We start from the raw sequence: 57,138 nt of genomic DNA on the forward strand, positions 1-57,138 counted from the left end.
CCGTCGTCGCCCTCGCCGCAACCGTCATCTTCTGGCTATGACACAAGAACGAGTCCTGACCCTAGGCACGCACCCGAGCGGAAGCGGAGCCGGAAGGCCTAGACCTCTTCCGAGCCAAGCGGTTCAGCGAATCTCAGAGCGGCGCGACTGTCACCGATCTGTGGGAAGGCTATCGCCGGGATCTGGGTGACAAGCCGACCGCCGCCACCATGGGATACACGGGCAAGGCCATTCTGGCACATTTCGGGGCCTACCGCCCCGACCAGATCACCACCGAGCTTAGCCGCGCCTATTCGCGCGACCGCATGGCTGCGGGCATCTCTCAAGGGTCTATCCATACCGAACTCGGCCACCTGCGCAGCACGATGACATGGGCCGAGCGCAATCGGCTCATTACGGCTGCACCCTACATCGAGCGACCAGCAAAACCGACGCCCAAAGAGCGGTATGTCACCAAGGATGAAGTCGCGCGGCTGATTGAATCCGCCGAAGCGCCACACATCGCACTGGCGATCCACCTGCTCTTTGGCACAGCTGCGCGCGTTGGCGCGATCCTCGATCTCACATGGAATCGTGTCGATATGGATCGCGGGACTATCAATCTCCGCCTCGACGATGCGCGTACTCGGAAAGGCCGCGCCATTGTCCCGATCAATCGAGGCCTGATGGCAGCCCTTCAAACCGCCCGCGATGCGGCGCTATCCGATTATGTGATCGAGTGGGGAGGCAAGAAGGTCGGCAATATCCGCAAAGGGTTTGAGGCCGCCTGTAGCCGCGCCAAGCTGACCGGCGTCACCCTGCACACGATCCGGCACTCAGCCGCCGTGGCCATGGTCTCCAGCGGCATCCCGATCACGCAAGTTGCCCAATATCTGGGCCACAGCAACGCCAGCGTGACCTATTCCACCTATGCCAGATTCGCGCCCGAGCATCTGACGGAAGCTGCCGAGGTCTTGGACTTCGTGAAGCTGAAGGCAGCGCGCTAGGTTCCGTGAAATTTGGAACACTTCGTTAAACGAAGCTTTAAGCTAAATTATACGAGGGAAATCATAAGGATGATGGTGGGTGGTGAGGGACTCGAACCCCCGACATCTTCGGTGTAAACGAAGCGCTCTACCAACTGAGCTAACCACCCGTGAGATGGGGATTATCCGGACTGACTAGGGCTTGCAAGATGCAAGATGCGCTCAAAGGTGGGGATTGGGAAATAAAAAGGCCCCGGGTCTCCCCGAGGCCTGATCTGTGGCTCTACGAAAAGGTTTAGGCGACATGTGCCGCTAAGCCCTTCAACCGCCCAGCTTTTCCAAAAGCCGCACATAGGCGCTTTGGCCTTTGCGATAGACGCCAATGCGGGCGAATTCATTGGGCGCATGCAGGTTTTCATCCCCCATGCTCCAGCCAAACATCACCGCATGCACGCCAAGATAATCGAGAAGCGTTGACATCACCGGGATCGAGCCGCCCGAGCGGGTGCGGTAAGGCTCTACCCCGAAGACCTCGGCCAGAACCTCTCGCGCAACTGCGGTGGCGTTGTGTCCGGCTGGCACATGATAAGGCACCGAGCCGCCGCCAGCATTTTCAAACCGGACGGTCACGCCATGCGGCGTGTGCTTGCGGACATGGGCTTCCAGCTGATTGTAGATCTTCACCGGATCTTGGGCGGCGACCAAACGGCAAGTGATCTTGGCACGGGCCTCGGCCGGATGCACGGTCTTTGACCCGATGCCCTGATAGCCCGAGGTGAGCCCGTTCACATCCAGCGCGGGCCGCGCCCAAAGCCGTTCCCGCGTGGTGTAACCGGGCTCACCAAAGGTTGCCGGAGCACCAGATTCGGCCAGATATTCGGCCTCATCATAGGGCACACGGGCAATCTCGGCGCGGTCTTCCTCAGAAAGCGGGATCACGTCGTCATAAAAGCCCTCGACGGTGATCAGCCCGTCGAGCGATTTCATCGAGGCAAGGATCTGCGCCAAGGCCATTGCCGGGTTGGCAATCGCCGCCCCGTGAAGCCCCGAATGCTGGTCCGATCGCGGCCCCTGCACCACGATTTCCATCTTGGCCATGCCCTTCAAGGCATCGACCAACATCGGCTGTTCCGGCGTCCATTGCAGACCATCGGCCGAGAAGATCATATCGGCTTTCAAAAGATCGACATTGTCGCGCACGAAATCCGGCAGATCGGGCGAGCCGATCTCTTCTTGACCTTCAAAGAAGAGCTTCACGTTGACCGGCAGCTTGCCGGTGGTCTTCAGCAAAGCCTCCACCGCCAAGATCGGCGTCATCATCCCGGCTTTGTCATCCGAGGCGCCGCGGCCATAGATCCGATCGCCACGGATCTCCGGCTCGAACGGCGCCGAATCCCACAGCTCATAGGGTTCGGCCGGTTGCACATCGAAATGGCCGTAGATCATCACCGTGGGCTTATCGGCCCCGGCATGCATCCAATCGGCATAGACCACCGGATGACCGGCGGTGGGCAGTACGCGGGCATTGTCGATGCCCGCCCGCTTCACCCGCTCCGCCACCCATTCGGCGGCCTTTTGCACATCGCCCATATTCTCGGGCTTGGCCGAGACCGAGGGGATGCGGATGAACGCGATCAGCTCATCCACATAGCGCTTTTGTTCCTGATCGAGCCAGGCTTCTGCCGTCATTGCAGTCACAGCGGCCTCCAATCAGTTCAGATCGCGCGGGAATTCGCGGACCCGGCTTTCTTGCTTCACGATCTCATCACCGGATTTGGCGGTGAATTCGGTCTCCATCCGCCAGACATCGCGCAAGGCGCGGACGGTGGCTTTGCACGAAAGCGTCACCTTCCAGCCGTTGTCGCGGGCGTATTCCTTGTCCCAAGTGCAGATCGCCACGGCCGTGTTCGGGTCGGTCGGGTTCACGGCATAGGTCTCAGAAGCGATCTGCTGGATGATCATCCCGGTGTGCGGATGCTGAACGCGGCCAGCATCGCTGACGGTGTGGTAGGTGGTGACACCCGTCACTGTGTCATGGGTGACCGAGCGCTCATAGGGTGCGGCTTTGATCAGTTGCGTGCTGGCCATAGGCGTGGCGCTTTCGGCAGGCAAGAAATCGGCCAAAGCTGCTTCGGCTGCGGCAGCGCGCTTGGGCAAGATCAGACGGCTTTCCGCGGTGTGCACTGTGAAGGTGGCCGCTTCCGGCGCCGGGAAGACGGTCGCGAAATAGGCGGTCGCGATGCCAAGGCGGAGCTTATAGCCCTTCGGCAGCTTTTGCCCGATCGAGCGGAACTTCATCCGCACCACTTCCGGAACACCCGGCTGCATCGGCGCAAGATCAAGATGATCGTGGCGATGGGTCAGGTTCAGCACGCCAAAGCTGATCCGCGTGGCCGCGCCATCGGGGGCCACCAGCGAGAGGGTCGCGGCAAGCTGCGCCACCGGCTTGTCGGAGGCCAGTTTCACCTCAAGCTCGGGGAAGCCCAGTAGATCAATGTCTTCCGCCAAGACCTCGGTGTCGAAGACGAGCTGGCCGCCCGCTTCAGCGCGTTGGTCGGTCGGCTGGTTCGGCACCGCGCCATAGGGGCACCAAGCACCGGCGGTGATGCCATGATCTTGCGGCGAGCAGATCGTCAGCTCCGCCGCCTCGCTGGGGCCGAAGGAGAGCTTGCCCGGTGCCAGACCAAGCGTCAGGTCCGAGACATTCGGCGAGGGCCAAGACGGATCGGCGACCCAGCGGCCCGGCCAAGTCTCATAGCCCGGTGCCGGCTCCAAGGCCTCACCGATCCAAGAGCGCAGCTCCGGCTCATCCATGATGCCGGTGTCGATGCCCTTGAGGTGCTGATCCCACCAGCGGATGCATTCTTGCAAGAAGCCGATGCGCGGGCCCGGCATGGCGAAATGCGGATATTTATGCGCCCAAGGCCCAACAAGGCCCTTTTTCGGGGCCGAGACGCCCTCCAAGAGGCGGAAGACGGCGTTGGTATAGCCATCAACCCAGCCGCCCACGGCATAGACTGCCGCCTCGATTTGCGAGAAGTCTTCGCAGACCGAGGCATGTTTCCAAAAGTCATTGCGACGCTGGTGGTGGAACCAATCTTCCATCCAGATGCCATTGCCGTTGAGACGCGCTTCCCACATCTCGCGCCAAGCCTCGCCCACGATCTCGGGGTCCGGCGGGGTCATCGAGATCGCCCAAGCGGTGGTGCCCCAATGGATGTTGTCGATCATCTGCGCGCCGCCCAGATAATGGACGTCATCGGCGTAACGGTCATCGGTCGAGCACAGCGAGATCACGGCTTTCAGCGCGGCCGGGCGACGGGCGGCAACTTGCAGCCCGTTGAACCCGCCCCAAGAAATACCGATCATGCCGACTTTACCAGTGCACCAACTCTGCGCGGCCAGCCATTCGATGATGGCAATGGCATCATCTTGTTCTTGCTTGAGATATTCGCCCTCGCAGACGCCCTCGCTGTCGCCGGTGCCACGCATATCGACGCGCACGCCGGCATAGCCGTAGCCTGCGAAATAGGGATGGGTCAGGGCGTCACGCTCAACGGTTCCGTCGCGTTTGCGGTAGGGCAAGAACTCCAAAACTGCCGGAACCGGATCGGTCTCGGCATCTTCCGGCAACCAGATGCGGGCGGCGAGACGCACGCCATCGGGCATCGGGATCCAGATGTTTTCGATCTCGCGCACGTTGCGGGGGAAATCGGTGCGGACGATGATCTCGTTCATTGGGCTTGCTCCAATCCGGCCTGCGCCGGGGTATTCATAGGGAAGTGACAGGTCAGTTGATGGCCGCCATTGACGCGCAAAGGCGGCGCGTTGCGGCGGCACAGATCTTGGGCAAAGGGACAGCGGGTGTGGAACTCGCAGCCGGAAGGCCGCGCCATCACCGAAGGCACCTCGGGCGGCAATTTGATGCGGTCATGCACCCGATCAGGATCGGGCTCGGGGTTGGCCGAAAGAAGCGCCGCCGTATAGGGATGCGCGGGGCTGCGGAAGATCGCTTCGGTCTCGCCCATCTCGACAAAGCGGCCCAGATACATCACCGCCGTGCGGTCCGCGATCTGGCGCACCACATGCAGGTTATGGGTGATGATCAGCATCGACAGGCCGAGCCGGTCGCGCAAGTCGTTGAGAAGGTTCAAAACCTCCCCCTGCACCGAGACATCTAGCCCCGCCGTCGGCTCATCCGCGATGATGAGTTGCGGATCGAGTGCCACCGCCCGCGCCACGCCCACGCGACGCGCCTGCCCGCCCGAAAGCTGGTGCGGATAGCGGCTGGCGAAATCCACCGGCAGGCCGACCAAGGTCAGCAAACGCCGCACCTCGGCGTCAAGATCACGGTCGGACATACCGTGGATGCGGAACGGCTCGGCCAGAAGCGCGCGCACATCCAGACGCGGCGAAAGCGAGCCCACCGGGTCTTGGAACATCATCGGCGCCCGGCGGCGCAGTTCCTTCATCTCGGCCCGCCCCATCGAGGTGGCATCCTTGCCATCGAAATGGATGCTGCCCGAGGCCACCTTTTGCAGCCCATTCAAGGTCCGCGCCAAAGTGGTCTTGCCCGAGCCGGATTCGCCCACCAAGGCAAAGGTCTCGCCCTTGGCAATGTCAAAGCTGACCCCGGCGACGCCTTCGATTGCGGTGACGTGACCGCGCAGCCGCGACAGGGTGCCGCCGACAGAAAAGACCACGCGCAGGTCTTTGACGGAAAGCAGGGGCGCGCTCATGCGGTCACCTCATTGGTTCGGATGCAGCGCGCGATATGGCCCGGCGTGACTTCAACGCTGGTCACCGGCTGGCCGCATTCGGGCTTGGCCAGAGCGCAACGCGCTTGGAATACGCAGCCCTTGGGGCGGTTGCGCAGATCGGGCAAAGTGCCAGGAATCGTTGGCAAATGCTTCACCCGCTCATGCAGGCGCGCCGGGTCGCAGTCGAGCAGCGCACGCGTATAGGGATGGCTTGGATTGCGGAAGATCTGCCGAACCGAGCCTTGCTCGACCACCTCGCCCGCATACATCACGATCATATCGTCACAGAGCTCGGCAATCACGCCCAAGTGGTGCGAGATGAAGAGAACCGCGCAGCCGATCTCTTGTTGCAGCTCTTTCAAAAGCTCGATCGTGGCGACTTCCAGCGTCGCGTCCAAAGCCGTGGTCGGCTCATCCGCGATCAGAAGTTGCGGCCGCATCATCAGCGCCATTGCAATCGCCACGCGCTGCTTCATGCCGCCCGAGAACTCATGCGGATATTGCGTCAGCCGCTTTTCAGGGTCGGGGATTCGCACTTGGCGCAGCATCTCGACCGAACGGGCGTCTTTCTCGCGCTTGGACAGATTCGAGCGATACTGGATATCGCGCATCTGCTTGCCGACCGAGAGCACCGGGTTCAAAGCGCCCATCGGGTCTTGGAACACGGTCGAGATCTGCAAACCGCGCAGATCGCGCATCTGGCGCGGGGTGAGCTTGGTGATATCGGCACTCTCGCCCAAACGGATCGCGCCGCCCGTCACCTCACCATTATCGGCCAAAAGGCCAAGAATGGCGTTGATCAGGGTGGATTTACCGCAACCGGATTCGCCGACGATGCCAGTGATCCGGCCCTTAGGCACGGAAAAGGACACATCTTTCAGCGCATGCAAGGTGCCGCCATCGGTGGCAAAGCTCACCGAAAGCGCATCAATATCCAGCGCCGGAGCGGGCGTGTTTTGGTCTGTGGTCATGGTCATCTCAGCGCCCCTTGAGCCGCGGATCGAAGACATCGCGCAACGTCTCGCCCAGGAAGGTGAAGCCCAAGGTGGTCAGGATGATCGGCAAACCGCCGGCAATCACGATCCACGAGCTGTCACGAATATTGGCGAAACCATCGTTCAAAATGGTGCCCCAAGACGGGGTTGGCGGACGCACACCGAGGCCAAGGAAAGAAAGCCCCGCCTCGATCCCGATCACCACCGGCACATCCATCGAGGCCAGAATGACGATCGGCCCGATGATATTGGGCAGGATATGCACCCGCAGGATGCGAATGGTCCCTGCCCCCATCGAGCGCGCCGCAGTGACATGCTCGGCGGTTTTCATCGCAATCGTCTGCGTGCGGATGATGCGGGCATAACCCGGCACCGAAACCATCACCACAACCATCACAACCGAGACCATCGAAGGCCCGGCCAAGGTGACAATCGTCAAAGCCAGCATGATGGTGGGGAAGCTTTTCATCGCATCGAAGACCAAAAGCAAAAATGCATCCAGCCAGCGCGGGCCATAGCCCGCCATCAGCCCCAGCACGATGCCCAGCATCAGCGAAAGCGCGGTCGAGCCCAAGGCCACCAAAAGTGCAATCCGCGCGCCATAAAGCACCCGAGACAGAAGATCGCGGCCCAAGTGGTCGGTGCCAAGCAGATGCGTCAGGCTTGGCCCTTGGAAGCGATTTTGCGGCGCGATCTTGGTGGGATCATACATCGCCAAAAGATCGGCGAAGATTGCCGAGGCCAAGATCAGCACCACCAAGGCCAATCCGAAAAAGCCCATCGGCTCGCGCAGAATTTTGCGCAAGGCGGCCAGGCCGGGGAAGGAACGCGCGCGCAGCGCGGCGGGTTTAATTGAAGCTTGCTCTGACACGGGGATCCAACAGTCCGATCACGAGATCGGCCAAAACGTTGACAAGGACGAAGAAGGCGGTGGTCACCAATACAGCGCCGGTGACGAGCGGATAATTGCGGGTCGAAATGGCCTCATAGACCAGCTTGCCAATGCCGGGCCGGGCAAAGACGATCTCTGCAAAGACCGAGGACGACAGCATATGTCCGATCCCCACGCCCAAAAGCGTAACGGTCGGCAAAATCGCAATGCGCAAAGCGTAGTTGTAGATGATCCAACGCTCGGGCAGACCAAAGGCGCGGGCGGTGCGGATATGGCCCGCCTCAAGCGTCTCAAGCATCGAGGCGCGCACGAGACGCGCGATATAGCCAATCCAGCCCAGACCAACCGCCAACGACGGCAGAATAAGCGCCATCAGCTGGCTTTTCAGGTTGCCAGATTCTCCCGCCCCAATCGCGGGCAACCACTTCAGATGCACCGCGAACAGCAAGAGCGCATAGATCGCGACCACGAAGGACGGCACCGCGATCACAGCAACCGACAGCACACCAATCACCCGGTCGACAAAGCCGCCGCGCTTCACGGCCGCGATGCAACCCAGCGGAATGCCCAGCAAGACGGCCCAAGTGATGCTGCAGAGCACCATCGCCAAAGTGAAGGGCAATTGCTCCATCACCACAGTCAGCACGGGGCGGCCCGACAAAGCCTCGACCCCCAGATTGCCCTGAACCGCAGAGCTGACGAAATTCCAAAACTGCACCAGAACCGGGTCATCAAGCCCCATCCTGCTGCGCAATTCTGCAATCATCTCGGGCGTGGCACGCGGGCCAAGCGCCACCGAGGCCGGATCGCCAGGAATGAGATAAATCATCGAAAACAGGATCATCATCGCCACAAGGATGATGGTGGCCCCCAGGCCTAACCTGCGCATTGCATATGCGAACATGGCGTCTGTTCCGCCTCTTTCAATTTACGCGTAACACGTTTGGCGCAGCGTGTTTGCTGCGCCAAAGATGTTCATAAAGCCCCGGCCAGATCGTCGCGGGGCCACCTTTATGAGTATCGCGGCCGCAGCGCGGCATCCGCGAGAAGCGGCCGGGTTTGGCCGCCCCCCATCTTGCTTTGATCAAGCGGGCTTGAACTTGTCGAAGAGCGGCATGGCGTTCGGCATGATCGCCGGAGCCACCGAATTGCGATATTCCACGCCCACGACTTCATGGGTCAGGAAGACGTACTGGCCGCTTTCCTCCATGATGTCTTGCATGCGCTTGTACATCTCGTCGCGCTTGGCTTCATCAAGCTCAAGCTGACCGGCTTTGTTCAGTTCATCGAACTCTTCGCTCGAGAAATGCTCCCAGTTCCACTGGCCGATTTGCTCGGTGGTGAACCAAGCCGTTGCCCAGCTCGGATCGGGATACATCGAGAAGCGCGACAGATAGAGTTGCAGCGGGAAGTTCGGATCCGCCTCAGCGCCACCAAGGTTCCAGAAGGTCCCGGAATCGTGCTGACGGATTTCGCAATTGATGCCCACATCCGCGAGGTTGGCTTGGATCACTTGGGCAGCAGTCAGACGCTCGGTCTTGTTGAGGATGTCGAGCGTGACGGTGATGCCTTCTGCGCCTTCAGCCGCCAAAAGCTCACGCGCTTTGTCGGGGTCATAGGCAAAAAGGTTCGCATCGCGATGCCCGGAAAGACCCGGAGCAATGATACCGGTCGCGGTGGAGGCAGCGCCGTAATAGGCCGCATCCACAACCGCAGCCGTGTCAATCGCATGCTGAATGGCACGACGCACATTCTGATTGTCCAGCGGCGCAGTGGTGTTTTTCATGCCCAGCCAAACGAAGGCCAGCGAGGGCTTTTCGATGACGGTGGTGTCCGCCGGGGGATTCTCTTTCAAACGCTTGATCGAGGAAACTGCGGTCCAGGTGTAGTCCAGATCACCGGCCTCATAGCCCATCTCAGCGGTCTTCTCATCCTCGATCGGCAGGATGTGAATCTCGTCATAAGCGCCTTGCTCGTATTTCCAATCCGGGTTTTTCACCAGAACGGTGCGCTGCTTGGGCTGCCATTCCTTCATAATGTAGGGGCCTGATTGGCCAACCGGCTTGGTGGTGATCTTGCCACCGACTTCCGCCAAGGCTTTGCGCGACACGATCAGCCCCGAAGAGCCCGGCAATGTGGTGGTCCAGAGCGGCGCGAAGGGGCCGGTCAGGTGGATCACGCCCGAGAGCGTGTCTTTGACTTCCACTTCCTTCAGCACAGCCCAGTCACCCGCATAGGCGCTGCCCGTGGCCGGATCGGCGATCCGCTCGAAGGAGAATTTCACGTCATCTGCGGTGACTTGGCCGAAACCATCGGTGAAGCCCAGTTGATCGCGCAGCTTGAAGGCGATGGTTTTCTCGTCCAGCTGTTCGATGCTTTCGACATCGCCCGGAGCCCAAGTCCATTCATCACCAGCCGGGCGTGCGACCAGCTTGGTGAAGATCGCTTGCATAATGTCTTGGTCGGATTGCGACATCATGAATGCGGGATCGAGCACTTGCAGGTCCGAATAGGACCGCACGCGCAGGATGCCGCCGGTCGCAGCCGAAGCGTTGCGGGGGAAGAGCAGCGACGACAGGCTCAAAGCCCCGGTGCCAACCAAGAGCTGGCGGCGGTTCACTGCGAACCCTTTGGTTTCATTGTTTTTCATAATGTTCTTCGCCCTGTTGATCGTGTTAGCGGAAAGAAGCGTTCTCAGATCACATGCCTAATGAAAAATTGACGCTTGTGTCCAGTCTTAAGTTAACATGTGCATACTAGGACCCTCGGAAGTTGCGATCGGCACAGGAAGGCAGGCCCTGGACGGGGTCCCGCTGCGGCAATTCTAAAGCCAAATCCCCCAATGCAACAAAGCCGGACCGCGTCTTGCGCGGCCCGGCATGGATCGTTTGACGATGCGCTAGAAAAGGCCCGCCGGGCTGGCTCGATCGCTTTGGTCGGGCAAGAGCCAACTCTCAGCGCAGCATTTGGCGCAGCGCAGAGAGGCCAAAGAGGCTTAGAATGATGCTGCCCTGCCAGTCATTCATCGGCGCGGGCAAAGCATGCACCCTCCAGCCAAGGCTTGGCAGGATTGAGGCCACCACCACGGCCGCGACATGGGTGCAAAGCGCCAGCGCCACGATGCCAATCGCCCAGCGAATGCCGGGATTTTCGGGGCTGGCCAAGCGGTTGGCCGCCGCGATCTCCAAAGCGCGAATTTGCGCCTCGGCCGCCAAACGATCAGCTTCGGTTGCGGCATCCAGCCGAGCGGCATAGGCTTGACGCAATTGCTCGGCCAATCCCGCACCGAAAAGCTTAACCAAAAACGCGATCATCTGCCGCCCCAGCCTTTCCAGACCGCAAGGGCCGCCAGCGCGTTGCCGATGGTGGCCAAAAGGGTCAGCGAGAACTCCCGCAGATCGAAGGGGCGGATGTCGAGCATGCCGCTCGCTGGATCAAAATCGGCCAGCCCTGCCAGGGCCAGCCCCCCGGCCAGCAGGCTGGCAAGGTAAAACAGTCCACGACTCATGGTCATTTTGGTCATTTGAACACTCCGATGATCCGCTGAAAGGCCCATGCCAACCGGTCTTTGGCCCAAGTGGCGCCATGCATCGCGACGGTATTAGAAGGCCAAGCCCCCTCGCCCCAACCCGCGCCTTCTAGGGCTGCCAGAAAGGCCTGATGATATCCGGCGTAAAGCGCGCCGTTCCGCGCAGCATCCCCGTTGAGAATGGCGCGCGCGGCATAGGCGTTGAACGCAAGCCCCGCGCCGTAATCGCTCAGCTTTTTGTCGGTGTAGCGGCCCGTTGTCATGCCGTGCAGCAAAGACGCCACCGCAAGCTCAGGCTGCAAGATTGTCTCTGGCCGGTCTTCCAGCCCCAGCTTGCGGTAATGCGCGCGCCCCGTCAGCTGGTCGAGCCCGCCGCCGCGGTAGATCCAACCGTCATCCGTGCCGGGCCGGTTTCCCAAGCGCCCGCCGTAGACACTGTTGGCAAGCGCGCGCGGCTGACCGGCGAAGGCCACTGCTTCCGGCCGGCTCGGCCAAACTTCGGCGATACGCTTGGCGCTATAGCGCATCGACTCGCGCTGTGGGGTGAGCCGCGCCTCGCCCCAAGCGGTGGCCAGCACATAGGCCAAATGCGCGGTTGGCAACTTGGCGCCTTGGTGCAGAATGGCATCGAGCACCAGCATCTGTACCGGGCTAATCGTGCCAATGATCGGACGGATCGCGCTGAAGAACGCTTTGCGGTTCATTCTGCCTACCCCTTTGAAACCCCTCAATTTCCGGCACGCAGCACCGGTGAGCCTTGGGAGTGTTTGCTTTGGGGGCACTCTGGCCAAGCAATGTGAATGAGAGATTGCCGAAGCGCGCGCCGCTGCCCTGCGAGAGCCGCCAACGACGCAAAAAGCCCCGGAGTTTTCCGGGGCCTTTTGGTAGAATGGTGGGCGATAACGGATTTGAACCGCTGACATCTTCGATGTGAACGAAGCGCTCTACCGCTGAGCTAATCGCCCGAAATCAATTCGGTTCGCGGCTTTTAGCCATCATCCTCTTCCTCTGCAAGAGGCTCTTTTGCGTCTTTTTTACGATGCGTGCCGCGCCGCAGTTTCAGCGTCAACATCGAGGCCCCATCCTTCTCGGCCGCGCGCGCGATCCGTACCCGGCCGATGCCCGGCAGGTTCAGATCCTCCCCCTTGGTCAGCCCGTCGCCCAAGGCAGTCAGCGTCGCCTCGACGATCTCTTTGACGGTCTTTTTCTTGGCCCCCGTGGTGCTGGCGACACGCGCGACCAAATCCTTAATTTTAAGCGTTGGACCCTTGATCCGAGGGACCACATTTGTCTCCGTCGCAGGCGGCTTGGGCACCATTTTCGGCGGCACGCTGATCGCTGGCGCGGCGGCTTTCATCGGCTTCACAGCGGTGGCCTTGCCAGTGCTGGCACGCTTGGCCTTCGTAGAGTCGGCGGTGGGTTTCGAATTCGCCATCTTGGCCTCCTGCCCCTGACATCTCGACGATAGGCGGTGGCGCGTCATGACGCTACAATTTTCATTAACTTCACGGTGGTCCCTCTTCCCGCCCCAATACAGATGAGGCGTGGGTGATTCGCCCCGTGCAACGCCTTGCCCTTCACGAATCGGCAGCCGCGCTTCGGCTCAAAGCCTAAAAAGCAAACGGGCGCCCCTAGGGACGCCCGTCGCTTCAGTTCTTCAGGCGCGCTTAATGCGCGACTTGGTTGGGCGCGGTGCCGCCGGCTTTCAAAGCCGCCGCAGCCGCCTCTTCCGCCGCCTCATCCCATTCGACCGCCTCAGGCTGACGCGTCAAGGCCTGCGCCAGCACCTCACGGACATGGGTGACCGGGATGATCTTCAGCCCTTCCTTCACATTGGCCGGAATCTCGGCCAAGTCCTTTTCATTCTCTTGCGGAATGAACACGGTCTTGATGCCGCCACGCAAAGCCGCCAGCAGCTTTTCCTTCAAGCCGCCAATCGCCATCGCATTGCCGCGCAAGGAAACCTCGCCCGTCATCGCCACATCTTTGCGCACCGGAATGCCGGTCAGCACCGAGACAATCGCCGTCACCATCGCCAGACCGGCCGAGGGGCCGTCTTTCGGCGTGGCGCCGTCGGGAACGTGGACGTGGATGTCCATCGTTTCGAACTTCGGCGGTTTCACCCCGATTTGCGGGCTGACCGAGCGGACGTAAGACGAAGCTGCGTCGATGGATTCCTTCATCACATCGCCGAGCTTGCCGGTGGTCTTCATCCGCCCTTTGCCGGGCAGTTTCAGCGCCTCGATATGCAGCAGATCACCGCCGACCGAGGTCCAAGCCAGCCCCGTCACCACGCCAACCTGATCCTCTTTCTCGGCCAGACCGTAGCGGTGGCGTTGCACGCCCAGATATTCCTCAACCTTGGCCGCATCCACGGCAACCGTGGTGGCCTTTTTCTTCAGAATATCCGTCACCGCCTTGCGGGCGAGCTTGGCAATCTCACGCTCAAGGTTCCGCACCCCAGCCTCACGGGTGTAGTAGCGGATCACATGGTTCAGCGCCTCATCCGAGACCGAGAACTCACCTTTTTTCAGACCATTGGCCGCGATTTGCTTCGACAGCAGGTGCTGGCGCGCAATCTCGCGTTTCTCGTCCTCGGTATAGCCCGAGAGCGGGATGATCTCCATCCGGTCCAACAGCGGACCCGGCATGTTGTACGAGTTCGCCGTGGTGATGAACATCACGTTCGAGAGGTCATATTCCACCTCAAGATAGTGATCGACGAAGGTGCCGTTTTGCTCCGGATCCAGCACCTCAAGAAGGGCCGAGGCCGGATCGCCGCGGAAGTCCTGCCCCATCTTGTCGATTTCATCGAGCAAGATCAGCGGGTTGTTGGTCTTCGCCTTTTTCAGCGCCTGGATGATCTTACCGGGCATCGAGCCGATATAGGTCCGGCGGTGACCGCGGATCTCGGATTCGTCACGCACGCCGCCAAGCGAGATGCGGATGAATTCGCGCCCCGTGGCTTTGGCAACCGAACGGCCAAGCGAGGTTTTACCCACGCCGGGCGGGCCGACGAGGCAAAGGATCGGGCCTTTAAGCTTGGCCGAGCGCGCTTGCACCGCCAGATATTCGACGATGCGCTCTTTGACCTTCTCAAGGCCAAAGTGATCGGCATCGAGCACCTTTTGCGCCGCACCCAAGTCTTTCTTGACGCGCGATTTGGTGCCCCACGGCACCCCCAAGAGCCAGTCGAGGTAGTTGCGCACCACGGTGGCTTCGGCCGACATCGGCGACATCGACTTCAGCTTCTTCAGCTCAGCCTCGGCTTTGTCGCGGGCTTCTTTGGAGAGCTGGGTCTTTTTGATCCGCTCTTCCAGTTCTGCCAGCTCGCCTTGGCCATCTTCACCGTCGCCAAGTTCCTTCTGAATGGCCTTCATTTGCTCATTCAGATAGTACTCGCGCTGCGTCTTCTCCATCTGGGATTTGACGCGGGTCTTGATCTTCTTCTCGACCTGCAGGACCGACAACTCGCCCTGCATTTGGCCGTAAACCTTTTCCAGCCGCTCAGCGACGGTCAGGGTCTCGAGAAGATCCTGCTTTTGCCCGACTTCCACACCCAGATGTCCGGCGACAAGATCGGCCAGACGCGCAGGCTCACGCGCCTCCGCGACCGAGGCCACGGCCTCTTCAGGGATGTTCTTTTTGATCTTGGCGTAGCGCTCAAACTCTTCGCCCACGGCGCGCACCAAAGCATCGACCGAGGCTTGGTCGCCCATGCTTTCGTTCAGCATCTCGGCCTGCGCTTCAAAGAAGGCCGGATTATCGACGAATTCGGTGATCTTGACGCGCGCTTTGCCTTCGACCAGCACTTTCACGGTGCCGTCGGGAAGTTTCAGCAATTGCAACACATTGGCCAGCACGCCGACGCGGTAGATCCCATCGGTGCTGGGGTCATCTACGGTCGGATCGATCTGGCTCGACAGCAGGATCTGCTTGTCGTCTTGCATCACCTCTTCCAACGCACGCACCGATTTCTCGCGGCCCACGAAAAGCGGCACGATCATATGCGGGAAGACCACGATGTCGCGCAGCGGCAACACCGGGTAGCTGGGGGAAAGGCGTTCGGTCATGCTCTTGTCCTTGTCTTGCGGCCGCATTTCTGGGTCCCGACCATCGGCAACCCCGACTGCTCCGCGTCGGTAAGGTTAATATCAGTGCGCCGGATCGCGGTTTCAAGCGACCAAGCGGTTCAGCCGTTTGGGGCGGCTCTCTTGGGGCGGCAATCTGAACCCGGAAGCAGGGCGGCGCAAGGGCGTAAAAAGCCTGCATTGATCACAAGCTTTGCCGATCTTGCCACCGTTCTGCCCCGCCTCAGATCGGCTCGATATCGCCCTCGGCCCGTTTGGCATGGAATTCGGCCACGAAAGCATCCAAGCGTTGGGCGGCAATCGCATCGCGCAAGCCCTGCATAAGCTGCTGATAGTAGTGCAGATTGTGCCAAGTCAGCAGCATCGAGGCGATGATCTCTTGCGCCTTGAACACATGGTGCAGATAGGCGCGCGGATAGTTGCGGCAGGCCGGGCAAGTGCAGTTTTCATCCAAAGGACGCGGGTCGTCCTGATGGCGCTGGTTCTTGATATTGACCTGACCGCGCGGCGTCCAAGCCTGCCCGGTGCGCCCCGAGCGGGAGGGTAGCACGCAATCCATCATATCAATGCCGCGCTGCACAGCGCCCACAATATCATCAGGCTTGCCCACGCCCATCAAATAGCGCGGCTTGTCATCGGGAAGCTGCTGCGGCGCGTAATCGAGCACCGAGAACATCGCCTCTTGCCCCTCGCCCACGGCAAGGCCGCCGACCGCATAGCCATCAAAGCCAATGCTCTTCAGCGCTTCAGCGGATTCCCCGCGCAGATGCTCGGTCACGCCGCCTTGCTGGATGCCGAAAAGCGCATGGCCCGGACGGTCGCCAAAGGCATCGCGCGAACGCTGCGCCCAACGCATCGACATGCGCATGGATTTCGCCACCGTCGCCTCATCGGCGGGCAAAGCGGGGCATTCGTCAAAGCACATCACAATGTCGGAACCCAACTGGCGCTGGATCTCCATCGAGGTTTCAGGCGACAAGAAATGCTTCGAGCCATCCACATGGCTGCGGAAGGTCACGCCCTCTTCGGTCAGCTTGCGCAGGTCAGAAAGGCTCATCACCTGAAAGCCGCCCGAGTCGGTCAGGATCGGGCGCTCCCAATTCATAAACTTGTGCAAACCGCCCAAGCGTTCGATCCGCGCCGCCGTCGGGCGCAGCATCAGATGGTAGGTGTTGCCCAGCAAAATATCGGCGCCGGTTTCGCGCACCGAGCCCGGCAGCATCGCCTTCACCGTGCCCGCCGTGCCCACCGGCATAAAGGCCGGCGTGCGGATTTCCCCGCGGGTGGTCTGGATCACCCCGGTCCGCGCTTTGCCGTCCCGCGCGCTAATCTCAAAGCCGAAACCCTGTGCCATCTTGCTCACACCCGCTGCATTTTGCCGTCTGATGCGCGAAATCGGCGCAAAAGCCAAGGCTCAGCGGAGCGTTTGCGATTTCTCTTGACGGTTTCGCGGCGGCACTGCGAGAGTGAATGAACATTCATTCTCGGATCCCCCGATGAATATGCCCGAGCCTTCCGCCTGCCCCGCCCCCGCCGATCGCAGCGCCGAGATCTTGGTCTCGCTTCGTGCGGCCTTTGCGGAAAAAGGTTTTGACGGGGCTTCCATGCAGGATCTGGCCCGCGCTGCGGGGATGAGCGTGGGCAATTTCTACCGCTATTTTCCGTCGAAAGACGCGATCATTGCAGGAATGGCGGCCTATGATCTGGCCGAGTTGCAGACCGATTTTACGGTCATCCGGCAATCAGCTGATCCATTGGCGATGATCCGCGACAATATCCGCCGTCGCATCACCGATCGCTGCGGCCAAAACGGTCGGCTTTGGGCCGAGATCACCGCCGCCGCACAGCGCAAGCCCGAGATCGCCAAAATCTCCTGCGGCGTGGAAGAGGTGATCGGCGACAATATGGTGCAGCTTTTCGCCGCCCTCACCCAATCCCCGCCCGAGGCCTTTCGCGCCGCGCATGGCACAACCATCCGCTTTATCATCATGTTGGTGAAATCCGCCGCGATGCGCCACGTCTCTCACCCCGATGCCGAGGTGGAAGAGATGATCTTGCAGACCATCGACGACCAGATCCGCAGCATCCTTTCAGCCCCAAGAGCATGATCATGCGTCACATGTGCCCCGTTGCCCTGCTTACCGCCCTTTTGGTGATGCCCGCTCTCGCTCCGACGCCGCTTAGGGCCGAGGCTGCGACGGACAAAGTTGCCGAGGTTTTGCCCGCGATCACCGTGGCCCCGGCGCTCAAGCATCCGCTGGTCGATCGCATCATCGCCTCGGGTCTGATTGAGCCGGTGGAAGAGGTGCATGTGGCGCCGCTGATCGAGGGGCAACCGATTGAGGCATTGCTCGTCGATGTCGGCGAGCTTGTCGAGGAAGGCCAAGTCTTGGCGCTTTTGTCGAAATCTTCGCTGGAGCTGAGTTTGGCGCAAGTGAAAGCGTCTGAAGCCTCTGCCGCCGCCACCGTCGCCCAAGCCGATGCGCAATTGATCGAGGCGGAATCCTCGGCCGCCGAGGCCGCCCGCGTGGCCGAGCGCACCGCCAAGCTGCGCGATCAGGGCTCGGCCAGCCAAGCCGCCGCTGACAGCGCCAATGCGGGCGCGGTCTCGGCTACGGCGCGGGTGACGGTGGCACGGCAATCGCGCCAAGCCGCCTTGGCACAGCAGGCGCTGCAAGAGGCGCAACTGGCCAATATTGAGCTGCAACTGTCGCGCACCGAGGTGAAGGCCCCGGTCGCGGGCGTGATCACCGCGCGCAATGCCACTTTGGGCGCGATTGCCAGTGCCGCAGGCCTGCCGATGTTCGTGATGGAGCGCGACGGTGCCTTGGAATTTCGCGCTGATCTTGCTGAAGCCGACCTGCCCCGCGTCACCGCTGGCGCGCCCGCCAAACTTACTGCGGCAGGTCTTGCCGAACCGCTGCAAGGTGAGGTCCGGCTGGTTGAGCCCGCGATTGATGCCACCACCCGGCTTGGTCGTGCACGCATTTCCGTCACCGAACCGGGCGCTTTGCGCTCGGGCATGTTTGTCGAGGCGGAGATCACCCTTGCCGCCCGCGAAGGCCTTGCCGTCCCGGTCACCGCGGTCGGCTCGGACAAACAAGGCAGCACGGTGATGCGGGTCAAAGACGGCGTGGTTGAGCGCGTCACCGTCACCACCGGAATCCGCGACGGCGGGCTGATCGAGATCACCCAAGGGCTGGAGGATGGCGATCTTGTCGTCGTCAAAGCCGCCTCTTTCGTGCGCGCCGGTGACCGGATCAATCCGGTGCCGCAGGCCAGCAATTAAGGGGCCGCCATGAATTTCTCGGCTTGGTCGATCCGCAATCCGGTGGCGCCGCTTCTAGGGTTCTTCCTTTTGATGCTGCTTGGCTGGCAAAGCTTCAACAGCCTGCCCATCACCCGTTTTCCCAATATCGACGTGCCCTTGGCCGCCGTCACCGTGGCGCAATCGGGGGCCGCACCATCCGAGCTGGAAAGCCAAGTCACCAAGGAGGTCGAAGACGCTGTTGCCGGGCTGAATGGGGTGAAGAATGTCACCTCGACCGTCACCGATGGCCTCTCGACCACCTTGGTCGAATTCCGCATGGATGTGGAAACCGCCCAAGCCGTGCAGGATGTGAAGGACGCCGTGGACGGTATTCGCGGCGATCTGCCGGCGGATGTTGAGTCGCCCATCGTCACCAAGATCGATGTCGAAGGCCAAGCGATCCAGACCTTCTCGGTCACCGCGCCGGATTTGACCGTCGAGGAACTCTCGTGGTTCGTCGATGACACCGTGACCCGCGCCTTGCAGGGCCGCGCCGGTGTGGGCCGGGTGGACAGAATCGGCGGGGCGGACCGCGAAATCCGGGTCGAACTGGACCCGGTGAAACTGGCCGCTTTCGGTGTCACCGCGCAGCAGGTCTCGGGTCAGATTGCCCAAACCAACATCAACCTTGGTGCCGGGCAGATGGAGCTTGGCTCCGGCAAGCAAGTAATCCGCACGCTTGGCGATCGTGGCACGGTCGAAGACCTTGCGGCGATGACGATCCCGCTGGCCTCAGGCACGCAAGTACGGCTTTCCGATTTGGGCGAAGTGGTCGACAGCTTCAAAGAGCTGCGCAGCTTCACCACGATCGACGGCAAGCCTTCGGTCTCTTTCCAAATCTACCGCTCGAAAGGTGCCTCAGATGTCTCGGTGGCCGAGATCATCGAGACGCAACTGGCCAAGGTCCAAGCCGACCACCCACAGATCCAGATCGAGATGATCGACGATCAGGTCTATTACACCCATGGCAATTACGAATCCGCCATCTCGACCCTGATCGAAGGCGCATTGCTCGCGATCCTTGTCGTGCTGGCCTTCTTGCGCAATTGGCGCGCCACGCTGATCGCCGCCGTCGCCTTGCCGCTTTCCGCCGTGCCAACCTTTTGGCTGATGGAGCTTTTGGGCTTTTCACTCAACCTTGTAAGCTTTCTGGCGCTGACGCTGGCCACCGGCATTTTGGTCGATGATGCGATTGTCGAGATCGAGAACATCAGCCGCCATATCCGCATGGGCAAAACCCCGTTCCGCGCCGCGGTTGAGGCGGCCGATGAGATCGGACTGGCGGTCATCGCCACCACTCTGACCATTGTCGCGGTCTTCGTGCCGGTCAGCTTCATGCCGGGGATCCCCGGGCAATATTTCCGCCAATTCGGGCTGACCGTGGCGATTGCAGTGCTTTTTTCGCTGCTGGTTGCGCGGCTCATTACTCCAATGATGGCGGCTTACCTGATGCGCGACAAAGACGCTGCCGGGCATGAGGGCGAGGCCGATGGCCCCTTTATGCGCTTTTACCTTTGGGCCGTGCGCGCCACCACCCATGTCTGGAAAGCGCCGGGGCCGCGCTGGCTTTGGGTGCCGAATTACTATCTGACGGTATTGGCGGCGATTGGCGTGGTGATCCTCTCAGTCGCCTTGATGCTGCAAGTACCCGGCGCTTTGTTCCCGCCCGATGACGAAAGCCGCATCGCGATCTCGGTCGAACTGCCGGCCGGGGCCTCGCTTGACGATACCGCCGCCGCGACCGAGGCGATGCGCCAAGCCATCCTTGACGTGCCGCATGTGGCGCGCGTGATCGTGGTCGGCGGCGCGTCGCCCTTGGGCGATCGCGACATCCGCCGCGCCTCGGTCACGGTGATCTTGGATAAGCTCGACAACGGTCTTGGTCGTAAGCTTTCCGACCTTGGACAAAAGCTGCCGCTGATTGGCGCGATCCTGCCGCAAACCCCGATCAAGGGCCGTCTCATGCCGCAAGAAGAGATCGAGACGGCGATCTTCCAACGCCTCGCCCTTGTCCCCGATATCCGCGCCTTCAAACTGGGAGGACCGGGCGGCGGTGGCCGGGATTTCTCCTATAACATCCTCTCCTCGGACAAAGAGGATCTGGACGAGGCCGTGCAGCAGATCGAGGTGGCTTTGCGCGATGAGCCGATGCTGCGCAATATCTCAACCGAAAATGCGCTGCCCCGCCCTGAAATCCACATCACACCGATGAGCGAAGAGGCCGCGCGGCGTGGCATCAGCGCCGCTGCCATTGCCGCCACGGTCCGGGTGGCGACGATTGGCGATGTCGATGCGGCTTTGGGCAAGCTCTCCATCGACGACCGTCTGGTGCCGATCCGGGTGCAGCTGAACAAGGCCGCGCGCGGCGATATCGCGCGGATCGCGGCGCTGAAACTGCCCAGTGCCAGCGGTGTCGCCGTGCCCTTGGCAGCCGTGGCGCAAGTTGCGCTGGCCGAGGGGCCTTCGGTGGTCAAACGCTTCAACCGCCAGCGCGTCGCCACTTTGGGCGCGGATTTGGCCCCCGGCATCGTGGTCGGCCAAGCTTCCGAGCGGTTCCAAGACATCGTCGCGGGGCTTGATCTGCCACCTTCGGTCGAGGTGGCTTTGGCAGGAGATGCTGAAATCGAGGCGGAACTCAATCAAAGCTTCGGCAATGCCATGCTCTTGGGCGTGCTTTTGATGATGTTCGTGCTGATCCTGCTCTTTCATTCGGTCTTGCAGCCGATCACCATCATCTTCTCGCTGCTCCTCTCGATTGGCGGTGTCGCGGCGGCGCTGATCCTCACGCAAAACGCCTTTTCGATGCCGGTGATGATCGGCATGCTGATGCTGATGGGCATCGTGGCGAAAAACGCGATCCTCCTGATCGATTTCGCCATTGAGATGCGGGATCGCGGCATGGAGCGCTATGCGGCGGTGGTCGAAGCTGGCCACAAACGCGCGCGGCCCATCGTGATGACCTCGATCGCGATGTCCGCAGGCATGTTGCCCTCGGCCTTGGGGGTGGGCGAAGGCGGGTCGTTCCGCGCACCGATGGCGACGGCGGTGATCGGCGGCATCATCGTCTCAACCGTGCTCAGCCTTGTCGTGGTGCCCAGCTTCTATCTGATTATGGATGATCTCTCGCGGCTGATGGCGAAGGTCTTCGCCCGGATCATCGGCCCCAAAGAGGCCGAGCCCGAAGCGCCAGAGCCGCATGAGCTGGCCGCGCGCATCAGCGAGGACCGGCGCGAACTGGCCTTGATAACGCAGCGTCTGGCTGCGCTTGAAGCTGCGCAAACGCCCCGCCCCTCGGGCAGTCATTGAGCTGCGTGCCAAATGTTTAGACCGACCGCTCTCAGAACGGTCGGCCTTTGAACCGATGAAGAAAGAACCCGTGTCCGGCGCGACACGGGGCGGGGCTGGTTGGGTCTTAGACGTCGGGTTCCGACGCAGAGGCACGCTGGCCGGATTCCGACGGCAAGGCGCTAAGGGCCTCGAGCAAGGCCACCAATTCCGCGATCCGCTCGACGCCAAAGGCCTGATCCAAAGCTGCATAGACCGCATTGGCCTGCGGCGTGACTGCAGCAATCAGCCGACTGCCCTCTTCCGTGATGGTCAAGATCACACGGCGACCATCCAAAGAATCCGCCCCCCGGATCACCAAACCGCGTTCGGAGAGGCTCCGGATCATCCGCGTCAGACTGGGCGCAAGGATATTGGCGCGAGCGGCAAGCTCGGTGGCATCCAGCGGGCCTTTTTCTTCCAGAACCCGAATGACACGCCATTGTTGCTCATTGATGCCATGTGCATCCAGCAAGGGGCGAAACCGCATCATCACGGATTCGCGCGCACGCAAAAGCGCCATAGGCAGGGATGATCTAATGGACCGCGGTAGAGCCGCATCTTTTGACATAGAAAAAATCTCCTGCACTGAGGACTAAACAGATCGTATCGGCGGTTGACCTTTGCCGCCCGGTTGAGACTTTTGGAGATCAGAGGAGAGCATCATGCCGCATCTGACCATCGAATACTCTGCAAATCTTGAAACCGTCGGAGATCTGCCGATGCTCTGCCTTGCCCTAAGGGCGGCACTTCTGTCCACCACGTTCTTTGAGGAAGGCGCCATTCGCATACGAGCCATTCCCTGTCCGCATTACGCCGTGGCCGATTTGGCCCCTGAAAATGGCTTTGCATCCCTGCTGTTGCGGATTGGTGCGGGCCGGTCGTTGGATGACAAAAAGCGGATCGGTGCGGCAGTGATGGCAGCGGCTGAGCAGCATTTTGCAACGCAGCTGGCGCGGCCACATTTCGCGCTCTCTTTAGATATTCTTGAGAACGACCCGCAACTTAGCTGGAAAACCAACGCGATCCACTCAAGGCTGCGGGCCAAGAAGGCCTAAGGCGAAGCTGCCCTCAAAGCCCCAATCGGATCGCTTGGATACGGCCCTGCCCACGCCACTGCCGCAGGCCCGGCGTGACTTTTGGTCACACGCCGACGAACTCGGCAAACTCGGGCGCGTTAGGGGACAACTGTTGCGCCACAACCATAGCGCGAATCGCACCTTGTGCCATGAACGCCACTTGATCGGCCATTTGCAGCACCGCTTCCACGCGCTGTTCTACCAAAACCACCGCCACACCAGTGGCTTTCAGCTGCAAAACCGAATCACGGATCAGAGCGATCATGCTCGGCTGCAGCCCCTCGGTCGGCTCATCCAGCAACAACACCTTAGGCTCAAGACACAACCCACGGGCGATTGCGAGCATCTGTTGTTCGCCACCCGAAAGGGTGGAGGCTTGCTGGTTCAGACGCTCACGCAGCCTTGGGAACAGCTCTAAAACACGCTCTTTGACCTGAGGCTTATGACCGCCCAAAAGACCGCCAATCTCAAGGTTCTCGGCGACAGTTAACGGGCCAAAGAGCCGCCGTCCTTGCGGCACCCAAGCCAGCCCCCGACCCGGCACCTGATGTGCAGGCAGGCCAGAGATCACGGCTCCCTCCAAGGTGATCTCGCCCGCGCGCGGCGCGACCAGCCCCATGATCGTCTTGAGAAGCGTGGTCTTGCCCGCGCCATTGCGGCCCATGATGCAGGTGACCTCGCCGGATTTGGCGGTGAAATCCACGCCTTGCAGCACGGTGACTGCGCCATAGCCTGCGCGAATGCCTTTCAGTTCAAGCACCGAGATAGGCCTCCTGCACCGCTTTATTGGCCCGGATCTCGGCGGGACTGCCCTGCGCCAGCACGCGGCCAAAGTTCAGCACAGTGATCCGCTGGGCCAATTCCATCACCACCGCCATATTATGCTCGATCAACAGAACCGAGACTTCGGGCGTAAGGCCGCGCACCAGTTGGATAAAGCCCGCGATCTCGCCTGCGGCAAGGCCTTGCGTCGGCTCGTCCAAGATCAAGACCTTGGGCTGCAATGCCAGCCCCATCGCCAGTTCCAAAAGCCGTAGGTGGCCGTAGGACAGCGTTCCCGCCTCCTCATCGCGCAGGGCTTCAAGTCCCACCTGCGCCAAGGCACGGGCGACCAGCGCCTTCAGATCGCCCCTGCCACGCCCGCCCTGCACCGCCAGTGCCACATTGTCGAAGACCGAAAGCCCGGGGAAAATCGCCGTGATTTGAAAGGTATAGCCAAGCCCCCGGCGCACCCTTGCATGGGCGGGCAGCGCGGTGATGTCTTCGCCCTCCAAGGTGATCCGCCCTTCTTGCGGCGCGATGCGCCCCGAGAGCAGCGAGACGAAGGTGGTTTTTCCGGCCCCATTGGGACCGATCAACCCGTGAATCTCGCCCTTCTCAAGGTCAAAATCCACCCCATCCACCGCGGCAATGCCGCCGAAATGCCGCTGAAGACCGCGGGCGCGGAGAAGGCTCATGGCAGGTTCCTCCAAAGCTTGGCCCGCACCCAGCCCAAGACGCCTTTGGGCAAGAAGAGCACCAAGACAACCAAGGCAAGGCCGACCAAGAAGAGCCAAGCCGAGGTCAGCGCCGTGGCCCATTCGGTGAGGTAAAAGATCCCAGCCGCGCCGATAACCCCGCCCAGCACCGTGCCCGCGCCGCCCAATAGCACATAAAGCATTGGCAGGATGGAATATTGAATGCTCGCAAAGCTCGACCCGACATAGCCAAAGAGCAAGGCATAAGCCGCCCCCGCCACGCCGGAATAAATGCCCGAGATCACCAGCACTTGCAGCTTGGCGCGGTAAGGGTTGATGCCCAGCATCCGCGCGCGCTCTTCATTCTCGCGCAAAGCCACCATGACACGACCAAAGCGCGAGCAGACCAAGGCCAAGGCTATGACCAGCCCCAAGGCAAAGACGCCCCATGCGGCCAGAAAGCGCGGCACATCCGCCGATAAAGCATGGCCAAACACCAGCCGCGCGGTGGTGGGCACGGCAAAGCCATCATCCCCGCCGGTCCAGTCGCTGAAATAGAGCAGGCTCAAAGCGAAGGCTTGGGCAAACATCAGGGTGACGATCATGAAAGACACCCCCGCCGTGCGCAAAGCCAGACTCCCGGCGAGCAGCGCCAGCAAGCCGCCAGCAGCCGCGCCGGTCAAAAGCGCCGGCCCCGCCTCCCAGCCCCAATGCCAGGCGGGAAGGCCTGCGCCATACATGCCAGCGGCAAAGAACATCGCATGGCCAAGGCTGAGAAGCCCCGTGTAGCCAAAGGCCAAATTATAGCCGAGCGCGAAAGTCGCCAGTACCAAGATCCGCGCCAGATTTGTGCTGTGATAGCCCGGCAGCAGCAGCCCCGCTGCCAGCAAAGCCACAAGCACGGCCAAATGCAGCGCCCAGATCCGCCCGCCCGTCATTCTTTCGCTCCGAAAAGCCCCTGCGGGCGGAAGACCAACACCAGCCCCACCAGCAAAGTTGCCAAGATTTTGGCCAAAGTCGGGGAGAAGAACATGCTGATCACCCCATCCGAGAGGCCAATGACCAAAGCCGCCACCAAAGTGCCACGCAGCGAGCCCAAACCGCCAATGATCACCACGATGAAGGACAGCAACAGCGGGTCATGCCCCATCAGATAATGCGCCTGAGAGATCGGCACATAGAGCACCGCGCCCAGAGCGGCGAGGCCCGCGCCTAGGGCAAAGACGCCGCGATAAACCAGACCGACGTTGATGCCGAATGCCTGCGCCACCTCACGGTCGACTTGCGTGGCGCGCATCACCAGCCCGGCTTTTGAGCGGGTCAGCCCCAGCCAGACCGCCAGCAAGACCAGCCCGGCGGCGAGGACGACGAAAAGCTTATAGCCCGAATAGCCAAACCACGGCAGCTGGAGGCGCCAGCTGAACGGCGCCAGCACCGGGCGCGCATCGGGACCATAATAGCTCAGCGCCGCTTGCTGGATCATATACATGACGCCAATCGTGGCGAGGATGGTGGCCTCGGGGTTATAGCTGAGCCGCTTCAGCACCAGCCCGTCGACCATTGCGGCCAGTGCCGCGACCAAGACCGGGGCCACGATCAGCGCGGCGGCAAAGGCCAGCCAAGCCGGGCCCGGCACCATGGTCGAGACGAACCAAGCGATCACCGCGCCCAGCATGAAGAACTCGCCATGCGCCACATTGACCACTCGCATGACGCCAAAGACCAAGCTAAGCCCCACCGCCGCAAGCGAAAGGACAGCGGCGGTGACAAGCCCTTCCATCAGGGCCAAAAGCAAGAATGGTCCAAAGGCCATGGCTTGGGTTAACCTTCGTTAAGGCGAGAGGCTGAGATGGGGGGAAGCGCCACGCCTGCCCCGTCTCAGGCGTTAGAAGGACAGCGCGGTGTAATCGGTGGCGTTGTCGTAAAGGCTTTCTTCCAGCGTGGTCTGATGCACCCGCACCAGCTTGCCGCCTTCGACCTTCGAGATATTTTGCACCCCAAAGGCCTGATGCTTTTTGCCATCAAAGACCATAGCGCCTTGCGGCCGCTCAGGCCCTGCGGGCAGATCGGTGATCGCCTCCATCGCCTCGACCAGCTTCTGGCGATCGGCAGGGCTGGAATAGCCCGAAGTTTCAATCGCTTCTTTGATAAAATACAATGTCTCCCAGCAAGAGAACATATGCGCATAGGTCGAGACATCTTTGGCGTCCGAGACGCTGCAACCATTGTCATCGACGCCCACTGCAGCGCGGTAGGCGGTCTCATCGGCACCAGCATCTGCGGGTTTCGCCCGGCAATGGCCTTCCCAGAAATGCGAGCCTTCGAGGAATTCGAGCCCCGGGCTGGCGGTATCCACAGCCTCAAGACTGTCGATAAAGCCAAAGAGTGCTGGCTTGGCACCCGAGCCATAAAACTCGCCCAGTTCTTTTACGAATGTTAACACGGCCGGGCCAACCATGACGTGATAAAGCACTTCCGTGTCCGCCGGGATCTGCGGCAAATAGCGGGTGAAGCTGGTCTCGGTCGGCGGGATCGCAATTTGGGCGATCACCTCACCGCCCTGCGCCTCGATCGCGGCGGGGAAATGGTCGCGGTGGTCATGACCAAAGGCATAATCCGGGTAGATCATCGTGACCTTTTTGCCCAGATTTTCCGCCACCCAAGGGGCCATAGCCGAGATCTGCTGGCGCACATCGGTGATGCCGGGCTGCAAAACCCAGCGGTTCAGCGCGCCCGAGGCGACGTGATAGCCCTCGGAGCAGACGAGATAAGGGATCTTCAGCTCCCCCGCGCGCGGGGCCGAGCCCATCACGACATGGCTAAAAAGCGTGCCCATGATAAGATCGCAGCCAGCCGGTCCAGCAAGCTTTTCAACCACTTCCGCGCCGCGTTTGGGATCGGTGGCGTCATCCTCATAATGAATCTGCACCTCACGCCCGGCAATGCCACCGGCGGCATTGATCGCAGCGGCGGCGGCAGTGGTCGTGCGCTCATACCAGCGGCCATAAGAGGCGCCGATCCCGGTGCGGTGCAGCTGGAACCCGATCTTCAGCGGCGCGGCTTGCCCCCAGACATAGCTTGGCATGGCAGAGGTTAAGAGCCCTGCCCCTGCGGTTTGCAAAAGCCTACGGCGGGACGGCGTGAACAACGAAGTCGTGGTCATGATGCAAACTCTCCTCGGCGCGCTTACCCTAGGGGCAATGTCGCCGGCAATGTGTCGCCGCAGCGCGGCAATGTCCATTGCCAATCAGCCGCTGCGGGCGGTGGAAAGCAGCCAAAGCCCCAAAACGGTGTAGCCCACCATCAGGATCGTCAGCGGCAGATGCGCGATCGGCCGCTGCGGGCCAGAGAGTTGAAAAGACAGAACAACTGCCAGCAGATGCGCGCCCAAGATCAGCACGAATTGCGTGCCATAAAGCAAAGGCATGATCCGTGCGTCGGTGAGAAAGCCGAAGGAGACATAGAAAGGCGGCAGACCCAGCCAACTGTCGCCCGACATAAAGGGATCGTTCAGCGCGGCCAAAGTATATTGCCCCGCGGTCAGCAGCATCATCAGATAATGCGCGCCATGATAGCCGCTGGCGATGGCGAGGAAGGAGAGCATGATCCGGTCGGCGCGCATGCCGCCTTGTGAGAGCTTCTCCCCAAGCTGCATGCCGATGGCCAAAAGGCTCAGCGTCAGCGCGAAGACTGCCAAAAGCCCGAAGCTGTTTTGCCATGCCACGGCCGAGCGGCCCATCGGCTCAAGCGGGTTTTGACCGATCAAACCTTGCCAGAAGAAGGTCTCGCTCAGCCCCTCAAATGTCAGGGCGGAAAGGACAAGGGCGATGAAGACCATGGATCCGCGCGATAGCGGTGCCATGCGCAGCACCTGCGCGCCCGGCCAGCCGATCATCCGGGTCAGTTGACCGTCTTGCCGCTCGGCCCAGAGCGGGGCGATCCGGGACACGAAGCCGAAGAGTAGAGTGAAAAACTCCCCCTCTTCGAGCCAATCTTCGCCCTCTGCCACGGCCAGAACGAAAATGATCGCCCAATAGGTCAGCGCCGCTTGTGCCAAAACCGCAGGGTCATCGGGCGAAGAGGAGATCATCTGAAACCAGATGAACCACAGATAAAAGCCGATCGCAGGCCAAGCGCCCAGCCGTGCCAGGCCGATACCGGTGCTGCGGCCCAGCAAAGTGCGGGCAATGCGCACCGGGCCTGTCCAGGGATTGATGGGCCGCCAGATGTTGCCAAACACCGCCGAAGCCAATGGCACGACGATCCAGATCACCGTCCAGAACACCAAGGTCATCAAGTTGTGCATCGGGTCACGCGGCCCGAAAAAGCCAATCAGAACAAGGCCGAGAAACGCTAAGAAACTGACGTAAGAGGTTAGGCTTGCCGGCAGCCAATCGCGCCGCCGCGCCCAGACCTGCGCCCCCATCTGCGGCAAGCGCCCGGCAAGGGCGGCCAACAGCGCCGTCAAAGCGACGGTCAGTGCCGCAGCGGTGATGTAATGGCGGGTGGGCAGGGTCAGGATCACCGAAGGCGGCAAAGCGCAGGCCCATGCCGCGCCGGGAACAAGCAGAACACTGAGCCCAGCAGGCACAGGCGTGAGCCGGCCGTGGCAGCCCCCCTGTGCCTTGTGCTTGATCTGCCGCCGCATGCCGCCCCCTTGGTTGTTGCGCCTCTTTGCCCAAAAGCGCCCAAGGTTACAATCTGGGCACTAGGTTCTAAGCCCGCGGGGGCCAGCCCCCGCACCCCCGGAGTATTTGGGTCAAGATGAATGGGACAAGGGCTTTGCTAAACCGCGCTGTCGTGGCGCGCCAGAAAGGCTTGGACTTCTTCGGGTTTGGGGGCCACACCGGTGAAGATCAGCGCATAGGCGGCAATGCGGGACATGCGGGCGTCCACCGGCTCGGCCGAGCGCAGGGTGATATAGCCGACTTGTGTGAGATAGACCGTGCGGGCGCGAGTGTCGGCCTCGGCCGCAGAATAACCGTAGCGCAAGAAGAGATCTGTCAGAGCGGCGATCCGCGCCTCATCTTCGTGCATAAGGGCACGCTCTAGCGCGGGATCGGTCAAGGCCCAGGTTCGCATGGCAAATTCTGCTGCGGAATCAAAGAGCTTTGGATCGACCCAAGCATCAAAGAGCGCCAAGATCGCACTGGTGATTGTGGGATACTCGGCCCCTATCCGTGCCACCAGCCCCCGGGTGTTGGTGTCGCGCCAGCGGTCGATCAGGGCAGCCAACAAGGCCTCACGATCCGCAAAATGCCAGTAAAACGAGGTGCGTGACAGCCCGAGCCGGGTGGCCAGAGGGCCGATTTTCACCGCCTCAACCCCGCCTTCGATCAAAAGCGCATGCGCGCCATCAAGCCAAAGTGAAGCGGATCCACGCCAGCCTCGGTCTTTTGGTTCAAACACAATGTTCTGATCTGTCATGGGCACAGCCTAGACGGCGGATTGGCGAGCGGCAACCATTTGCTGCAAAAAGTCGACACAAGTGTCGACTTTTCATTTGACGGAATCCTTTACCTGATCAAGATTATGCGCAGCCACCCCACACAAGGCCGCAACCCATGTCAGACCCCGCCCGTTCCAAAACCTCGAACGATCCGCTGCTGCAGCCCTATCAGCTGAAGCACCTCACCTTGCGCAATCGCATTATGACCACCGCGCATGAGCCAGCCTATTCCGACGATGGCCTGCCGAAAGACCGCTACCGGATGTATCATCTGGAGCGGGCCAAAGCCGGTGTCTCGATGGTGATGACGGCAGGTTCGGCCTCGGTCAGCCGCGACAGCCCGCCGGTGTTCTCAAACCTCTTGGTCTGGAAAGACGAGATCGTTCCGTGGATGAAAAAGCTGACCGATGATTGTCACGAGGCCGGAGCGGCCGTGATGATCCAGCTGTCGCATCTGGGCCGTCGCACCCGCTGGGACAAAGCCGATTGGCTGCCCGTCGTGGCGCCCGGCCCGCAGCGTGAGCCGAGCCACCGCGCCTTCCCAAAGGTGATCGAGGATTGGGATATCAGCCGTATTATCAAGGACTACGCCGACGCAGCTGAGAGAATGGCAGCCGCTGGCGTCGATGGGGTCGAGTTTGAGTGCTACGGGCATTTGATGGACCAATTCATCAGTCCCCTCACCAATACGCTGACCGACAGCCCCTATGGCGGCAGCTTTGACAACCGGCTGCGCTTTGCCATGGATGTGCTGCAAGCCGTGCGCGACCGGGTTGGGCCTAAGCTCTTGCTGGGTATGCGTTATGTCGCCGATGAGGATGCGCCGGGCGGCATTCCCACCGAAGAAGGCGTCGAGATGGCGCGGCGGTTCCAAGCCTCGGGTCTGGTTGATTTCGTCAACATCATCCGGGGCCGCATCCACACCGATGCCGCTTTGACCGATGTGATCCCGGTGCAAGGCATGCCCTCGGCGCCGCATCTGGACCTTGCCGGCCGCATCCGGGCCGAAGTTGGCCTGCCGACCTTCCACGCCGCCCGCATCCCCGATGTCGCGACGGCGCGGCATGCGGTTTCTTCGGGTTTGGTCGACATGGTCGGCATGACCCGCGCCCATATGGCGGACCCACATGTCGTGCGGAAAATCATTGAAAAACGGGAACATGACATCCGTCCTTGCGTCGGCGCCACCTATTGCCTGGACCGGATTTACCAAGGTGGCATGGCGCTTTGCATCCACAACGCCGCCACGGGCCGCGAAGAGACGATGCCGCATGAATTTACACCAGTGGCGGCCGCCAAGAATGTGGTGATCGTCGGCGCCGGTCCTGCGGGGCTCGAGGCCGCGCGTGTCGCTGCTGAGCGCGGCCATAAGGTGACCGTGTTCGAGGCCGGGCCGCGTGCTGGCGGTCAGATCCTTCTGACCTCGCAGCAAAAACGACGCTCTGAGATGATTGGTATTATCGATTGGCGGATGGAACAATGCACCGCCAAAGGGGTAAAGTTTAACTTTAATACCTTCGCGGAAGAGGCTGATATTTCTGCACTTTCTCCTGACGCCGTGATCATCGCTACCGGCGGCATGCCGCAAGCCGTGGGCCTGTCTTCGGGTGAGGAGCTCTGCGTGCAGGCTTGGGATATCCTCTCGGGCGACGTGAAGCCTGGCAGCAATGTTCTGCTCTATGATGATGCAGGCGACCACACCGCTTTGCAAACGGCTGATGCTTTGGTGGCGGCTGGTGCGAAGGTCGAGGTGATGACCCCGGATCGCAGCTTCGCGCCTGAGGTGATGGGGATGAACCTCGTCCCCTATATGCGCAGTCTGCAAGGGAAAAACACCACCTTCACCGTCACCTATCGCCTCTCATCCGTGGCTCGCGACGGCAATCAGTTGAAGGCACAGATCGGTTCGGACTACATCCGCGATCTGGCACTTGAGAAGAGCTATGATCAGATCGTGGTGAACCACGGCACAGCCCCGAACGCCGATCTTTACTTCGCGCTGAAGCCAAAGTCGGAAAACCTCGGAGCGGTGGATTATGATGCTTTGATCAAAGGCGAGCCTCAGCCGAAAGGCGACGGCCCGAAGGGCTTCGTGCTCTATCGTATTGGGGATGCAGTGGAATCTCGCAACACCCACGCCGCGATCTATGATGCGCTGCGCTTGATGAAGGATATCTAAGCCGCGTCTGACGCGATACCTCTCTGGGGGTATATACCCCTCGATATCTCAGAATGTAGCTTTCTGGCATGATATCGGGGGTATCCCCAGAGGGGTGACGATGCGATTGGCACTTTGGCAGGGCTACTCTCCGGCGGGAGATAGAGATGCGGCCCTGTTGCAGGCCGAGGCTGCTTTGGCCTCGGCCGGTGCACTTGGCGCCCAAGCTCTGGTCATGCCAGAGACTTGGCTGCCCGGCTACAACCAAGATATCAGCCCAAACAATGCCTTATCGGCAGATGACCCCGTGTTTACCAGATTGGGTCGTGCGGCCGCGTCCGCCGACTGCGCGCTCATTCTGGGCTATGCCGAGCGCGACGGCGACCATATCTACAATGCCGCCATCTGCCTTGGACCGGACGGCGAACCGCTGGCACATTACCGCAAGATCCAGCTCTTCGGCCCCCGTGAGCGTGCCCTGTACCGCGCCGGTGACGCCTATGTGACGTTTCCTCTGGGCGCAGAAACCGTCGCGCTGCTGATTTGTTATGATGTAGAATTTTCTAGCCATATCAGCTCATTGCGCGCCAAAGGTGTGACGGCAATCTTTGCACCCACGGCCAATATGACACCATTCGAACATGTGTCCCGCGCCACGGTGCCTGCGATGGCCGCCAACCACGGCGTCTCGATCGTCTACGCCAATTACTGCGGCAGTGAGGGCGATCTTGACTACCAAGGGCACAGCGTGATCGTCGGCCCGCATGGCGAGGTCTTGGCACAAGCAGGCCCCACACCCGCACTGCTGATCGCCGACCTTCCGGCGCGCCGTCCCGCCTATATTTCCAGCCAAAATGCAGATCTAAGGGTGATCGAATGACCCGCTCGCCGCAGCACGACATTCTCTTTACTCCGTTGAAAATTGGTCCAAAAACCGCGAAGAACCGGTTCTATCAGGTGCCGCATTGCAATGGCGGTGGCTACCGAGACCCCTCGGCTGTGGTTGAGATGCGCCGCACCAAGGCCGAAGGCGGCTGGGGCGTGATTTTCACAGAACAGACCGAAATCCACCCGAGCTCTGAGATCACCCCCTTCATCGAGCAGCACCTTTGGGATGATCGCGACATTCCGGCACTTGCCCGCATGGCCGAGGCGATGAAATCGCATGGGGCCCTTGCGGGGATTCAGCTCGCATATTCAGGTATCAACGGGCCAAACCTCTACTCGCGCGAGGTGCCGTTGGCGGTTTCGGGCGGACCAATCCTGACCTTTACCTCGGACCCAGTTCAGGCGCGCACGATGGACCGTGAGGATATCCGCGATCTGCGCCGTTGGTTCCGCAACGCTTTTCGCCGCAGCCATGAGGCGGGGTTTGATCTGATCTGCCTTTACGGCGCGCATGGATTTGGCATTTTGCAACATTTCCTATCGCGTGCCACCAACCATCGGACAGACGAATATGGTGGCAACCTTGAAAACCGTGGCAGGTTCCTGCGCGAAGTTGTTGAAGATGCGAGAGAAACTACGAAAGGCGAATTAGCAGTCTCGCTGCGGATGTCTTTGAATGAGGCTGGCCCTTTTGGCTTTTCAAACGCCGAGTTGCGCGACTTTATTGAGATGCATGGCGACCTGCCCGATATTTGGGACCTAGCCCACGGCACATGGGAGAATTGCTCAGGCACCAGCCGTTTCAAGCCCGAAGCTGCACAAGAAGAGCTTGTTCAAGGCATTAAGGCATTGACCTCAAAGCCTGTCGTCGGCGTGGGACGTTTCACCAGCCCCGACGCAATGGTGCGCCAAATCAAATCTGGAATTCTAGATTTCATAGGCGCGGCAAGGCCTTCGATCGCGGATCCCTTCTTGCCGCAGAAGGTAGAACAGGGCCGATACGACGATATCAGGGAATGCATCGGCTGCAATATCTGCGTCTCGGGCGATATGACCGGAGCGATCAGCCGCTGCACGCAGAACACCGCTTTTATGGAGGAATGGCGCAAAGGCTGGCACCCGGAGCGGCCACGCACCAAGGGGCACAGCCAATCGGTCTTGGTGATTGGCGCAGGCCCGGCAGGGCTTGAGGCCGCCTTGCAGGCCGGGCGCCGCGGTTATGCGGTCACTCTGGCCGAGGCGCGGCAAGAGCTGGGCGGGCGGGTTGCGCGCGAGCGGCTCTTGCCTGGATTATCGGCTTGGGGGCGTGTGGCGGATTACAGAACGGGCCAGATGGCACCTATGCCCAATGTGGAAATTTACCGCGATAGCCCTATGGAAACGCTCGATATTCTGGGAATGGGCGTCGAGCATATCTTGCTTGCCACCGGTTCGCACTGGCGCCGCGACGCGGTGGCCCGGTTGCATCTTCACGATATACCGACCGATCCCGCGATGCCGATCTATTCGCCCGACGATCTCATGGCGGGAAAATTACCTGAAGGCCTTCGCGTAACCCTTTATGATGATGATCATTTCTACATGGGATCGGTGCTTGCAGAGCTGTTGGTGGCGAAGGGCAACCGCGTCGATTTCGTCACCCCCGCGGTGAAGGTTGCTGAATGGACGGACAACACGCTGGAGCAAGCCACGATCATGCGCCGTTTGCTGGATCTCGGCGTAGAGATCCACTTGAACAAAGCACCGGAAACCATTGGAAAGGATGAGGTAACCCTAGGCTGCACCTGGAGTGGCCGACAAAGCATCTTGCCAGCAGAGGCGGTTGTCATGGTGACCAGTCGACGGCCTGAGGATCGCCTTTACCAAGAGCTTCGGGGCATGGATCTCGCCAATGCCGGGGTAAAGAGCTTAAAGTTGATTGGCGATGCAGCCGCCCCGGGCCCGATCGCCTGGGCAACCTATGCTGGGCGTCGTTGGGCCGAGGAGCTGGACCAAGACCCCCTTGGCGATGCTTTAACCTTCCGGCGTGAAATCGCGGACCTTCTGCCCGAACACCGCCTCACGCCTACATGAAAAAGCAGCGCTAAGCCCTTTTCTTACAATAAAGTTCCATGCGGTGATGGATGATCTCATAGCCCATCTCGGCGGCGATCTGGCGTTGCAGCTCCTCAATCCTATCGTTGCGAAATTCGATGATTTCGCCGGAATCAAGATCGACGATATGGTCGTGATGCGCCGGATCAGCGACCTCAAACCGCGCCGCGCCGCTTTCAAACGAATGCCGTTGCACCACGCCCTCACGTTCTAGCACCGATAAAGTGCGATAAACCGTGGCGAGCGAGACGCTGTCATCCACCGCACGGGCGCGGCGATGCAACTCGGTGGCGTCGGGGTGATCCTCTGCCTCGGCCAGGATGCGCAAAAGCACCTCCCGCTGACGGGTGACGCGCACGCCGCCATCGCGCAAGGCCTGCGTCAGGCGTTTCGTTTTATCGCGCAGTGAGGGATCGATTGTCTTCATCGGTGGATTTTAACCGATCAAGTCGCAAGTGCAACCTCGCAGCTGAGAATTACCCAGGTCACTGATGACGCAGCGCCTCGATTGGATCCATGCGCGCGGCGCGACGGGCGGGAAAATAGCCGAAGACCACGCCCACCAGGGCTGAGAAGCCGAAGGCAAGAACCACCACCAATGGGTCGATAACAAAGGGAATTCCCATGAAGCGGCCTGCGCCCCAAGCCATAAGCAACCCGGTTAAGATGCCGATGATGCCGCCCAGCACCGAGAGCGCAACCGACTCCACCAAGAATTGTGTCAGCACCTGACGGGCTGATGCGCCAACCGCCAGTCGAATGCCAATTTCACGCGTACGCTCGGTCACAGAAACCAGCATGATGTTCATAATGCCGATGCCGCCCACCAATAGGCTGACCGCCGCGACCGAGGACAACAACCCCGCCAATACAGTGTTGACAGAGTTCAACATTGAGGCGATTTCCTTCATGTCGGTAAGCGAAAAATCGTCGTCTTGTTCAACTGTTAGACGACGACGTTCACGCATCACCTCACGAATAGCACCCATCGCTTCGGCAACTTCTGTACCAGGGCTGACCGAGATTTGCAGCGTGCTGACATCGCTGCCACCGGCAAGACGGCGCTGCAAAAGCCGGATTGGCATCACCACGACATCGTCTTGATCTTGACCGAAGCTGCCAGCCCCCTTTGCCTGCAACAGGCCGATGACCTGGCAAGAAATCGACTTGATCCGCACGGTTTGGCCCACCGGATCGGTCTGGCCGAATAGCCGCTGCCGAACGGTTTGCCCCAAAAGGCACATAGCCTGGCCAGCATTGTCCTCTTCGTCGGTAAAATTGCGCCCGGCGGCAAGGCTCGAATTGCTCACATGCAGCCAATCCGGCGTGGAGCCGGTGATCGAGGTCGCGGCATTGGCGCTGCCCGCCACCACGGTCTGGCTGGAGCTGGCAATCGGGGCGATCCGCGCCACCTCGGGCAGTTGCGCCAAAGCTTCAGCGTCGCGCAAGGTGAAGGCGCGCGCGCGCCCCCCGGCACCGGGGGGGCCGAACTCACGCCGACCGGGGCGCAGGACCAACAGATCCGAGCCCATAGCCTCGACCGAAGCTGTGACTTGCGCCGAAGAGCCCTGCCCGACCGTCACCATCGCAATCACCGAAGCAACGCCGATCACAATGCCAAGCATGGTCAGGAAGGACCGCAACTTGTTGCGGATGATGGAGCGCAATGCGAGTCGAAAAGCCTCGGTTATCATAGGCTTAACTCCGGCTGCGGGCGATCTTCGACGATATGGCCATCGGTGAAGACCACAAGCCTCTTGGCATAGGCGGCAATGTCGGGCTCATGCGTCACCATCACGACCGTGATGCCTTCATCCCGGTTAAGCTGCTGCAGCAAAAGCATAATCTCATGACTCCGCTGGCTATCTAGGTTCCCCGTCGGCTCATCAGCCAGGATCACGCTTGGATCACCCGCCAAAGCGCGGGCGATGGCAACACGCTGTTGCTGGCCGCCCGACAGCTGCGAGGGATGGTGCCCCTCGCGCCCAGCCAAGCCCACCCGCGCCAAAGCTTCGCGCGCTCGCGCCATACGCTGCGCTCGCGGCAAACCTTTGTAGATTAAAGGTAATTCGACATTCTCTAGCGCAGAGGTTCGCGCCAGAAGGTTGAAACCTTGAAACACGAAGCCCAAGTAATGCCGCCGCAACAGGGCGCGGGCGTCTGGGGTCAAGTGCTCCACCGGCGTGCCTTCAAAAAGATATTGCCCGCCGCTGGGCCGATCGAGGCAACCGATGATGTTCATCGCGGTCGATTTACCCGAGCCCGAGGGGCCCATAATCGCCACGAACTCGCCAGTTCCAACCGTCAGATCAACGCTGTCCAGCGCCTTCACCTCGGCCTCGCCCTGCCCGTAACTGCGCGATACGCCGCGAAATTCGATCAGCGCCATCAGCGGTCACTCTGCCCGGTGATCACCTGATCGCCCTCGGCCAAAGTGGCGGCTGAGACGGCGATCATTTTCCCGTCCGAGGCCCCTGCAGTGATGGTGATCTTTTCGGGCGCGCCTGCCCGTAAGACGTAGATCGAGCTGCCATCGGCCTTGCCACGGCTGCTGCCGCGTCCCGAAGGCATGATAAGACCCAAAAGTCCGCCGCCAGAACGGCCGGCGCCGTCACTGATCGGCGGCGCATAGCGCAAAGCCGCCATCGGCACCAAAAGCACGCCCGGCTCGCGCGCGACGGTGATTGTGGCGGTGGCCGTCATGCCGGGGCGCAGCAAAAGATCATCGTTTTGCACCGTCAGCACCGCCTTATAGGTGACAACGCCGTCCGTCTCTTCCGGCGCGTAGCGCAGCTGGGTGATCTGAGCCGGAAAGCTGCGGCCGGGATAGGCGTCGACGCTGAAATTGGCCGCATTGCCGACGGCGACACGGCCGATATCGGCCTCATCAATATCGACCTGCAGCTGCATCCGACTGAGGTCTTCGGCCAAGGTGAAAAGCACGGGCGCGTTCAACGTGGCGGCGACGATCATGCCCTTCTCGGCGGCACGGTTAAGCACGATCCCGGAGATTGGGCTGCGGATATCCGCTTTGGCGAGATCCGTCTTGGCCTCTTCCAAGCTGGCTTCGGCCAGTTGCAGATCGGCTTTGGCGATCGCAACCGAGGCGGCGGCACGGTCATTTGCCGCTTTCGCAGCGATGACGGTTGAGCGAACGGCAAGGCCGCGCTGATCCAGCGCTGCGGTCGAGGCCCAAGTCTCGGCGGCTTCCGTCGCTGAGGCTTCGGCTTGGATCAGCCGTCCGGCAGCGGCAGCCAGTTGCGCTTCTGCCGTCGTCAGCCGGGATTGAAGATTGGTGCTGTCGAGCCGAGCAAGGATCTGCCCCTCACTCACTTCGTCGTTATAATCGACCATCACAGCCGCCAAAGTGCCGGAGAGCTCCGAAGAAATATCAACCCTTGTCGTGGGTTGGACCGTTCCAGTCGCAATGACCGTCACCGTCAGATCGCCGCGCGTGACCGGGGTTGTATCATAACGCAAAGTCGTGGGCGCAGCCTCGGGGCGCAGCCAAAGCCAGCTGGTCAGGGCCACGGCCAGCAGCGCAATCGCCCAAGGCCAGCGGCGCCGAGGCGCACGCGAGGCCTGCAAGACTTGGGTAAGGTCGGGGCGGCTGTCGCTCTTTGGCACTGAAAATTCCTTTGGCTTTCCCCTCCTACGCGCGAGGGTGCGCATTCCGTCGCTTACATATCCGCTTGGAGCGGGCGTTAGAAGGTCGATGCGCAAGTTGGCCGGCAGCCGGGGGTTTCACACCCCCGGACCCCCGTGGAGTATTTCGGTCAAGATGAATGGATCAGGGGCGGCGAGGGAATGCCCTGCCGCCCCTTTCTCATGCTGCGTTGCGCCAGCTCAGCTGCAGCCTGTGGTGCCGCCGCAGGTGTTGCATTTGAGGCAGGTGCCGTTGCGCACAAGGGTGTAATTGCCGCATTCGCCGCAAGAATCCCCGGTGTAGCCCATCATTTTGGCCTTGGTACGGGCGGCATCGGGGCTGGCGCTGCCAAGAGCCACGCTGGAGGCGCTGTCAGAAAGGCCCATAGCCCGGGTTTCGGGTACCAACATTTCAAGCGCCGAGAGCGGGTCAGTACCGGTCGCCAGCGCAGTGATCGCCGCACCGCCTTGCAGCACCACCAATTCATGCGGCAGACGTTTGCGCAAATAGCCCGAGGAAGAGATCGATTTCAGGAGTTCCACCGATTTCGACGCCGAGCTCTCGGAGACTTCGGTGATGTTCAGCTTACCCTCCTCCTCGCCCCGGCCGAGGTCGTCAAAGGCGGTGCCTTTGGGCGCGACATGCGCCAGATCGGTGCGGTCGAGGTAGGAAATCGCCAGCTCGCGGAAGATATAGTCAAGGATCGAGGTGGCATTCTTGATGCTGTCATTGCCCTGCACCATGCCCGCCGGTTCAAACCGGGTGAAGGTGAAGGCGTCGACGAATTCCTCCAGCGGCACGCCATATTGCAGCCCGACCGAGACCGCTATGGCGAAGTTATTCATCATCGCCCGGAAGCCCGCGCCTTCCTTATGCATATCGATGAAGATCTCGCCCAAGGAGCCATCGGCATATTCGCCGGTGCGCAGATAGACCTTATGGCCGCCGATGATCGCCTTTTGGGTATAGCCCTTGCGGCGCTCGGGCAGTTTTTCGCGGTTGCTGCGGACGATTTCCTTGATGATCACCTTTTCAACGATCTTCTCGGCGATCACTTGCGCCTTTTCCATCACCGAGCCGGAGGTCAGGATCTCTTCGGCCTCGGCATCATCCTCGATCAGCGCGGAGGCCAGCGGCTGGCTGAGCTTCGATCCGTCGCGGTAAAGCGCATTGGCCTTGATCCCAAGGCTGTGCGAGAGCTGATAGGCCGCCAAAGTCTCTTCGATCGTTGCCGAATTGGGCATGTTGATCGTCTTCGAGATCGCGCCCGAGATGAAGCTTTGCGCAGCCGCCATCATATGGATGTGGCTGTTGACCGAGAGGAACCGTTTGCCGGTCTTGCCGCAGGGGTTGGCGCAGTCGAAAACCGGAAGATGCTCGGCCTTGAGGAAGGGCGCGCCTTCCAGAGTCATCGTGCCGCAAACATGGTCATTGGCGGCATCGATCTGGGCCTTGGTGAAGCCGAGATGGCGTAGCAGGTCAAAGCTTGGATCGGTGAGCTTTTCTTCCGGGATGCCAAGGGTGCCTTTGCAGAACTCTGCACCAATGGTCCATTGGTTGAAGACAAAGCGGATGTCGAAAGCGGTCGGCAGCGCCTCTTCGATCTTGGCGATTTCGGTCGGGCCAAAACCATGGCCGATCAAAGCGGTATGGTTGATCGCGGGCGCTTGGGCCAGCGAGCCATGGCCCACCGCATAGGCCACCATCTCGGCGATCTGGTGTTGGGCATAGCCCAGTTTTTCCAAGGCCGCCGGCACCGATTGGTTGATGATCTTGAAGTAACCACCGCCAGCGAGTTTTTTGAACTTCACCAAGGCGAAATCGGGTTCAATCCCGGTGGTGTCGCAATCCATCACAAGGCCGATGGTGCCGGTGGGCGCGATCACCGTGGTTTGGGCGTTGCGGAAGCCATGCTGCTCGCCCAAGCTCAGCGCCTCATCCCAAGCGGATTTGGCAAGGGCAACAAGGGTTTGGTCAGGGCAATTGGCCAGATCCAAAGCGACCGGATTGACGTTCAGCGCCTCATATCCGGCGGTCTTGCCCCAAGCGGCGTTGCGATGGTTGCGGATCACCCGCAGCATATGATCGCGGTTGCGGGCATAGCCCGAGAAAGGCCCGAGCTCCTTGGCCATCTCGGCCGAGGTGGCATAGCTCACCCCCGTCATCACAGCCGTCAGCGCGCCGCACAAAGCGCGGCCCTCGGCACTGTCATAGCCAAGGCCCATATTCATCAAAAGCCCGCCGATATTGGCGTAGCCAAGGCCAAGGGTCCGGAAATCATAGGAAAGTTGCGCGATTTCCTTCGATGGGAATTGCGCCATCATCACCGAGATTTCCAGCGTCACCGTCCAAAGACGGCTGGCATGGACATAGGCCTCGGCGTCGAATTTGCCCTCATGATAGAAGGTCAGCAGGTTCATCGAGGCCAAGTTACAGGCCGTGTCGTCGAGGAACATATATTCCGAGCAGGGGTTCGAGCCGCGGATCGGGCCATCTTCCGGGCAAGTGTGCCAAGCGTTCACCGTGTCATGGAATTGGATGCCCGGGTCAGCGCAGGCCCAAGCGGCATGGCCGATCTGATCCCAAAGCTCGCGCGCCGAGATGGTTTTCGCGACTTTGCCATCGGTGCGGCGGATCAACTCCCAAGGCAGGTCGTCCTGCACGGCTTTCAGGAAGCTGTCGGTGACGCGGACCGAGTTGTTCGAATTCTGGCCCGAGACCGAGATATAGGCCTCGGAATCCCAATCGGTGTCATAGGTCGGGAATTCGATGCTGTCGAAACCTTGGCGCGCATATTGCAGCACGCGGTTGGTGTAAGTGTCCGGGATCATCGAGGTTTTCGCGGCTTTGATCGCGGTCTTTAGCGCGGGGTTCTTCGCCGGATCCACCGCATCCTCGGTCGAGCCATCCCAAGCGCGGATCGCGGCAAAGATCTCATTCAGGCGCAGCTTATGCAGCTTCGAGCCCGCAACAAGGCTGGCCACCTTCTGCTCTTCGATCACCTTCCAATTGATGAATTCTTCGATATCCGGGTGGTCGGTATCAACGATCACCATCTTGGCGGCGCGGCGCGTGGTGCCGCCCGATTTGATCGCCCCTGCCGCGCGATCGCCAATCTTCAGGAACCCCATCAAGCCCGAGGACTTACCGCCGCCCGAAAGCTTTTCGCCCTCACCGCGCAACGACGAGAAGTTGGTCCCCGTGCCGGAGCCATATTTGAAAAGCCGCGCCTCGCGGACCCAAAGGTCCATGATGCCGCCCTCTTGCACCAGATCATCCGAGACCGATTGGATGAAGCAGGCATGGGGCTGCGGATGCTCATAGGCAGAGGTCGATTTCGTCAGCGTTCCGGTTTTATGGTCAACGTAGAAATGGCCCTGCCCCGGGCCGTCGATGCCATAAGCCCAATGCAAGCCGGTGTTGAACCATTGCGGGCTGTTCGGCGCCGCCATCTGGCGCGCCAGCATGAAGCGCATCTCGTCATAATAGGCGCAAGCATCGGCCTCGGTGGTGAAATAGCCACCCTTCCAGCCCCAATAGGCCCAAGCGCCCGCCAAACGGTCAAAGACCTGCTTGGCCGAGGTCTCACCGACCGAGCGCTGATCGGCCGGCAGCTTGGCCAATGCCTCTTCATCCGGCACCGAGCGCCACAGGAATTCGGGCACGCCCTTTTCCTTGACCCGCTTCAGCACCGCCGGGACACCCGCCTTGCGGAAATACTTCTGTGCCAGCACGTCCGAGGCCACTTGGCTCCAGCCTTGCGGCACTTCGACAGCCTCATTGCGGAACACAACGGTGCCATCCGGATTGCGGATCTCCGAAGTGGTGACAGAGAAATTCAACGTGCCGTATGCGCCGGTTGTCTCGGCGGTAAACTTGCGCTCGATCTTCATATGCCCCTCATCTTTCCTTGGCCGGTAGCACCGGCAACGCAGCGGTCTGACCTGCGGCGCAAGGCACAGCAATCCAGCCCCCGGCCCGAGGGGACCAAGATCAAGCGGCCATCACGCGCCGCTGTCGGGACTTTAAGGCTCACCTGCTCGACGCCACTATATATTGTGGCCCACGACCGCACTCCGCCAACCTGAAGTAATCCCCCCTGCGCTTCAACTTAAATTTTCAACGTTCGAAAAATTTTGAGACTTGACGGAAGCGTGATCCTCTTCCCCGAAACACCGGCAAACTTATCCACAAGTATGCCTCACCTCTGGGGGCGATTTTGTGGATAGTCCTGTGGGAAGGCTGAGGATGCGCTGTGGGCAATCTGGGATTTTGCAAAGAACCGGGCGGATTGCGCGCCAAGGCTTAGACTTTGCGCGAATGGTAAAGCACGCGAAAACCCACAGCTGATCGATTCTCAATCCCTGTGAATAGAACGGGAGGCAGCCCGTGTTGCGTGGCTTTCGCAGCCCAAGTTTGCGCGGCATGCCGGCAACAGTGGCCGTGAACTCCGCCCGTTTAAAAGGGAAGAATCGCCCCGATCATCAAGGCATGCTTGGTCCCTGTCCCGATCCACCCAAACGGCGACAGCGCAGGGTTTGGCAGGGGCAAAAGCCCTTCGCTAAGGAGGTGATGAAAACCGCTGGGAATTCCCCCGCCGATCCCGGTCTTGTGGCTTGACCCCAACCAGACGGCGCGCAAGGCTCAGGCCTTCTTGTGCCAGTTGGAGGACTAAGTATGGGCCTTGGGAAGACTTTGATGAAGGTGGCGCTGGGCGTCGCAGTGGCAAAGGGCATGCAGGGCCTTGCGCAACGTTCGAACAGCTCCGGTGGCGTGGGCGGCGGCTTGGGCTCTGGTCGCGGCGCGGCCGGGTCGGCGGGCGGCTTGGGCGGTTTGTTGGGCGAGCTGATGGGCAACAACAGCGGCACCCCTGCGGGCCGTGGCGGGCGCGGCGGCGATCTCTTAGAGGGGCTTTTGGGCACGAAGCGCAGCGGCCACCGCGCCAATGCACCGACCGGCGGCTTGGCCGAAGTTCTGCAAAAACTGACCACGGGGCGCGGCGCAGGCGGCTCGGGCGGACTTGGTGGTCTGGCAAGCACGCTTGGGGCCGGAGGCATTGGCGGACTTTTGGGTTCGGTTCTGGGCGGCGCGGCCACCCCCGCCCCCGGCGCCACCTTGCAACCTGAGGTGGAAGAAGAAGTCTCGGCAGCCCTTCTTCTTAAAGCCATCATCCAAGCGGTGAAGGCCGATGGGCATCTGGATGAAGATGAAAAGCGCAAGCTGATGGATGCGATGGGCGATGCCAGCCAAGAGGAGATCGCCGCTGTGAACGCCGAGCTTGCGACTCCGGTTGATGTCCAAGCCTTGGTGCGGCTGGTGCCCGATGGGATGGAGGGGCAGATCTACCTCGCCTCGCTTTCCGCCATCACCCTCGACAGCAAGGAAGAGGCCGACTACCTGCATTCTTTGGCCGAGGCTCTGGAGCTGACCCCAGAAGAGGTTCGCGTGCTGCATGAGCGTGCCGGCGCGTCACCGCTGTATCGTTAAGGTTTCCTTTCTCCGGCAGCCAGTGTAGCCCAAGCACAGGACTGGCTGCCGGAGACTTGCCATGACCACCACGGCAGCATCTGAAAACAACCGCGCTGCGGCGATGATGACGGGTTCGATGGCCTTCTTTGCCGTCGAGGATCTGTTCCTCAAGCAGGTGGCCGAGGCCTTGCCCCCCGGCGAAGTCCTTCTTCTGACTGGCTTTGTTGGCGCGGTAGTGTTTTGGCTTCTGGCCGCGCGGAAGGGCCAAAAGGTGCTCAGCGCCGAAGCTTTGCAGCCCATCCCCCTGACCCGAACCTTGGCCGAGGCGATCTCGGCAGTGCTTTATATTCTGGCTTTGGCTTTTGCGCCTTTGTCGATGACCTCGGCCTTGCTGCAAGCCTCGCCCTTGGTGGTGGTCGCTGGGGCGGCGCTGTTCTTGGGCGAAAAGGTCGGCTGGCGGCGCTGGAGTTCGGTCGTCGTCGGCTTCATCGGGGTTTTGGTGATCCTGTCGCCTTGGGATGCCAGTTTCGACGCCACCGGGATCCTGACCGTGCTTTGCGTGCTGGCACTGGCCCTGCGCGATCTGTCGACCCGGATGATGCCCGCCGAGATCGGCACTTTCCAAGTCGCCTCATGGGCCTATATGGGCATCGCGCCCTCGGGACTTCTCTTGATGCTGGTGATGGGCGACAGTTTTGTCTGGCCCTCGCTGATCCAATGGGGCGGCATGGGGCTGGCGCTGTTTGCCGGGCTCTTTGGCTATTATGCCGTGGTGGCGGCGATGCGGATGGGCGAGGTTTCGGTCGTGGCCCCCTTCCGCTACACAAGGCTGATCTTCGCCATCCTGCTGGCGATGATCGTCTTGGGCGAGCGTCCTTCGCTTTCCACCTATATCGGCGGCGGCATTGTGGTGGCTTCGGGGCTTTATGCCTTTGCGCGCGGGCGGGTGCGGCAGAAAATGCCGCAAGAGAGTGCCGAAACGCGCCTTCCTTAATCCGGCTTTCCCCGCTAAACGGGCGCCTGAGAGCATCCATTCCGGCCGGGAGCCCCCCATGAGCACGATCATCGATATCCACGCCCGCGAAATCCTCGACAGTCGCGGCAATCCCACTGTTGAAGTTGACGTGGTGCTGGAAAGCGGCGCGATGGGCCGCGCGGCGGTACCCTCGGGCGCTTCGACCGGCGCACATGAGGCTGTTGAGCGCCGCGATGGCGACACATCGCGCTATCTCGGCAAGGGCGTGCTGGAGGCTGTGGACGCGGTCAATGGCGAGCTTGCCGAAGAGCTGATCGGCTATGACGCGACCGAGCAAGTCGGCATCGACCGCACCATGATCGAGATGGACGGCACACCGAACAAATCGCGTCTGGGCGCCAATGCGATCTTGGGCGTGTCTTTGGCGGTGGCGAAAGCGGCGGCGGAATATTCGAACCAGCCCTTGTATCGCTACATCGGCGGCACCTCGGCCCGCGTTCTGCCGGTGCCGATGATGAACATCATCAACGGCGGCGAACATGCCGACAACCCGATCGACATCCAAGAATTCATGATCATGCCGGTGGGTGCCGATAACATCCGCGAAGCCATCCGCATGGGCGCTGAAGTCTTCCACACCCTGAAAAAAGAGCTGTCGGCAGCGGGCTTCTCGACCGCGATCGGTGATGAGGGCGGCTTTGCCCCGGCAATCTCCTCGAGCCGCGCGGCCTTGGATTTCATCCTCAAAGCCATTGAGAAAGCTGGCTATCGTCCGGGTGAGGATATGTTCCTGGCCCTCGACTGCGCCTCGACCGAATATTTCAAGGGCGGCAAGTATGAGATGACGGGCGAAGGCCTGTCGCTGTCTTCGGAAGAGAATGCCGACTATCTCGCCAAACTGGTCGCGGATTACCCGATCATCTCGATCGAAGACGGTATGGCCGAGGATGACTGGGCGGGCTGGAAGATCCTGACCGAGAAGCTGGGCAACCGTGTGCAGCTGGTCGGCGACGATCTCTTCGTGACCAACCCGGCCCGTCTGGCCGATGGCATCAAGCAAGGCGTTGCCAACTCGATGCTGGTGAAAGTGAACCAGATCGGCACCCTGACCGAGACGCTGCAAGCCGTGGATATGGCGCATCGCGCGCGCTACACCAACGTGATGTCGCACCGCTCGGGCGAGACCGAGGATAGCACGATTGCTGATCTGGCGGTCGCCACCAATTGCGGTCAGATCAAGACCGGCTCACTGTCGCGCTCGGACCGGCTGGCCAAGTATAACCAGCTGATCCGCATTGAAGAAATGCTGGGTGAGACGGCTGAATATGCCGGCCGCTCGATCCTGAAATAAGCCAGATGCGGCGGCCTTCGGGCCGCCGCTTTCCCTTTAGGGCCTGCCATGACCGAAGAATACCCTGCCCGTCCCGAACCCTTTTGGGTGAATTACGTCACTTTGCTCGAAGAGCGCCCGGCGCTGATTTCGGTCGATGCAGGCTGGATGAGCGCTTTGGGCTTTGGCGATGCCGAGACGCTTTTGGGCATCGAGATCCCCTTCCACGCCAAAGGCGATGGTGAGATCGTCTCGCGCGATGAACTGCCGGTTTTGCAAGAGATCGCCGAGGCGATCGAGGCGGAACTCCCTGAGGAATTCGCCCATCTCGTCGCGCGCAGATACGGCGCGGGCAAGATGGTGCTTTATGTCTATGCCGCGCATCCCGATGATATTGCAGCGATTGTCTCCGAGCTTTTGGAAGACAGCGACTACGAGCCGCGCAGTTTTGAGTTGCAAGACCCCGAATGGGCGCATTACCGCGATGTGCTTTGCCCCGATGATATCGTTTGGCAAAACATCTCAAATGATGATCTGCGCGCGCAGATGGCCGGGCATGGCGACAATCCCGCTTTGATGCGGCGGATCGACCATGTGGCGCTGTTCCCCGACCGCGATGGCGCTGGCGATTACGCGGCAAGGGTCGAAGAGATTGGCTTTGAGGTTGAAGCCTTTAGCGACAAGGACGACCCCGACTTCCCCATCGCGGTGGAGTTCTGGCGTGACGACGCGCCCGATGGGCTGAATGAAGTCACCGGGCTTTTGGTCGAAATGGCGCGGGAATATGTGGGCCGCTACGATGGCTGGGGCGCGCGGGTGGTCGCGGGCTAAGGCGGCGCGGGCCTTTCGCGGCCCGCACCTGCTGCACTTAGTGGTGCAGCATCTCATGCAAAACATCATCAGCGCTGAGCGCGGCCGGGTAATAGGTCGGCCAATGCGTCAGCTCGGACAGCAAAGCTTTGCGGTCACTGCCCCAATACAGGTGGAAATGCGAGGATTTCTCAGGCGCGATGATATGGTCTGAGAACTGAATGAAATCAGGCGCTTCCGCATCGCCTTCGGTCTTGCGGAAGATGAAGCGCACCCCGCGATTGCCCTTTTCATAGGTCAGCACCTCATAGCCATCCGAGGCATAGCTGCCGCGAGCAGCCCTATCGCCTTTGTAAAAGCTGATCTGATCGCCTTTGATGTCGATCCGGGTGACATCGGTTTGATAGCCGGTCTCGTAATAGGCGCGGTAGGCATCCGCGCTTTTATCACCCGATTTGGCCTTATGCTGCCAAACCGGATCCAGGGTGCCATCTTGCAACAGCGGATAGACCGATTGCCAATCGCCCTCCCAATCGCTGAGCGTGCGGTCGGCGACTTGGGCATCGTCGAAATAACCCTTGGAGATCTTTGCCTTAGCTTCGGCATTGGCCTTTGCTTCGGGCGTTTGGTCGCCTCCTGCATGGTCATGGCTGTGCGCATGGTCATGCCCATGGCTATGGCCCTTGGTGCCCTCTTCTGCCCCGGCCGGTAGCGCCAGCGCCATGACCAAAATCCCGGCACCTGCCCATTTTGATGCGGTGATCTGCATCGCTCACTCCTTTGTCACATAAAACACCAGCGCAGCGTTATGTTATTTCATAACGCCATGCAAGGCAGCAGTAACCGCCCATCCAGCCCCACGCAAGACTGAACTTTGCGCGGCGGCGAAGAATTGGGCCTTTAGGCGTCAGGCTTTTGCGTTACGAAAATCGGTTGGGACGGAACTCGGCCAGATCGGCGCTCTCCTTACCGTCGATCTCAGCCGCCAGCAGCTCAGCTGTGATCGCCGCCAAAGTGGCACCAGAATGCATCACGGCAAGCCAAAGCCCCGGCAATGCGGCGCCGATCACTGGCAGCCCATCGCCCGGCACCGGGCGATGGGCTAAGGTGACCTCGTCCCAATCACACTGAACGCCGGGCAACAGCGCGCGCAGCCGCGTCATCGCCGCATCGGCATGAAGACTGGCAAGCCCCGAGATCGTCTCGGCAGCATCGCCTTGATGGTTGGCGGCAGTTGGCATCACCAAACGGCCTGCATTGTCTTGCCTCAGCTCTCCGCCCGGTCCCCAAAGCACCAGCGGCAAAACCGGCGGCAGCGGTGGGGTTTTGAGGATCAACCCCGGTCGCGACAACATTGGCAGCGCCACGCCCACGGTCTGAAGCAGGGCCGTCGCACCTGTGCCAGCCGCCACCACCACCGCATCAGCGCCAAGCACGCCTTGCGCCGTCACGACACCCGTCACTTTGCCCTGCGTCTCAACCAAAGCATGCACCGCGATGCCGCGCCAAAGCCGCCCGCCCGAGGCGGCGATCAGCCGCTGTGCCAACTCACCCGGATCGACCGCGCCTTCCGTCGGCAGGTAAAGCGCAGTCTCGGGGCTTTGGCCAAGTTGCGGCAGAGCCGCTTTGATGCGGGTCTGATCCCATTCCTCGACCGGGTAATCCATCGCGCGCAGCTCTTTGGCAAAACGGAGCTGCTCCTCGCCTTGGCTCTCAAACCACATGCAGCCCGGCCAACGCGTTGGACTGGATGGTAAAAGCCCATCCAACCGGCGATGTGCCGCAATGCCTTCGCGTCGTAGGTGATAATGCGCCGGCGAGAGCCCGTAGCTCGCGTTGATCCAGCCAAAGCTGCGCCCCGAGGCCCCGGCCGCGATGCCTTGGCCTTCAAGAATTGTCACCTCATGGCCACGGCGGGTCAGTTGAAAGGCGATGGCTGCGCCGATTACTCCGGCGCCGATGACGAGAATCTGCATGGCTCATTGCTGCCAGCCGCACCGCCCGCTGGCAAGATCTTTGGGAATGCGCTAGCCAAGCACAATGGCCAAATTGATCCTTTTGAACAAACCCTTCGACGTGCTTTGCCAGTTCACCGACCCCGAGGGCCGGTCGACTTTGGCCGATTTCGTGCCCGATCGCGGGGTTTATCCGGCAGGGCGGCTGGACCGCGATTCCGAAGGTTTGGTGGTGCTGACCGATGACGGGCGGCTGCAGGCGCGGATCTCGGACCCCAAGCATAAGCTGGCCAAAGTGTATCTGGCGCAGGTCGAGGGCGTGGTCAATGACACGGCTTTGGCGGCTTTGCGCGAGGGTGTGATGCTGAAGGACGGCATGACCTTGCCCGCCAAAGCGCGCGCGATTGAAGCGCCGGACTGGCTGTGGCCACGGGTTCCACCGGTGCGTGAGCGCAAGACTGTGCCCGATGGGTGGATCGAGATCACCCTGCGTGAGGGGCGCAATCGGCAGGTGCGGCGGATGTGTGCCGCCGTTGGCCTGCCCTGCCTGCGGCTGATCCGCTGGTCGGTTGGCGATTGGACGATCGACGGGCTAGGCTTGGGCGAAAGCCGGGCGGTTCCGGCGCGTCTGGGCTGAGGTCTTCGCGTCTTAGCCGGTCACTGGGCGCGCGCCCTCCACCCCCTAAGGATACTTTCGCTCGGAACGAGATGGCAAAGCTGACGCAGCTTTGGCAACTTGTACCCCGCACATTTGTGCCGTGGCCTATGGGTTTGGAGGCGGCTATGCTTCGCGCATGACACGACAAGACATCCCCCCCTACGGTTCCGGCGACAGCCGTGCCGGATTTCTTTATGCGCTGGCGGCCTATCTCTTTTGGGGCGTTTTACCGCTTTATATGAAAGCCCTAGCCCATATCCCGGCGGTTGAGGTGGTGGCGCATCGCATCATCTGGTCGGTGCCGGTTGCAGTATTGGTGCTTTACTGGCTGGGCCGCACCCGCGATCTGCGTGATGCCTTGCGCAATCCGCGCATGCTGGCGATGGCTGGGCTGACGGCGGCTTTGGTCTCGGTCAATTGGGGCATTTATGTTTGGGCGATCGGCGCGGGCCGGGCGCTGGATGCGGCCTTGGGCTATTACATCAACCCGCTCTTCTCGATCCTTCTGGGCTCGATGCTCTTGGGCGAGCGGCTGCGCGGCATTCAATGGCTGGCGATCCTGTTCGCCACAATCGCGGTGACGCTGTTGACTTGGGAGACCGGCAGCCTGCCATTGGCGGCTTTGGGGATGATGCTGACTTGGGGCTTTTACGCCTATTTCAAGCGTCGACTGCCGATCGGCCCCAATCAGGGCTTCGCGCTGGAGGTCATTCTGCTTTTGCCCTTTGGCCTTGGCTACGTTCTGTGGCTGGCACTGAGCGGACAGAACCATTTTGCCGTGGGCGTGCCTTCGGACACTTGGCTTTTGGTGGGTTGCGGATTGGTCACTGCGGTGCCGCTGATGATTTACGCCAATGGGGCCAAGCGTTTGCGGCTCTCAACGATCGCGATCATGCAATATATCGCGCCGACAATGATCTTCCTGACAGCCGTTTTCGTCTTTGGTGAGCCGTTCAGCCAAACGAAATTGGTGGCCTTTGGCTTCATCTGGTCGGCGCTGATCGTCTATTCTTGGTCGATCCTGCGCCAAGCGCGGCGTCAGCCCTGATCTGCGGCGGCATCGGGGCGGCTGATCTGGCCGCCTCCCACCGCCGCCGGAACGCCGGTGGTGCTGGGGCAAGAGGTCGCCATGCCGCGCATCACCCGCACCGCAAGGAAGGCGAAGGCTTGCGCTTCCAGCATATCGCCGTCGAGGCCCGCTGCCTCGACCGGTTCGACCGTTGCGCGGAGCTGGCGGCTCAAGTGACGCATCAGCGTGGCGTTGTGCCGTCCGCCGCCGGTGACGAGAAGGCGCGAGATCTCTTGCGGGAAATGCTCGGCCCCTTTGACGACTGCGGCAGCGGCAGCAGCGGTGAGCGTGGCCAGTGCCATTTCAGTCGAGAGCGGTTTCACCGCCTGCACCAGTGCCACAAAGTCATTACGGTCCAAGGACTTCGGCGGGACTTTGAAGAAATAGGGATGCTGTAAGAAGCGATCGAGGACAGCCTTCTTAACCCGACCTTTGGCGGCAAGCTGGCCGCCTTCATCGCAGTCTTTGCCCAGCCGGGCCCGCATCAGGTCATTCATCGGCGCATTGGCGGGGCCGGTGTCAAAGGCCAAAAGCGCGCCCTCAACTTCTGGAGCGGGTTGGTTTGGGTCCACCCATGTTAGATTGCCAACCCCGCCAAGGTTGAGGAAGGCCAAAGGCTCGGTCGCGCCGATGTGTTTGGCGAGCGCGAAATGGAAGAAGGGGGCCAAAGGCGCGCCCTGCCCGCCCAAAGCCACGTCAGAGCTGCGAAAATCCCAAACCACCGGCAGGCCAAGCACCTGCGCCAGCAAGGTGCCGTTGCCTGCCTGATGCGTGCCGCGCCCGGCCGGATCATGCGCAAGGGTCTGGCCGTGAAAGCCCACGACATCGACGCCGGAGAAGCGCGACAAAAGCTCGGCATGGGCGGTCTCCACCACCTCGGCGGCCTCAGCCACGCCGGGCTCACCGGGCCATTTGCCCAAAGCGGCGCGCAGCACCGACTTCTCAGCCGCGCTATAGGGGCGGTAGGCTGAGGGGCCGAATTCCTGCACCGAATGGCCATCGGTCAGCACCATCGCCGCGTCAACGCCGTCCAAAGACGTGCCCGACATCGCGCCAAGCGCCCAAACCGGCGCTTCTGCGCCCTTCGCCATCTTCCCCTTCATGCCCCGCCCCGTTATACCCTGCGCACCTTAAAGCACGGGCAAGCTATGACCTACCATCCGAAATCTGACTTTATGCGCGTGATGTTCGAGCGCGGCTTCGTGGCCGATTGCACGGATTATCAAGCGTTGGACGAAGCTTTGGTGAAAGGGGTCGTGCCCGCCTATATCGGCTATGACGCCACGGCGGCGTCTTTGCACGTCGGTCACCTGATGAACATCATGGTGCTGCGCTGGCTGCAAAAGACCGGCCATAAGCCGATCACCTTGATGGGCGGCGGCACCACCAAAGTGGGCGATCCGTCGTTCCGCAGCGAAGAGCGTCCTTTGCTGACGCCGGAGAAGATTGACGAGAATATCGCGGGCTTGGGCAAGGTCTTTGCGCGGTATTTGAGCTATGGCGACGGGCCGACCGATGCCATCATGCTCAACAATGCCGAATGGCTGGATAACCTGAACTACCTTGAGTTCTTGCGCGATATTGGTCGGCACTTCTCGGTCAACCGGATGCTGTCGTTTGAATCTGTGAAGTCGCGGCTGGATCGTGAGCAATCGCTGAGCTTCCTTGAGTTCAACTACATGATCCTGCAAGCCTATGATTTCCTTGAGATCAATCGCCGCTATGGTTGCTTGCTTCAAATGGGTGGCTCGGACCAATGGGGCAATATCGTCAACGGCGTCGACCTGACGCGCCGGGTGATCGATAAAGAGATCTACGGGCTGACCACGCCGCTTTTGACCACTTCGGACGGCAAAAAGATGGGCAAATCTGCCAATGGCGCGGTTTGGCTGAACGGCGATATGCTAAGCCCTTATGAGTTCTGGCAGTTCTGGCGCAACACCACCGATGCGGATGTGGGCAAGTTCCTGAAGATCTTCACCGAGCTGCCGGTGGAGGAATGCGACCGTCTGGGCGCACTGCAAGGCTCGGAAATCAACGAAGCCAAGGTGCTCTTGGCCAATCTTGCAACCGCGCTTTTGCATGGGGAAGAGGCGGCAAAAGCGGCCGAAGCCACCGCGCGCGAAGTCTTTGAGAAAGGCGGGATTGGCGGCGAATTGCCGACCGTGACCGTCTCGGCTGAAGAGTTGGCCGAAGGGCTGGGCATCGTGCAGTTGATGGTGAAGGCAGGGCTTGCAGGCTCGGGCAAGGATGCCAAACGGCTGATCGGCGAAGGCGGTTTGCGGGTCAATGATGAGTTGATGAGTGATTCCTCGCGCCGCTATGGTGCGGGCGATCTGGCCGAGCCTTTGAAGCTGACCGCAGGCAAAAAGCGCCATGCATTGGTGGTCTTGGGCTAAATCAAGCGCCGCCGCGAGGGGAACCTTTTCCCCTCGCGGCGGGTTTTCATCGCGTAACTCGTTGGAGATTGTGCGATGTCGAGCCCGGAAGATCTGAAGAATAAGTTTTGGAAAACGCTGAAGTCGGACCGCACGGTGATGCTGGGCGTGACCGAGATCGATGACGGCCAAGGCCGCCCGATGACCGCTTTGGTCGAAGAAAATGCCGATGGCGAGTTGGACGGGCCGATCTGGTTCTTTTCAAGCACCGACAACCATCTGGTGCAGGCCGGTGGCGGCACGGCGGTGGTGTCTTTTGCCGCGAAAAACCACAGCCTTTTTGCAGCGATCCGCGGCGATATCGTGGTCGACACCAACCGCGCCGTGGTCGAGCGGCTGTGGAACCCCTTTGTCGCGGCTTGGTATCCGGGCGGAAAGGATGACCCCAAGCTTGCCATGCTGCGGCTGGAGCCGGAAACGGCGGAGATTTGGGAGAATGAGTATTCGTTGCTCGCCGGGATCAAGGCGCTTTTCGGCCGCGATCCGCGCGACGATTACAGCGCCAAACAAGCCGAAGTGAAGCTCGACTAAGGCTTCGCCTAAGGAAAAGGGGCCCCGCGGGGCCCCTTTTGCGTCACTCTTGCACGGTCACTTTTTGCATCACATCCGGTGTGGCCGGCGGCTCACCCCGGGTGATGGCATCGACCACATCCATGCCCGCAACCACATGACCGACAACGGTATATTGCCCGTCAAGGAAGGTGCCCGGCGCGAACATGATGAAGAACTGGCTGTTGGCCGAGTTCGGATCTTGGCTGCGCGCCATGCCCACGATGCCGCGCTGGAACGAGACATTCGAGAATTCGGCCGGCAGGTCCGACTTCGACGAGCCGCCCATGCCTGCGCGCGAGGTATCGCCCGAGGCTTTGCCGAATTCGACATCGCCGGTCTGCGCCATGAAGCCGTCGATCACGCGGTGGAAGACCACCCCGTCATAAGCGCCTTCTTTGGCCAGAGCCACGATCTGCTCGACATGCTTCGGGGCGTATTCGGGCAGAAGGTCAATGACCACCTGACCATTGGCGCCGCCGGTGACATCGATCACCAGATTGGGGCCCGCGCCATCCTCTTGCGCCAAGGCCGGCGAGGCCATCAGCGCGGTGGCGAGCAAAAGCTTACGCAACATCTGCGGCCACCCGGACGGTGATCATGCGGTCAGGATTCGCCGGCGGCTCACCCCGGGTGATTTTGTCAACGAATTCCATGCCCGAGATGACTTGGCCGTAAACGGTGTATTGGCCGTTCAGGAAGTTGTTGTCACCGAAGTTGATGAAGAACTGGCTGTTGGCCGAGTTCGGGTTTTGCGAACGTGCCGCGCCCAAAGAGCCACGCGCATGCGGGACTTTCGAGAATTCTGCCGGCAGATCGGGGTATTGCGAGCCACCCGTGCCCGCGCGGCGCGGATTGTAATTCGGGCTGTCCATATTGGCGTTTTCAACGTCGCCGGTCTGGGCCATGAAGCCATCGATCACGCGGTGGAAAGCGACGCCATCATAGGCCTTGTCGCGAGCCAGTTGCTTCATCCGCTCGACATGTTTCGGGGCGACGTCGGGCAGAAGCTGGATCACCACCTCGCCATCTTTCAGCGTCAGGATGATGGTGTTTTCGGGATCTTTGATCTCGGCCATTTGCGGGTTCTCCAGTTGTAGATTGCGCGGAAACCTAGCGATGGAGACGGCTAAGGGAAAGGGCAAAAGCCTGTGATTGGTTGACGTCAGCGGGCCGCTGCTTCAAACCTTGCGCCAATACCGAAATGGAGATGCGACAATGGCCTGGAACACGCTGGAAGATATCGCTTTGGCAGGCAAGACGGTGCTGGTGCGCGTCGATATTAACGTACCGATGGAGGGCGAGAGCGTCACCGACACCACGCGGATCGATAAGATCAAGCCGACGGTCGAGGCGATCATTGCCTGCGGTGGCAAGGTGGTGCTTTTGGCGCATTTCGACCGCCCCAAGGGGAAGGTTGTGCCGGAAATGAGCCTGTCGCGGGTGGCACCAGCCGTCGCAGCCAGCCTTGGCCGCAAGGTGATTTTCGGCGCAGATTGCATCGGCGCACCGGCGCAAGAGGCGATTGCCAAGGCTGCGCAGGGCGAGGTCGTGCTGTTGGAAAACACCCGTTTCCATGCCGGGGAAGAGAAGAACGATCCGGAATTTGCCAAGGAATTGGCCGCTTTGGGCGATGTCTATGTGAATGACGCCTTCTCGGCGGCGCACCGCGCCCATGCCTCGACCGAAGCCCTGGCGCGGCTTTTGCCCAATGCCGCTGGTCGGTTGATGGAGGCCGAGTTGAAGGCGCTGGACGCCGCCCTTGGCGCCCCTGCCCGCCCGGTGATCGCCGTGGTTGGCGGCGCCAAGGTTTCGACCAAGCTTGAGCTTCTGGGCAATCTGGTGGGCCGGGTGGACCATCTGGCGATCGGTGGCGGCATGGCCAATACTTTCCTTGTTGCCCAAGGGGTTGAGGTTGGCAAATCCTTGGCCGAGCGCGATATGGCCGACACCGCCCGCGCCATCTTGGACAAGGCGAAAGCCTCCGGTTGCCAGATCCATCTGCCGGTCGATGTGGTGGTGGCACGCGAGCTCAAAGCCGGTGCTGCGGCCGAGACGGTGGTCGCCAGCGCCTGCCCGGCGGATGCGATGATTCTCGACGCGGGTCCCGAGACGGTGGCGCGTCTAAAAGCGATCATGGGCCAATGTGCCACTTTGCTTTGGAACGGCCCCTTGGGCGCCTTTGAAATCCCGCCCTTTGACCTTGCCACCAATGCCGCCGCAGCCGAAGCCGCGCGGCAGACGCGCGAGGGCAAGCTGATCTCGGTCGCGGGCGGCGGTGATACGGTTGCGGCGCTGAATGGCGCGGGTGCGGCGGAAGATTTCACCTTTATCTCCACCGCGGGCGGCGCTTTTCTTGAGTGGATGGAGGGCAAAGAGCTGCCCGGCGTAAAAGCCTTGCAGAGTTGAGCAAATCTCGCGCATCCTGTTAGCGCAAGCGTGATTGCGAGACTGCATATTCGGGTCTATGCGAAGGCAAATCAGTCCAATTAAGACAAGGTGCGCCATGGCCAATGCCGAGATGACCAAACAGATCGCCGAAGGACAGGGCTTCATTGCGGCCCTGGACCAATCCGGTGGCTCGACCCCTAAGGCATTGAAACAATACGGCATCGAAGAAGGTGCCTGGTCGGATGAGAGCGGCATGTTCGATCTCATCCACGCGATGCGCGCGCGGATCATCAAATCCCCGGCCTTTGCTGGTGAGCGGGTCGTGGGCGCGATCCTTTTTGAGCAAACCATGGACCGCGAGATCGACGGCATTCCGACCGCGACCTATCTTTGGGACAAGCGCCATGTGGTGCCTTTCCTCAAGATTGACAAAGGCTTGGACGCCGAAGTGAATGGATGCCAGCTGATGAAGCCGATGCCCGAGCTGGACGCTTTGCTGGCCCGCGCGGCCAAGGCTGGCATCTATGGCACCAAGGAACGCTCGGTGATCTCAGCGGCGAATGAGGCTGGCATTCAGGCCGTGGTGGACCAGCAATTCGCCATTGGCGCGCAGGTCACCGCACATGGGTTGATGCCGATCTTGGAGCCAGAAGTCACCATCTCGATCGCCGATAAGGCCGAGGCTGAGGCGATCCTGCGCACGGCTTTGCTGAAGGGTCTCGACGCTTTGCCCGAGGGCCAAAAGGTGATGCTGAAGCTGTCGCTGCCGACCGTTGACAACTTCTACGCGCCTTTGGTTGACCACCCTAAGTGCTTGAAAGTTGTGGCTTTGTCGGGCGGCCATTCGCGTGAGGCG

General features: G+C 61.0%; 49 protein-coding genes and 2 tRNA genes (1 of these 51 only partly in view). 18 read left to right on the forward strand and 33 right to left on the reverse strand.

Annotation, left to right across the window (positions count from 1 at the left end):
* Positions 1-209: 209 nt before the first annotated feature.
* A complete protein-coding gene (locus tag Q9295_RS14720) occupies positions 210-986 on the forward strand; it encodes a tyrosine-type recombinase/integrase (protein ID WP_306681339.1) in 777 nt (258 codons plus the stop codon).
* 73 nt (positions 987-1,059) lie between these two features.
* Here Q9295_RS14720 and Q9295_RS14725 read toward each other — a convergent pair.
* The 15 genes from Q9295_RS14725 to tgt form a co-directional block, all read right to left on the reverse strand.
* Positions 1,060-1,135, reverse strand: a tRNA-Val gene (locus Q9295_RS14725).
* A gap of 151 nt (positions 1,136-1,286) precedes the next feature.
* On the reverse strand, positions 1,287-2,654 hold the full coding sequence (locus tag Q9295_RS14730) for a dipeptidase (RefSeq protein WP_306681436.1): 1,368 nt from the start codon (positions 2,652-2,654) through the stop codon (positions 1,287-1,289).
* A 21-nt stretch (positions 2,655-2,675) separates the two neighbouring features.
* Positions 2,676-4,703, reverse strand: a complete 2,028-nt coding sequence (locus Q9295_RS14735; protein ID WP_306681340.1) for a CocE/NonD family hydrolase — start codon at positions 4,701-4,703, stop codon at positions 2,676-2,678.
* Positions 4,700-5,704, reverse strand: a complete 1,005-nt coding sequence (locus Q9295_RS14740; protein ID WP_306681341.1) for an ABC transporter ATP-binding protein — start codon at positions 5,702-5,704, stop codon at positions 4,700-4,702. Before Q9295_RS14740 ends, Q9295_RS14735 begins: the two co-directional genes overlap by 4 nt.
* Positions 5,701-6,702: an ABC transporter ATP-binding protein gene (locus Q9295_RS14745; RefSeq protein WP_306681342.1), complete on the reverse strand. Its 1,002-nt coding sequence runs from the start codon at positions 6,700-6,702 to the stop codon at positions 5,701-5,703. Before Q9295_RS14745 ends, Q9295_RS14740 begins: the two co-directional genes overlap by 4 nt.
* Before the next feature lies 1 nt (position 6,703).
* Positions 6,704-7,525 carry an ABC transporter permease gene (locus tag Q9295_RS14750; RefSeq protein ID WP_306681343.1) on the reverse strand — a complete coding sequence of 274 codons (822 nt, stop codon included), beginning with the start codon at positions 7,523-7,525 and terminating at the stop codon, positions 6,704-6,706.
* A gap of 43 nt (positions 7,526-7,568) precedes the next feature.
* Positions 7,569-8,516 (reverse strand): ABC transporter permease, encoded by a 948-nt coding sequence (locus Q9295_RS14755; RefSeq protein ID WP_306681344.1) that lies wholly within the window; start codon positions 8,514-8,516, stop codon positions 7,569-7,571.
* Between the two features lie 180 nt (positions 8,517-8,696).
* Complete coding sequence (locus tag Q9295_RS14760; RefSeq protein ID WP_306681345.1) at positions 8,697-10,262, reverse strand: ABC transporter substrate-binding protein; 1,566 nt, start codon at positions 10,260-10,262, stop codon at positions 8,697-8,699.
* A gap of 304 nt (positions 10,263-10,566) precedes the next feature.
* A complete protein-coding gene (locus tag Q9295_RS14765) occupies positions 10,567-10,926 on the reverse strand; it encodes a hypothetical protein (RefSeq protein WP_306681346.1) in 360 nt (119 codons plus the stop codon).
* Complete coding sequence (locus Q9295_RS14770; RefSeq protein ID WP_306681347.1) at positions 10,923-11,135, reverse strand: hypothetical protein; 213 nt, start codon at positions 11,133-11,135, stop codon at positions 10,923-10,925. Before Q9295_RS14770 ends, Q9295_RS14765 begins: the two co-directional genes overlap by 4 nt.
* On the reverse strand, positions 11,132-11,845 hold the full coding sequence (locus Q9295_RS14775; RefSeq protein ID WP_306681348.1) for a hypothetical protein: 714 nt from the start codon (positions 11,843-11,845) through the stop codon (positions 11,132-11,134). The genes Q9295_RS14770 and Q9295_RS14775 overlap by 4 nt, the downstream gene beginning before the upstream one ends.
* A gap of 186 nt (positions 11,846-12,031) precedes the next feature.
* A tRNA-Val gene (locus tag Q9295_RS14780) sits at positions 12,032-12,106 on the reverse strand.
* Positions 12,107-12,129: 23 nt separating this feature from the next.
* A complete protein-coding gene (locus Q9295_RS14785; RefSeq protein WP_306681349.1) occupies positions 12,130-12,576 on the reverse strand; it encodes an HU family DNA-binding protein in 447 nt (148 codons plus the stop codon).
* Positions 12,577-12,808: 232 nt separating this feature from the next.
* Positions 12,809-15,214, reverse strand: a complete 2,406-nt coding sequence (lon, locus tag Q9295_RS14790) for an endopeptidase La (RefSeq protein WP_306681350.1) — start codon at positions 15,212-15,214, stop codon at positions 12,809-12,811.
* A 241-nt stretch (positions 15,215-15,455) separates the two neighbouring features.
* A complete protein-coding gene (gene tgt, locus Q9295_RS14795) occupies positions 15,456-16,586 on the reverse strand; it encodes a tRNA guanosine(34) transglycosylase Tgt (protein WP_306681351.1) in 1,131 nt (376 codons plus the stop codon).
* A gap of 142 nt (positions 16,587-16,728) precedes the next feature.
* On the opposite strand from tgt, the gene Q9295_RS14800 reads away from it, so the two are divergent.
* The 3 genes from Q9295_RS14800 to Q9295_RS14810 are packed head-to-tail and all read left to right on the forward strand — an operon-like array spanning position 16,729 to position 21,848.
* Positions 16,729-17,340 (forward strand): TetR/AcrR family transcriptional regulator, encoded by a 612-nt coding sequence (locus tag Q9295_RS14800; protein WP_306681352.1) that lies wholly within the window; start codon positions 16,729-16,731, stop codon positions 17,338-17,340.
* Positions 17,341-17,342: 2 nt separating this feature from the next.
* Positions 17,343-18,521 carry an efflux RND transporter periplasmic adaptor subunit gene (locus tag Q9295_RS14805; RefSeq protein WP_306681353.1) on the forward strand — a complete coding sequence of 393 codons (1,179 nt, stop codon included), beginning with the start codon at positions 17,343-17,345 and terminating at the stop codon, positions 18,519-18,521.
* A 9-nt stretch (positions 18,522-18,530) separates the two neighbouring features.
* On the forward strand, positions 18,531-21,848 hold the full coding sequence (locus Q9295_RS14810) for an efflux RND transporter permease subunit (protein WP_306681354.1): 3,318 nt from the start codon (positions 18,531-18,533) through the stop codon (positions 21,846-21,848).
* Positions 21,849-21,954: 106 nt separating this feature from the next.
* On the opposite strand, the gene hpaR is transcribed toward Q9295_RS14810, so the two are convergent.
* Positions 21,955-22,389 carry a homoprotocatechuate degradation operon regulator HpaR gene (gene hpaR, locus Q9295_RS14815; RefSeq protein ID WP_306681355.1) on the reverse strand — a complete coding sequence of 145 codons (435 nt, stop codon included), beginning with the start codon at positions 22,387-22,389 and terminating at the stop codon, positions 21,955-21,957.
* 142 nt (positions 22,390-22,531) lie between these two features.
* Here hpaR and Q9295_RS14820 point away from each other — a divergent pair, with 142 nt between their 5' ends.
* Positions 22,532-22,924, forward strand: a complete 393-nt coding sequence (locus Q9295_RS14820; protein WP_306681356.1) for a 5-carboxymethyl-2-hydroxymuconate isomerase — start codon at positions 22,532-22,534, stop codon at positions 22,922-22,924.
* 85 nt (positions 22,925-23,009) lie between these two features.
* Here the strand turns inward: Q9295_RS14820 and Q9295_RS14825 are convergent, their stop codons facing one another.
* The 7 genes from Q9295_RS14825 to Q9295_RS14855 form a co-directional block, all read right to left on the reverse strand.
* Positions 23,010-23,705: an ABC transporter ATP-binding protein gene (locus tag Q9295_RS14825; RefSeq protein ID WP_306681357.1), complete on the reverse strand. Its 696-nt coding sequence runs from the start codon at positions 23,703-23,705 to the stop codon at positions 23,010-23,012.
* A complete protein-coding gene (locus tag Q9295_RS14830; protein ID WP_306681358.1) occupies positions 23,698-24,402 on the reverse strand; it encodes an ABC transporter ATP-binding protein in 705 nt (234 codons plus the stop codon). The genes Q9295_RS14825 and Q9295_RS14830 overlap by 8 nt, the downstream gene beginning before the upstream one ends.
* Positions 24,399-25,340: a branched-chain amino acid ABC transporter permease gene (locus tag Q9295_RS14835; RefSeq protein WP_306681359.1), complete on the reverse strand. Its 942-nt coding sequence runs from the start codon at positions 25,338-25,340 to the stop codon at positions 24,399-24,401. The genes Q9295_RS14830 and Q9295_RS14835 overlap by 4 nt, the downstream gene beginning before the upstream one ends.
* Complete coding sequence (locus Q9295_RS14840) at positions 25,337-26,215, reverse strand: branched-chain amino acid ABC transporter permease (RefSeq protein WP_306681360.1); 879 nt, start codon at positions 26,213-26,215, stop codon at positions 25,337-25,339. Before Q9295_RS14840 ends, Q9295_RS14835 begins: the two co-directional genes overlap by 4 nt.
* Positions 26,216-26,287: 72 nt before the next feature.
* Positions 26,288-27,565, reverse strand: coding sequence for an ABC transporter substrate-binding protein (locus Q9295_RS14845; RefSeq protein ID WP_306681361.1), 1,278 nt, complete (start codon positions 27,563-27,565; stop codon positions 26,288-26,290).
* An 84-nt stretch (positions 27,566-27,649) separates the two neighbouring features.
* Positions 27,650-29,050, reverse strand: coding sequence for a hypothetical protein (locus Q9295_RS14850; protein ID WP_306681362.1), 1,401 nt, complete (start codon positions 29,048-29,050; stop codon positions 27,650-27,652).
* 137 nt (positions 29,051-29,187) lie between these two features.
* Complete coding sequence (locus Q9295_RS14855; protein ID WP_306681363.1) at positions 29,188-29,829, reverse strand: TetR/AcrR family transcriptional regulator; 642 nt, start codon at positions 29,827-29,829, stop codon at positions 29,188-29,190.
* Between the two features lie 137 nt (positions 29,830-29,966).
* Between Q9295_RS14855 and Q9295_RS14860 the strand changes: the two genes are divergently transcribed.
* From Q9295_RS14860 to Q9295_RS14870, 3 genes are all read left to right on the forward strand, one after another.
* Entirely contained in the window at positions 29,967-32,030 is a 2,064-nt protein-coding gene (locus Q9295_RS14860) for an NADH:flavin oxidoreductase (protein ID WP_306681364.1), read from the forward strand.
* 100 nt (positions 32,031-32,130) lie between these two features.
* Positions 32,131-32,889, forward strand: coding sequence for a nitrilase-related carbon-nitrogen hydrolase (locus Q9295_RS14865; RefSeq protein ID WP_306681365.1), 759 nt, complete (start codon positions 32,131-32,133; stop codon positions 32,887-32,889).
* Positions 32,886-34,970: an oxidoreductase gene (locus Q9295_RS14870; protein ID WP_306681366.1), complete on the forward strand. Its 2,085-nt coding sequence runs from the start codon at positions 32,886-32,888 to the stop codon at positions 34,968-34,970. The genes Q9295_RS14865 and Q9295_RS14870 overlap by 4 nt, the downstream gene beginning before the upstream one ends.
* 10 nt (positions 34,971-34,980) lie before the next feature.
* Here Q9295_RS14870 and Q9295_RS14875 read toward each other — a convergent pair whose 3' ends face one another.
* From Q9295_RS14875 to Q9295_RS14895, 5 genes are all read right to left on the reverse strand, one after another.
* Positions 34,981-35,418 carry a Fur family transcriptional regulator gene (locus Q9295_RS14875; protein WP_306681367.1) on the reverse strand — a complete coding sequence of 146 codons (438 nt, stop codon included), beginning with the start codon at positions 35,416-35,418 and terminating at the stop codon, positions 34,981-34,983.
* A gap of 58 nt (positions 35,419-35,476) precedes the next feature.
* A complete protein-coding gene (locus Q9295_RS14880; protein WP_306681368.1) occupies positions 35,477-36,685 on the reverse strand; it encodes an ABC transporter permease in 1,209 nt (402 codons plus the stop codon).
* Complete coding sequence (locus Q9295_RS14885; RefSeq protein ID WP_306681369.1) at positions 36,682-37,380, reverse strand: ABC transporter ATP-binding protein; 699 nt, start codon at positions 37,378-37,380, stop codon at positions 36,682-36,684. The genes Q9295_RS14880 and Q9295_RS14885 overlap by 4 nt, the downstream gene beginning before the upstream one ends.
* Positions 37,380-38,618, reverse strand: a complete 1,239-nt coding sequence (locus Q9295_RS14890; RefSeq protein ID WP_306681370.1) for an efflux RND transporter periplasmic adaptor subunit — start codon at positions 38,616-38,618, stop codon at positions 37,380-37,382. Before Q9295_RS14890 ends, Q9295_RS14885 begins: the two co-directional genes overlap by 1 nt.
* 219 nt (positions 38,619-38,837) lie before the next feature.
* Positions 38,838-42,530, reverse strand: a complete 3,693-nt coding sequence (locus tag Q9295_RS14895; RefSeq protein ID WP_306681371.1) for a vitamin B12-dependent ribonucleotide reductase — start codon at positions 42,528-42,530, stop codon at positions 38,838-38,840.
* A 784-nt stretch (positions 42,531-43,314) separates the two neighbouring features.
* On the opposite strand from Q9295_RS14895, the gene Q9295_RS14900 reads away from it, so the two are divergent.
* The 4 genes from Q9295_RS14900 (at position 43,315) to Q9295_RS14915 (ending at position 47,243) form a co-directional block, all read left to right on the forward strand.
* Positions 43,315-44,124 (forward strand): DUF533 domain-containing protein, encoded by an 810-nt coding sequence (locus Q9295_RS14900; protein ID WP_306681372.1) that lies wholly within the window; start codon positions 43,315-43,317, stop codon positions 44,122-44,124.
* Between the two features lie 61 nt (positions 44,125-44,185).
* Entirely contained in the window at positions 44,186-45,100 is a 915-nt protein-coding gene (locus Q9295_RS14905) for a DMT family transporter (RefSeq protein WP_306681373.1), read from the forward strand.
* A 58-nt stretch (positions 45,101-45,158) separates the two neighbouring features.
* Positions 45,159-46,433 (forward strand): phosphopyruvate hydratase, encoded by a 1,275-nt coding sequence (gene eno, locus Q9295_RS14910; protein WP_306681374.1) that lies wholly within the window; start codon positions 45,159-45,161, stop codon positions 46,431-46,433.
* 48 nt (positions 46,434-46,481) lie between these two features.
* Entirely contained in the window at positions 46,482-47,243 is a 762-nt protein-coding gene (locus Q9295_RS14915) for a DUF695 domain-containing protein (RefSeq protein ID WP_306681375.1), read from the forward strand.
* A gap of 37 nt (positions 47,244-47,280) precedes the next feature.
* Here Q9295_RS14915 and Q9295_RS14920 read toward each other — a convergent pair whose 3' ends face one another.
* Entirely contained in the window at positions 47,281-47,991 is a 711-nt protein-coding gene (locus tag Q9295_RS14920) for a ZinT family metal-binding protein (protein ID WP_306681376.1), read from the reverse strand.
* A 151-nt stretch (positions 47,992-48,142) separates the two neighbouring features.
* A complete protein-coding gene (locus Q9295_RS14925) occupies positions 48,143-49,198 on the reverse strand; it encodes an NAD(P)/FAD-dependent oxidoreductase (protein ID WP_306681377.1) in 1,056 nt (351 codons plus the stop codon).
* Positions 49,199-49,262: 64 nt separating this feature from the next.
* Between Q9295_RS14925 and Q9295_RS14930 the strand changes: the two genes are divergently transcribed.
* Positions 49,263-49,814 (forward strand): pseudouridine synthase, encoded by a 552-nt coding sequence (locus Q9295_RS14930; RefSeq protein ID WP_306681378.1) that lies wholly within the window; start codon positions 49,263-49,265, stop codon positions 49,812-49,814.
* 157 nt (positions 49,815-49,971) lie between these two features.
* Positions 49,972-50,883 carry an EamA family transporter RarD gene (gene rarD, locus Q9295_RS14935; protein ID WP_306681379.1) on the forward strand — a complete coding sequence of 304 codons (912 nt, stop codon included), beginning with the start codon at positions 49,972-49,974 and terminating at the stop codon, positions 50,881-50,883.
* Here rarD and Q9295_RS14940 read toward each other — a convergent pair.
* Positions 50,874-51,995, reverse strand: coding sequence for an anhydro-N-acetylmuramic acid kinase (locus tag Q9295_RS14940; RefSeq protein ID WP_306681380.1), 1,122 nt, complete (start codon positions 51,993-51,995; stop codon positions 50,874-50,876). The genes rarD and Q9295_RS14940 overlap by 10 nt on opposite strands.
* Before the next feature lie 57 nt (positions 51,996-52,052).
* Between Q9295_RS14940 and tyrS the strand changes: the two genes are divergently transcribed.
* Positions 52,053-53,303 (forward strand): tyrosine--tRNA ligase, encoded by a 1,251-nt coding sequence (gene tyrS, locus Q9295_RS14945; protein ID WP_306681381.1) that lies wholly within the window; start codon positions 52,053-52,055, stop codon positions 53,301-53,303.
* A gap of 75 nt (positions 53,304-53,378) precedes the next feature.
* On the forward strand, positions 53,379-53,873 hold the full coding sequence (locus tag Q9295_RS14950; protein ID WP_306681382.1) for a pyridoxamine 5'-phosphate oxidase family protein: 495 nt from the start codon (positions 53,379-53,381) through the stop codon (positions 53,871-53,873).
* A 43-nt stretch (positions 53,874-53,916) separates the two neighbouring features.
* On the opposite strand, the gene Q9295_RS14955 is transcribed toward Q9295_RS14950, so the two are convergent.
* Both Q9295_RS14955 and Q9295_RS14960 read right to left on the reverse strand, forming a co-directional pair.
* Positions 53,917-54,468, reverse strand: coding sequence for a peptidylprolyl isomerase (locus Q9295_RS14955; RefSeq protein WP_306681383.1), 552 nt, complete (start codon positions 54,466-54,468; stop codon positions 53,917-53,919).
* The gene (locus Q9295_RS14960) at positions 54,458-54,970 is read right to left on the reverse strand and encodes a peptidylprolyl isomerase (RefSeq protein WP_306681384.1); all 513 of its coding nucleotides are present in this window, start codon (positions 54,968-54,970) and stop codon (positions 54,458-54,460) included. Before Q9295_RS14960 ends, Q9295_RS14955 begins: the two co-directional genes overlap by 11 nt.
* Positions 54,971-55,109: 139 nt before the next feature.
* Here Q9295_RS14960 and Q9295_RS14965 point away from each other — a divergent pair, with 139 nt between their 5' ends.
* Together Q9295_RS14965 and Q9295_RS14970 are read left to right on the forward strand one after the other, a co-directional pair.
* Positions 55,110-56,300: a phosphoglycerate kinase gene (locus tag Q9295_RS14965; protein ID WP_306681385.1), complete on the forward strand. Its 1,191-nt coding sequence runs from the start codon at positions 55,110-55,112 to the stop codon at positions 56,298-56,300.
* A 97-nt stretch (positions 56,301-56,397) separates the two neighbouring features.
* Positions 56,398-57,138: the 5' portion of a fructose bisphosphate aldolase gene (locus Q9295_RS14970; RefSeq protein WP_306681386.1), read on the forward strand. 153 nt of this gene lie beyond the right edge of the window; 741 of the gene's 894 nt are visible here — the first part of the coding sequence; its start codon is at positions 56,398-56,400; the stop codon falls past the right edge of the window.

This window comes from Pseudogemmobacter lacusdianii (assembly GCF_030848395.1).
Lineage (GTDB): Bacteria > Pseudomonadota > Alphaproteobacteria > Rhodobacterales > Rhodobacteraceae > Pseudogemmobacter > Pseudogemmobacter lacusdianii.

Coding starts and splice junctions, on each gene's coding strand:
- Q9295_RS14720 (WP_306681339.1), top strand. CDS start 210: ATGGGATACACGGGCAAGGCCATTCTGGCACATTTCGGGGCCTACCGC.
- Q9295_RS14730 (WP_306681436.1), bottom strand. CDS start 2,654: ATGACGGCAGAAGCCTGGCTCGATCAGGAACAAAAGCGCTATGTGGAT.
- Q9295_RS14735 (WP_306681340.1), bottom strand. CDS start 4,703: ATGAACGAGATCATCGTCCGCACCGATTTCCCCCGCAACGTGCGCGAG.
- Q9295_RS14740 (WP_306681341.1), bottom strand. CDS start 5,704: ATGAGCGCGCCCCTGCTTTCCGTCAAAGACCTGCGCGTGGTCTTTTCT.
- Q9295_RS14745 (WP_306681342.1), bottom strand. CDS start 6,702: ATGACCATGACCACAGACCAAAACACGCCCGCTCCGGCGCTGGATATT.
- Q9295_RS14755 (WP_306681344.1), bottom strand. CDS start 8,516: ATGTTCGCATATGCAATGCGCAGGTTAGGCCTGGGGGCCACCATCATC.
- Q9295_RS14760 (WP_306681345.1), bottom strand. CDS start 10,262: ATGAAAAACAATGAAACCAAAGGGTTCGCAGTGAACCGCCGCCAGCTC.
- Q9295_RS14765 (WP_306681346.1), bottom strand. CDS start 10,926: ATGATCGCGTTTTTGGTTAAGCTTTTCGGTGCGGGATTGGCCGAGCAA.
- Q9295_RS14770 (WP_306681347.1), bottom strand. CDS start 11,135: ATGACCAAAATGACCATGAGTCGTGGACTGTTTTACCTTGCCAGCCTG.
- Q9295_RS14775 (WP_306681348.1), bottom strand. CDS start 11,845: ATGAACCGCAAAGCGTTCTTCAGCGCGATCCGTCCGATCATTGGCACG.
- Q9295_RS14785 (WP_306681349.1), bottom strand. CDS start 12,576: ATGGCGAATTCGAAACCCACCGCCGACTCTACGAAGGCCAAGCGTGCC.
- lon (WP_306681350.1), bottom strand. CDS start 15,214: ATGACCGAACGCCTTTCCCCCAGCTACCCGGTGTTGCCGCTGCGCGAC.
- tgt (WP_306681351.1), bottom strand. CDS start 16,586: ATGGCACAGGGTTTCGGCTTTGAGATTAGCGCGCGGGACGGCAAAGCG.
- Q9295_RS14800 (WP_306681352.1), top strand. CDS start 16,729: ATGAATATGCCCGAGCCTTCCGCCTGCCCCGCCCCCGCCGATCGCAGC.
- Q9295_RS14805 (WP_306681353.1), top strand. CDS start 17,343: ATGCGTCACATGTGCCCCGTTGCCCTGCTTACCGCCCTTTTGGTGATG.
- Q9295_RS14810 (WP_306681354.1), top strand. CDS start 18,531: ATGAATTTCTCGGCTTGGTCGATCCGCAATCCGGTGGCGCCGCTTCTA.
- hpaR (WP_306681355.1), bottom strand. CDS start 22,389: ATGGCGCTTTTGCGTGCGCGCGAATCCGTGATGATGCGGTTTCGCCCC.
- Q9295_RS14820 (WP_306681356.1), top strand. CDS start 22,532: ATGCCGCATCTGACCATCGAATACTCTGCAAATCTTGAAACCGTCGGA.
- Q9295_RS14830 (WP_306681358.1), bottom strand. CDS start 24,402: ATGAGCCTTCTCCGCGCCCGCGGTCTTCAGCGGCATTTCGGCGGCATT.
- Q9295_RS14835 (WP_306681359.1), bottom strand. CDS start 25,340: ATGACGGGCGGGCGGATCTGGGCGCTGCATTTGGCCGTGCTTGTGGCT.
- Q9295_RS14840 (WP_306681360.1), bottom strand. CDS start 26,215: ATGGCCTTTGGACCATTCTTGCTTTTGGCCCTGATGGAAGGGCTTGTC.
- Q9295_RS14845 (WP_306681361.1), bottom strand. CDS start 27,565: ATGACCACGACTTCGTTGTTCACGCCGTCCCGCCGTAGGCTTTTGCAA.
- Q9295_RS14850 (WP_306681362.1), bottom strand. CDS start 29,050: ATGCGGCGGCAGATCAAGCACAAGGCACAGGGGGGCTGCCACGGCCGG.
- Q9295_RS14855 (WP_306681363.1), bottom strand. CDS start 29,829: ATGACAGATCAGAACATTGTGTTTGAACCAAAAGACCGAGGCTGGCGT.
- Q9295_RS14860 (WP_306681364.1), top strand. CDS start 29,967: ATGTCAGACCCCGCCCGTTCCAAAACCTCGAACGATCCGCTGCTGCAG.
- Q9295_RS14865 (WP_306681365.1), top strand. CDS start 32,131: ATGCGATTGGCACTTTGGCAGGGCTACTCTCCGGCGGGAGATAGAGAT.
- Q9295_RS14870 (WP_306681366.1), top strand. CDS start 32,886: ATGACCCGCTCGCCGCAGCACGACATTCTCTTTACTCCGTTGAAAATT.
- Q9295_RS14875 (WP_306681367.1), bottom strand. CDS start 35,418: ATGAAGACAATCGATCCCTCACTGCGCGATAAAACGAAACGCCTGACG.
- Q9295_RS14880 (WP_306681368.1), bottom strand. CDS start 36,685: ATGATAACCGAGGCTTTTCGACTCGCATTGCGCTCCATCATCCGCAAC.
- Q9295_RS14885 (WP_306681369.1), bottom strand. CDS start 37,380: ATGGCGCTGATCGAATTTCGCGGCGTATCGCGCAGTTACGGGCAGGGC.
- Q9295_RS14895 (WP_306681371.1), bottom strand. CDS start 42,530: ATGAAGATCGAGCGCAAGTTTACCGCCGAGACAACCGGCGCATACGGC.
- Q9295_RS14900 (WP_306681372.1), top strand. CDS start 43,315: ATGGGCCTTGGGAAGACTTTGATGAAGGTGGCGCTGGGCGTCGCAGTG.
- Q9295_RS14905 (WP_306681373.1), top strand. CDS start 44,186: ATGACCACCACGGCAGCATCTGAAAACAACCGCGCTGCGGCGATGATG.
- eno (WP_306681374.1), top strand. CDS start 45,159: ATGAGCACGATCATCGATATCCACGCCCGCGAAATCCTCGACAGTCGC.
- Q9295_RS14915 (WP_306681375.1), top strand. CDS start 46,482: ATGACCGAAGAATACCCTGCCCGTCCCGAACCCTTTTGGGTGAATTAC.
- Q9295_RS14920 (WP_306681376.1), bottom strand. CDS start 47,991: ATGCAGATCACCGCATCAAAATGGGCAGGTGCCGGGATTTTGGTCATG.
- Q9295_RS14925 (WP_306681377.1), bottom strand. CDS start 49,198: ATGCAGATTCTCGTCATCGGCGCCGGAGTAATCGGCGCAGCCATCGCC.
- Q9295_RS14930 (WP_306681378.1), top strand. CDS start 49,263: ATGGCCAAATTGATCCTTTTGAACAAACCCTTCGACGTGCTTTGCCAG.
- rarD (WP_306681379.1), top strand. CDS start 49,972: ATGACACGACAAGACATCCCCCCCTACGGTTCCGGCGACAGCCGTGCC.
- Q9295_RS14940 (WP_306681380.1), bottom strand. CDS start 51,995: ATGGCGAAGGGCGCAGAAGCGCCGGTTTGGGCGCTTGGCGCGATGTCG.
- tyrS (WP_306681381.1), top strand. CDS start 52,053: ATGACCTACCATCCGAAATCTGACTTTATGCGCGTGATGTTCGAGCGC.
- Q9295_RS14950 (WP_306681382.1), top strand. CDS start 53,379: ATGTCGAGCCCGGAAGATCTGAAGAATAAGTTTTGGAAAACGCTGAAG.
- Q9295_RS14955 (WP_306681383.1), bottom strand. CDS start 54,468: ATGTTGCGTAAGCTTTTGCTCGCCACCGCGCTGATGGCCTCGCCGGCC.
- Q9295_RS14960 (WP_306681384.1), bottom strand. CDS start 54,970: ATGGCCGAGATCAAAGATCCCGAAAACACCATCATCCTGACGCTGAAA.
- Q9295_RS14965 (WP_306681385.1), top strand. CDS start 55,110: ATGGCCTGGAACACGCTGGAAGATATCGCTTTGGCAGGCAAGACGGTG.